34 protein-coding genes and 2 pseudogenes are annotated in these 43,711 nt (G+C 72.1%); 19 read left to right on the top strand and 17 right to left on the bottom strand.

The window, feature by feature from the left end; all coding sequences use genetic code 11:
* Together ACWEVN_RS15005 and ACWEVN_RS15010 are read right to left on the bottom strand one after the other, a co-directional pair.
* A partial coding sequence (locus ACWEVN_RS15005; RefSeq protein ID WP_452051600.1) for a beta strand repeat-containing protein occupies positions 1-3,154 on the bottom strand: 3,154 nt, incomplete at its 3' end.
* A 263-nt stretch (positions 3,155-3,417) separates the two neighbouring features.
* Positions 3,418-4,395 carry a hypothetical protein gene (locus tag ACWEVN_RS15010; RefSeq protein ID WP_452051601.1) on the bottom strand — a complete coding sequence of 326 codons (978 nt, stop codon included), beginning with the start codon at positions 4,393-4,395 and terminating at the stop codon, positions 3,418-3,420.
* A gap of 226 nt (positions 4,396-4,621) precedes the next feature.
* On the opposite strand from ACWEVN_RS15010, the gene ACWEVN_RS15015 reads away from it, so the two are divergent.
* The 3 genes from ACWEVN_RS15015 to ACWEVN_RS15025 are packed head-to-tail and all read left to right on the top strand — an operon-like array spanning position 4,622 to position 7,610.
* Positions 4,622-5,821, top strand: coding sequence for an AI-2E family transporter (locus tag ACWEVN_RS15015; RefSeq protein ID WP_449684006.1), 1,200 nt, complete (start codon positions 4,622-4,624; stop codon positions 5,819-5,821).
* Complete coding sequence (gene macS, locus ACWEVN_RS15020; protein ID WP_449684007.1) at positions 5,818-6,954, top strand: MacS family sensor histidine kinase; 1,137 nt, start codon at positions 5,818-5,820, stop codon at positions 6,952-6,954. Before ACWEVN_RS15015 ends, macS begins: the two co-directional genes overlap by 4 nt.
* Positions 6,951-7,610 carry a response regulator gene (locus tag ACWEVN_RS15025; RefSeq protein ID WP_449684008.1) on the top strand — a complete coding sequence of 220 codons (660 nt, stop codon included), beginning with the start codon at positions 6,951-6,953 and terminating at the stop codon, positions 7,608-7,610. The genes macS and ACWEVN_RS15025 overlap by 4 nt, the downstream gene beginning before the upstream one ends.
* A 3-nt stretch (positions 7,611-7,613) precedes the next feature.
* Here ACWEVN_RS15025 and ACWEVN_RS15030 read toward each other — a convergent pair whose 3' ends face one another.
* Positions 7,614-8,642: a hypothetical protein gene (locus ACWEVN_RS15030; RefSeq protein ID WP_452051602.1), complete on the bottom strand. Its 1,029-nt coding sequence runs from the start codon at positions 8,640-8,642 to the stop codon at positions 7,614-7,616.
* 72 nt (positions 8,643-8,714) lie between these two features.
* On the opposite strand from ACWEVN_RS15030, the gene ACWEVN_RS15035 reads away from it, so the two are divergent.
* Positions 8,715-9,377, top strand: a complete 663-nt coding sequence (locus tag ACWEVN_RS15035; RefSeq protein ID WP_310968391.1) for a DUF1707 SHOCT-like domain-containing protein — start codon at positions 8,715-8,717, stop codon at positions 9,375-9,377.
* Between the two features lie 74 nt (positions 9,378-9,451).
* Here the strand turns inward: ACWEVN_RS15035 and ACWEVN_RS15040 are convergent, their stop codons facing one another.
* The 8 genes from ACWEVN_RS15040 to ACWEVN_RS15075 all read right to left on the bottom strand — a co-directional run bounded on the left by ACWEVN_RS15040 (position 9,452) and on the right by ACWEVN_RS15075 (position 18,179).
* Positions 9,452-10,915 carry an MFS transporter gene (locus ACWEVN_RS15040; protein ID WP_452051603.1) on the bottom strand — a complete coding sequence of 488 codons (1,464 nt, stop codon included), beginning with the start codon at positions 10,913-10,915 and terminating at the stop codon, positions 9,452-9,454.
* A gap of 797 nt (positions 10,916-11,712) precedes the next feature.
* Positions 11,713-13,383 carry a phosphoenolpyruvate--protein phosphotransferase gene (gene ptsP, locus ACWEVN_RS15045; protein WP_452051604.1) on the bottom strand — a complete coding sequence of 557 codons (1,671 nt, stop codon included), beginning with the start codon at positions 13,381-13,383 and terminating at the stop codon, positions 11,713-11,715.
* Positions 13,376-14,113: a hypothetical protein gene (locus ACWEVN_RS15050; RefSeq protein ID WP_452051605.1), complete on the bottom strand. Its 738-nt coding sequence runs from the start codon at positions 14,111-14,113 to the stop codon at positions 13,376-13,378. Before ACWEVN_RS15050 ends, ptsP begins: the two co-directional genes overlap by 8 nt.
* 28 nt (positions 14,114-14,141) lie before the next feature.
* Positions 14,142-15,011, bottom strand: coding sequence for a ribokinase (locus tag ACWEVN_RS15055; RefSeq protein ID WP_449682986.1), 870 nt, complete (start codon positions 15,009-15,011; stop codon positions 14,142-14,144).
* A gap of 258 nt (positions 15,012-15,269) precedes the next feature.
* A complete protein-coding gene (locus ACWEVN_RS15060; RefSeq protein ID WP_452051606.1) occupies positions 15,270-16,361 on the bottom strand; it encodes a hypothetical protein in 1,092 nt (363 codons plus the stop codon).
* A 4-nt stretch (positions 16,362-16,365) separates the two neighbouring features.
* On the bottom strand, positions 16,366-17,322 hold the full coding sequence (locus ACWEVN_RS15065; RefSeq protein ID WP_452051607.1) for a WXG100 family type VII secretion target: 957 nt from the start codon (positions 17,320-17,322) through the stop codon (positions 16,366-16,368).
* Between the two features lie 10 nt (positions 17,323-17,332).
* Positions 17,333-17,644, bottom strand: coding sequence for a hypothetical protein (locus tag ACWEVN_RS15070; RefSeq protein WP_452051608.1), 312 nt, complete (start codon positions 17,642-17,644; stop codon positions 17,333-17,335).
* Positions 17,645-17,669: 25 nt separating this feature from the next.
* Entirely contained in the window at positions 17,670-18,179 is a 510-nt protein-coding gene (locus tag ACWEVN_RS15075) for a YbaB/EbfC family nucleoid-associated protein (RefSeq protein WP_452051609.1), read from the bottom strand.
* A 214-nt stretch (positions 18,180-18,393) separates the two neighbouring features.
* Here ACWEVN_RS15075 and ACWEVN_RS15080 point away from each other — a divergent pair, with 214 nt between their 5' ends.
* The 5 genes from ACWEVN_RS15080 (at position 18,394) to ACWEVN_RS15100 (ending at position 22,311) form a co-directional block, all read left to right on the top strand.
* Entirely contained in the window at positions 18,394-19,737 is a 1,344-nt protein-coding gene (locus ACWEVN_RS15080; protein WP_452051610.1) for a hypothetical protein, read from the top strand.
* The gene (locus ACWEVN_RS15085; protein WP_452051611.1) at positions 19,734-20,477 is read left to right on the top strand and encodes an ESX secretion-associated protein EspG; all 744 of its coding nucleotides are present in this window, start codon (positions 19,734-19,736) and stop codon (positions 20,475-20,477) included. The genes ACWEVN_RS15080 and ACWEVN_RS15085 overlap by 4 nt, the downstream gene beginning before the upstream one ends.
* Positions 20,474-20,869 carry a hypothetical protein gene (locus tag ACWEVN_RS15090; protein WP_452051612.1) on the top strand — a complete coding sequence of 132 codons (396 nt, stop codon included), beginning with the start codon at positions 20,474-20,476 and terminating at the stop codon, positions 20,867-20,869. Before ACWEVN_RS15085 ends, ACWEVN_RS15090 begins: the two co-directional genes overlap by 4 nt.
* Positions 20,866-21,501, top strand: a complete 636-nt coding sequence (locus ACWEVN_RS15095; protein ID WP_452051613.1) for a DUF3558 domain-containing protein — start codon at positions 20,866-20,868, stop codon at positions 21,499-21,501. Before ACWEVN_RS15090 ends, ACWEVN_RS15095 begins: the two co-directional genes overlap by 4 nt.
* A 72-nt stretch (positions 21,502-21,573) precedes the next feature.
* A complete protein-coding gene (locus tag ACWEVN_RS15100; RefSeq protein WP_449682995.1) occupies positions 21,574-22,311 on the top strand; it encodes a TetR/AcrR family transcriptional regulator in 738 nt (245 codons plus the stop codon).
* On the opposite strand, the gene ACWEVN_RS15105 is transcribed toward ACWEVN_RS15100, so the two are convergent.
* From ACWEVN_RS15105 to ACWEVN_RS15115, 3 genes and pseudogenes are all read right to left on the bottom strand, one after another.
* On the bottom strand, positions 22,308-23,045 hold the full coding sequence (locus tag ACWEVN_RS15105; RefSeq protein ID WP_452051614.1) for a 3-oxoacyl-ACP reductase family protein: 738 nt from the start codon (positions 23,043-23,045) through the stop codon (positions 22,308-22,310). The two genes, ACWEVN_RS15100 and ACWEVN_RS15105, sit on opposite strands and share 4 nt — an antisense overlap.
* A gap of 90 nt (positions 23,046-23,135) precedes the next feature.
* Positions 23,136-25,976: a leucine--tRNA ligase gene (gene leuS / locus ACWEVN_RS15110; RefSeq protein WP_452051615.1), complete on the bottom strand. Its 2,841-nt coding sequence runs from the start codon at positions 25,974-25,976 to the stop codon at positions 23,136-23,138.
* Positions 25,977-26,133: 157 nt separating this feature from the next.
* Positions 26,134-26,624: pseudogene (locus tag ACWEVN_RS15115) on the bottom strand (esterase-like activity of phytase family protein).
* A 66-nt stretch (positions 26,625-26,690) separates the two neighbouring features.
* Between ACWEVN_RS15115 and ACWEVN_RS15120 the strand changes: the two are divergent.
* On the top strand, positions 26,691-27,110 hold the full coding sequence (locus ACWEVN_RS15120) for an SdpI family protein (RefSeq protein WP_310968375.1): 420 nt from the start codon (positions 26,691-26,693) through the stop codon (positions 27,108-27,110).
* Here the strand turns inward: ACWEVN_RS15120 and ACWEVN_RS15125 are convergent.
* Positions 27,107-27,688 carry a YqgE/AlgH family protein gene (locus ACWEVN_RS15125; protein WP_176173866.1) on the bottom strand — a complete coding sequence of 194 codons (582 nt, stop codon included), beginning with the start codon at positions 27,686-27,688 and terminating at the stop codon, positions 27,107-27,109. The two genes, ACWEVN_RS15120 and ACWEVN_RS15125, sit on opposite strands and share 4 nt — an antisense overlap.
* 203 nt (positions 27,689-27,891) lie before the next feature.
* On the opposite strand from ACWEVN_RS15125, the gene ACWEVN_RS15130 reads away from it, so the two are divergent.
* The 4 genes and pseudogenes from ACWEVN_RS15130 to ACWEVN_RS15145 all read left to right on the top strand — a co-directional run.
* A complete protein-coding gene (locus tag ACWEVN_RS15130; RefSeq protein WP_449682998.1) occupies positions 27,892-29,184 on the top strand; it encodes an MFS transporter in 1,293 nt (430 codons plus the stop codon).
* A 91-nt stretch (positions 29,185-29,275) separates the two neighbouring features.
* The gene (locus tag ACWEVN_RS15135; RefSeq protein ID WP_452051616.1) at positions 29,276-29,866 is read left to right on the top strand and encodes a YbaB/EbfC family nucleoid-associated protein; all 591 of its coding nucleotides are present in this window, start codon (positions 29,276-29,278) and stop codon (positions 29,864-29,866) included.
* Positions 29,866-30,189 carry a WXG100 family type VII secretion target gene (locus ACWEVN_RS15140; RefSeq protein ID WP_449682999.1) on the top strand — a complete coding sequence of 108 codons (324 nt, stop codon included), beginning with the start codon at positions 29,866-29,868 and terminating at the stop codon, positions 30,187-30,189. The genes ACWEVN_RS15135 and ACWEVN_RS15140 overlap by 1 nt, the downstream gene beginning before the upstream one ends.
* Positions 30,190-30,204: 15 nt before the next feature.
* Positions 30,205-30,582: pseudogene (locus ACWEVN_RS15145) on the top strand (WXG100 family type VII secretion target); the annotation flags it as partial.
* Positions 30,583-31,947: 1,365 nt separating this feature from the next.
* Here the strand turns inward: ACWEVN_RS15145 and ACWEVN_RS15150 are convergent.
* Entirely contained in the window at positions 31,948-32,550 is a 603-nt protein-coding gene (locus ACWEVN_RS15150) for a hypothetical protein (protein ID WP_452051621.1), read from the bottom strand.
* A 918-nt stretch (positions 32,551-33,468) separates the two neighbouring features.
* Positions 33,469-33,780, bottom strand: a complete 312-nt coding sequence (locus tag ACWEVN_RS15155) for a hypothetical protein (protein WP_452051622.1) — start codon at positions 33,778-33,780, stop codon at positions 33,469-33,471.
* 42 nt (positions 33,781-33,822) lie between these two features.
* Here ACWEVN_RS15155 and ACWEVN_RS15160 point away from each other — a divergent pair, with 42 nt between their 5' ends.
* The 5 genes from ACWEVN_RS15160 to ACWEVN_RS15180 all read left to right on the top strand — a co-directional run.
* Positions 33,823-37,821, top strand: coding sequence for a toxin glutamine deamidase domain-containing protein (locus ACWEVN_RS15160; protein ID WP_452051620.1), 3,999 nt, complete (start codon positions 33,823-33,825; stop codon positions 37,819-37,821).
* Complete coding sequence (locus ACWEVN_RS15165; protein ID WP_452051617.1) at positions 37,818-38,255, top strand: hypothetical protein; 438 nt, start codon at positions 37,818-37,820, stop codon at positions 38,253-38,255. The genes ACWEVN_RS15160 and ACWEVN_RS15165 overlap by 4 nt, the downstream gene beginning before the upstream one ends.
* Positions 38,252-39,667 carry a TNT domain-containing protein gene (locus ACWEVN_RS15170; protein ID WP_452051618.1) on the top strand — a complete coding sequence of 472 codons (1,416 nt, stop codon included), beginning with the start codon at positions 38,252-38,254 and terminating at the stop codon, positions 39,665-39,667. The genes ACWEVN_RS15165 and ACWEVN_RS15170 overlap by 4 nt, the downstream gene beginning before the upstream one ends.
* The gene (locus ACWEVN_RS15175) at positions 39,668-41,911 is read left to right on the top strand and encodes an ADP-ribosylglycohydrolase family protein (RefSeq protein ID WP_449683002.1); all 2,244 of its coding nucleotides are present in this window, start codon (positions 39,668-39,670) and stop codon (positions 41,909-41,911) included.
* A gap of 16 nt (positions 41,912-41,927) precedes the next feature.
* Positions 41,928-43,711, top strand: a 1,784-nt coding sequence (locus ACWEVN_RS15180) for a YrhB domain-containing protein (RefSeq protein WP_452051619.1), incomplete at its 3' end; no start/stop codon positions are given.

The raw sequence follows: 43,711 nt of genomic DNA on the forward strand, positions 1-43,711 counted from the left end.
GGCCGGTGGCCGGCACGTCCGCACGCTCGGTGCCGTGGCCCGCGAGCGAGCCCAGCGACGACAGGCCGTTCACCGCGGGCAGCGCGGTGGGCAGCGCCGGCAGGGCCGGCTTCGGCAGCGCCGGAACGCCACCCAGGGCCGGCAGCGCCGGAGCGGCGATGGGCAGGCCCGCGGCCGGCACGTCGGCCCGCTCGGTGCCGTGGCCGCCGAGGGTGCCCAGCGACGCCAGGCCGTTCACCGGCAGCGCCGGGACGGTCGGCAGGGCCGGCTTCGGCAGCGCCGGGGCCGGGAGGGTCGAGACACCCGACAGCGGGCTGGTCACCGACGGCACGTCAGCGCGCTGGGTGGCCAGCGGAGCCGCGACCGGCAGCGCGGGCAGGCCCTGGGTGGGCAGCCCGGCGGTCGGCAGGTTGCTGGCGAGGCCGGCCGCCATCGGCAGCCCGCTCATGGGCAGGCCCTGGGTGGCCAGGCCCTCGGTGGACAGGTTGCTGGTCTGCAGCGCGCCGGTCAGCCCGTCGAGCGAGGGCAGACCGCCGACCAGGCCGGCGACCGGCAGCTTGCCGGACAGGCCGTCCACCGACGGCAGGCCGCCCTGGGTGGGCAGGCCGCTGCGGAGCGCGGCCAGCGACGGCAGCTCGTCCGCCGCCAGCTCCGAACCCTCGGCCGGGAACGCGATGGGGTCCGCGGCCTCGTCGTCGATGCTGGTCATGTCCGTCGCGTGCGCGGTGGCGACCCCGAGCAGCTCGAGCGGCACGCCGAAGATCTGCACCGGGAGCGCGAACGCGTGGTAGGCGTTGATGCCCGACAGCGCGGACTGGTCGCCGGCGGTGACGGCCTTGCCACCGTTGTGCGTGGTCAGCGTGTTGTCGCCGATGGCGTGCGCCACGCCGCCCACGGTCACCGCGTCGCCGAACAGCTGCGCGATCGCGGTCACCGGCAGGTCGAGGATGTTGCCCGAGATCGCGCCTTCGACACCGGAGGTGGTGTCGTCGCCCGCGTTCTCGACCTCGGTCATGTTGATGCCGGCGCCCTTGGCGACGCCCGCCACGCTGGCGGCGTCCCCGAAGACCTGCGCCACCGCGAGCGGGTCGACACCGACGATGTTGCCGGCCACGCTGCCGCGGTCGCCACTGGTGGTGGCGTCGCCGCCCGCCTCCGACTCGACGTCGTTGGTGCCCTTGCCGGTGCCCAGCGCGGCCGCAGCGATCCCGTCGCCGAAGACCGAGCCGGCGCCCGCGATCGGGGCCTTGACGATGTTGCCGGTCAGCGCACCGTCGCGGCCGTCGGTCACGGCGTCGCCGCCCGCCGTCGCGTCGGTGATGTTGTCGTTCTCGCCGGTGCCGATGCCGCCGAGGGCGCCACCGACGCCCATCGCCTGCACGGGCAGCGCGACCGGGGCCTCGACGATGTTGCCCGCGCCGGCACCCGCCGGGCCGTGGGCCTTGACGTCGCCGCCCGCGTTGGACGTGGTGTCGGTCGAGCCCTTGCCGTGGCCCTGGCCGATGAGGGCGCCACCGATGTTGGCCGCCTGCACCGGGGTCGACAGCGGGACGGTGCCCAGGTTCGAGCTCAGGAAGCCGCCGTCGTCCACGGTGCTGCCACCGCCGCCGCCGGAGACGACCTTGGTCTCGTCGGCCGCGCCGGAGCCCTGGCCGATGAACGAGCCACCGATGCCGAAGACCTCGGCGGGCAGGCCCACCGGGACCTGGACGACGTTGCCCGAGCCGGACGAGTTGGCGCCCTGGGTGCCGTCGTACGCCCCGGCGGTGACCGTCTTGTCCTCGGTCGCCGTGCCGGTCGCGTTGCCGATGTGGCTGCCGCCGATGCCGAAGACCTCGGGCGCGCCCGCGGCCTGGGTGTTGACGATGTTGCCGCCGAGGAAGGCGCCGTTGCCCTTGGTGTAGCTGCCGTTGCCGGCGTTGGCGTCGGTCGTGTTGTCGTGGACCGCGTTCGCCTGGCCGATGTACGTGCCACCGATGCCGAAGGCCTCGACCGGCAGCGCGACCGACGGGTTGAGGACGTTGCCCGACCCGCTGGAGTCGTCACCGGTGGTCTTGACGAAGCCACCCGAGTCGACAGTGCTGGAGGAACTGCCGGCGCTGGGGATGCCCGCCGAGGCGTTGCCGATCCACGAGCCCGCGACACCCGCGACGTTCGCGATCGGGGAGAGCGAGGCCGCCCCGCCGTTGCCGGACAGGAACGAGTCGTCGCCGCTGGTCTCGAGGTAGGTCGGGATGCCCAGGCTGCCCTTGCGGGTGGCCCCGGCCGTGGCGTCGGCGGAGGTGTTGCAGCCGTCGGAGTTCGACAGCGAGCCCCACACCGCACCGGAGTTGCAGTTGAACTTGACCGGCAGGGCGATCGGCGCGCCGACCACGTTGCCCGACCCGGAGGCCTGGTCGCCGGAGCTCAGCAGCGAACCACCGGAGGTGGCGACGGTGTCGGCCGAGTAGCCGTGGCTCTGCCCGTTGCCGAGCAGGTAGGAAGCGGCGTTCCCGGTCACCTGCACCGGGGTGGCGAACTGGCCCGCCACCACGTTGCCGGAGAGCGCGGAGCCGTCGCCGTTGGTGTCGACGTCCCCGGTCTCGGTGGTGCTCTGGCTGGCCGACCCACCGGTCACGCGGCCGGTGCCGCCGGCGACCCCGCCGCCGTTGCCGGCGATCTGGACGGGGAGCGCCCAGTCGAGGACGACGGCGTTGCCCGCGAGGCTGGAGTCCTTGCCGGTCGTCTTGACGTCCTGGTCGTGCGTCCACGTCTGCGAGTGGTCGCCGCCCTGGACGTTCGCGTCGCCGATGACGCCGATGGCGTTGTCGACGATCTGGATCGGGACGACGAGGTCACCGGTGACCTTGTTGCCCTTGAGGTTGTTGTGGCTCGGGGTGAACTTGCCCGCGCCGTCGGCCTTGGAGACACCGCCGAGGGTGCTCTCGCTGATCGGGCTCGCGTCGTCGAGCTGCTTCGCAGCCTCGTTCGCGGCCTTGGTGACCGGCTTGGTGCTCAGCTCCGTCTGCCCGGCGGGCAGGTCCAGCTGGCCGAAGGGGGTGCCGACCGCGTTGTTGGACTCCTGGATCGGAGCCGTGACGTTCAGGTCGAGCGGCGAGGCAGGGGTGTCAGGGTTGACGTTCTCGTCAGCCGAGGCGATGCCGGTGCCCAGCATCAGCAACCCACCCGTGACAAATGCGGTCTGGAGTCCGCGCTTTGCCCACGTCTGCATGGGGTTTTTCTCCTTTATTTCGGGTTCCCTTGCGGGTTCATGGGGGTGCGCTCGTCGAAATCGGAAAGGTCCGAGCCGCACCAGGGGGAGGTGGAACTTCGTGCGGGCGCGAAAAAGCGCACCGCCGTGTCACGGGGATTGCGCGGACGCCAAGCCGTCAGCGAAGGACGGACGTGGACGCCTCAGCGACCCGTGAAGGGAGGTGTTCAGTCAGGAGTGACGCCGGGCTGTTCGCCCGGGGTGCGCAGCGAGTGGCGCAGGCCGGCGCGGCTCATCGCCGCGACAGCGGAGTCGACGGCTTCGGTCGTCCAGAAGGGGACGCCGAAGTTGAAGCCGTCGAGGTGTCCACCGGGGGCCGTGGTGCCACCCGGGGCGGTGGGGACGGCCGGCGCGATCGGAAGCTGCGCCGGAGTCAGCGGCGACGGCAGGTCACGGTGCCCGTCGCGGGAGTCCCCCGCGGCACCGGTGCCGTCGTGCTGTCCACCCGCCGGCATCGCGAGCGCGGCTCGCAGCGCGGCGGGAAGTTCGACGGTCGAGACGGCGGGCGTGCCCGCGACCTCGCCGGTACCGGAGGTCACCGGCTCCTCCTCGACCGGGGCGGCGCCCGGGAGGACGGGGAGCGGGACCAGGTCGCCGTGGCCGGCCGGGTCGAGCAGCTGCCACACCTGGCGGCCGAAGTCGGTGGCCGGCGCGGGGGCGATGGTCTCCTCGATGACCTGGCGGGTGTCCTCCGGCTTGCGCGCGATGTGCTCGAACGCGCCGAGGGTGCGCTGGGTCGGGGTCAGCACCGCGTCGTCGGCGAGGTCGGTGACCGAGGCACTGACGTGCTCGGAGACCTCGTGCTGCAGCGTGCCGGCGTCGGTGCGGCCGCACCGCGGGGCCTGCGGCTCGCTCCACGTCGTCGCGTCCTGGTGGCAGGCGGCGTCGGCGACCGAGCCGGCGACCTCGCCCGCGAAGTGCCCGGCGCCGCGGTTCACGTCGCCGATCCCGGCGGCGGTGGCGTCGGTGACCGGGGTGACGGAGGCGGTGCCCACCTGGACGGTGTCGGCGGAAGCGGCGGCGTCGGAGACGAACCACGCGGCGGCGGTGCCCGCCATCGCGCCACCCAGGACCAGCAGCGCACGCGACACGAGACGGCCGACGCGCTTCGCGCCCTGCCCCTCGTTCGTCGCCGTGTTCGCCACTGGGTGGTCTCCTCGTGTCGGGTTCGTGATCCGGCCGTTGCGGAAGCGACCTAATCAAACCGGCGCCGCGCCGCGCACCCTCGACACGACTTGATGCCCCCATCGTGTGAAAGACACACGGTGTAGCCCGATCTGACGGTCGGTGATCATCCCTGGCCGTCACGCGTGTCGGACGCGGCCGCGGGAAAGCGGCCGAATCGGGCGGAGCAACCGCTACGGTGAGCCGGTGACCCACGCGCGACGTGAAGACCCGTTTCTGCCGGAGCACGAGGACGTCACCGGGCTGATCCCCCGGGGCCTACGGATAAGTGCCGCACTCGCGTGGCGGTTGATCGTGGTGGCCGCGGCCCTGTACGTCGTGGGCTGGGTGATCGGGCGCCTGTCCGTCGTCGTGATCCCGCTCGGCATCGCCCTGCTCCTGTCGGCGCTGCTCGCGCCGGCCGTGCAGAAGCTCGTGGCGGTCCGGTTCCCGCGGGGACTCGCGACGGCGATCGTGCTGATCGCCGGGCTGGCCGTGCTGGGCGGGCTGCTGACGTTCGTCGTCACGCAGTTCTCGAGCGGCCTGCCCCAGCTGCAGCGGCAGCTCAACGAGAGCCTCACCCAGATCAAGGACTGGCTGATCTACGGACCGATCCACCTGCGCCAGGAGCAGATCCAGCAGTTCATCAACCAGGTCTTCGGCTTCCTGCAGAACAACCAGAGCTGGCTCACCGACACGGCGCTGACCACGGCGAGCACGGTCGGCGAGATCGTCACCGGCTTCCTGCTCACGCTGTTCATCACCATCTTCTTCCTCAGCGGCGGCGACGGCATCTGGACGTTCCTCGTCCGCGTCGCGCCCCGCCGGGTCCGCAACCGGGTCGACGTCGCCGGGCGCCGCGGGTTCGCGTCGCTGGTCAGCTACGTGCGGGCGACGGCGGCCGTGGCGGTCGTCGACGCCGTCGGCATCGGCATCGGCCTGTGGATCGTCGGCGTACCGCTGGTGATCCCGCTGGCCACGCTGGTGTTCCTCGGCGCGTTCATCCCGATCATCGGCGCGGTCATCACCGGCGGGGTCGCGGTGCTGATCGCGCTGGTCACCAACGGCTTCATCGGCGCGGTGATCGTGCTGGCCATCGTGATCGGCGTGATGCAGCTGGAAAGCCACGTGCTGCAGCCGCTGCTGCTCGGGCGCGCGGTGAAGCTGCACCCGCTCTCCGTCGTCCTCGCCATCACCGTCGGCCTCGTCGTGGGCGGCATCGCGGGCGCGCTGATGGCGGTCCCGATCCTGGCCGTGCTCAACGCGGGCATCCGGTCCCTGCTGCACGAGGAGAACCCGGACCCGGCCGAGGTGAACGTCCTCGCGGATCAGGCCGCGCAGCCGAACGACGCGACACCCGGATCCCCGAAGGCGGAAGTGCCGACGCGCGGCGAAGACGAGAAGTGACCGTCCGGCGGACTCCCGACCCCGTCACGCCCATGTGGCGGGGCGTGCTGGCCTTCCGCTTCCTCACCTGGGCGTTCGCCTGCGGCACGGTGATCGTCCAGAGCGGTGAGTACCGGCGCGAGTGGCTGGCGTGGACGATCCTCGGCGTGATGGCCGTGTGGTCGGTCGTCAGCAGCTTCCTCTACCTGCGCGAGCGGACGCGGCCGCCGTCGCTGGTCGTCTTCGACCTCGTGTTCACCACCGGGCTGCTGCTGAGCTCCCCGTGGGTGCTCAGCGACACGCAGTTCGCGCTCAACGTCCCGCTCATCACCACAGTGTGGGCGGCCGTGCCGCCGGTCGCCGCGGGCGCCCGGTTCGGCGCGTCCGGCGGGGTGCTCGCCGGGCTGGTGGTCGGCGTGGCGACCGGGCTGGCGCGGGAGAAGTTCGACCTCGACGTCGCCCGCGACGGCGTCCTGCTCGCCGCCGCCGGCCTGCTGGTCGGCATGGCTTCGACGATGGCCCGCCGGTCGTCGGCGCGGCTGGAGCAGGCACTGCGGAAGGAAGCGGCGACGGCCGAGCGGGAGCGGCTGGCGCGGTCGATCCACGACAGCGTGCTGCAGGTGCTCGCGCGGGTCCGCAAGCGCGGCAACGAGGTCGGCGGCGAAGCGGCAGAGCTGGCCCGGCTGGCCGGCGAGCAGGAGATCGCGCTGAGGTCGCTGGTGACGACCGAGCCGGTGCAGCTGACCGACAGCGGCACGATGAGCCTGCGCGCTGCGTTGCAGGTGCTCGCGACGTCGTCGGTGCAGGTCTCGGCGCCGGCGGACGACGTCGAGCTGCCCGCGCACGTCACGGGCGAACTGGTCGCCGTGACCCGCGAAGCCCTGTCGAACGTCGAGAAGCACGCGGGCCCGGACGCGCACGCCTGGGTGCTGCTGGAGGACCTCGGCGACGAGGTCGTGGTGAGCATCCGCGACGACGGACCGGGCATACCGGACGGCGTTCTCGAGCAAGCCGCCGCGGACGGGCACCTCGGCGTGGTGGAATCCATCCGGGGGCGGGTCCGCGATCTCGGGGGGAGCGCGACCCTCGACACCGGGCCCGGCCGGGGCACGGAGTGGGAGGTCAGGGTGCCGAGCACGAGGGGTGCGAGATGAGCGACGAACCGCGGATCTCCGTCATGGTGGTCGACGACCACCCGATCTGGCGCGACGGGGTGGCCCGAGACCTGACCGAACACGGCTTCGACGTCCGGGCGACCGCGCCGGACGCGGAGGCGGCGGTGCGGATCGCCCGCACCGTGCAGCCGGACGTCGTCCTGATGGACCTGAACCTGGGCAGCACTTCCGGGGTGGACGCGACCCGCGAGATCACCGCGGCGCTGCCGTCGACGAAGGTGCTGGTGCTCTCGGCGAGCGGCGAGCACAAGGACGTCCTGGAGGCGGTGAAGGCGGGGGCGTCCGGGTACCTGGTCAAGTCGGCGTCCGCGGTCGAGCTGGTCGACGCCGTGCACCGGACCGCGGCCGGCGACCCGGTGTTCACCGCGGGCCTGGCCGGGCTGGTGCTCGGGGAGTACCGGCGGATGGCCGACGCGCCCGCCGAAGGTGCGGAGCCGCCGCGGCTGACCGAGCGCGAAACCGACGTCCTGCGCCTGGTCGCGAAGGGGCTGACCGCGCGGCAGATCGCCGAGCGGCTCGTGCTGTCGCACCGGACGGTGGAGAACCACGTGCAGTCGACGCTGCGGAAGCTGCAGCTGCACAACCGCGTCGAGCTGGCCCGGTACGCGATCGAGCACGGCCTCGACGAGGAGTGACCCTCAGGGCACGACCGCCAGGCCCGACCAGGTGCCGGCGGGCAGGGCGGCCCGGCTCAGCCGCCACTGCGGTTCGCCGGGGTGCCACGCGGCGAGGACGCGGTCGGCGAGCACCAGGTCCCCGGCCGCCGACCAGCCGAAGCCGCCGCCGCGCTTGAGGTGCTCGGTGACGAACGGCATCCCCGGGGCGTGGTCCCAGGTCGGCCCGTCCGGGCGCAGCAGCCAGAGGTCCCGCGTCTGCGTGCTGGTGCCGCGGTAGGCGGGGTTCGCGAAGTCGACGGCCCAGATCGCTCCTTCGCGCGACGGCACCACGGCGGGCGCCGAGCCGATCGACGGCCGGCTGAGCTTCTTGCTGCTGTTGTCCCGCAGGTCGACCAGGGTCAGGTCGGTCAGGCCGTCGAGCAGCAGCCAGTCGCCGGCGGCGCCGAGGATGCGCGGCGCCTGCCGGATCGTGCGGCCGGTCGCCGGTTCGATCAGGGCGTCGGTCGACTCGGCGGCGTCGGCGTTGATGGTGATGAGCAGGCCGTGCCGGGTCTCGGTCCGCACCTGGGTGCGGCAGCTGGCGGGCTGGCCGCGGCCGAGCTCGCCGCCGGCGAACGAGAGGTGCTGGAGGCGGCAGTCGTCCGGCGCGTCCTGCCGGATCAGCCACAGGCCTTCGCCACCGGCGTCCGGACCCGCCGACCAGGCCTTGCCGAGCGACCGCGGCGGGCTCGACGGCCCGGTGTACTCGAGGATGTCGAAGGGCTCGGGGTCTTTCGGGTACATCGGGCGGACCGTCAGGACGACGTGCGTCCCGGCCCGCACGACATCGAGCTGGACGTCACCGCCCGGGTAGCCGGGCGGGGTGGCGACGGGGCCGCGGTCGGCGTCGAACAGGGTGGGGGCGACGGTCGGCAGCAGCGCGGTGACACCGATGCCGCCGGTCGCCTGGATGCCGGAGAGTTCCGCCAGCGGCCCCGGCGGGGGTGGCGGCGGCGGGGGTGCGGTGTTGGTGCACCCGGTCAGCAGGAGGGCGGCCGCGACGGCGGCCATGGCGCGGACTACGGGTCCGTTCAGGGTTTTCCCCCGATCTCCCTGGTGAAATCCAGTTCTACCATCGTGGGCATGGGCGAGGAAGAGACCGCGGCGGCGGAACCGGTGACCGAAACCAAGCCGTTGAGCGAGCGCGATCTCCGGGTGTCGGACGACGAGCGCGAACACGTCGTCGGCGTGCTGCAGAAGGCGATCGGCCGCGGGATGATCGACCTCGACGAGTTCACCGAGCGCACCGACCGCGCGCTGGCGTCGCGGACGCGCGGCGAGCTGAACGCGGTGCTGGCCGACCTCGCGGGCCTGTACCACCCGGCCGCGGCCCTCGCCGCCGCGCCCGCGTACGCGGCACCGGCCGGCTACAGCGGCTTTCCGAGCGGGCAGCGGGTCGAGCTGAACGCGAAGTACTCGTCGCTGCACCGCGGCGGGCCGTGGGTGGTGCCGTCCCAGCTGGTGGTGCGCAACAAGTACGGCTCGACGAAGCTGGACTTCACCGAGGCCCAGGTCCAGTCGCCGGTGGTGTACCTCGAGCTGGACGCCAAGTGGGGTTCGGTCGAGATCATCATCCCGGAGCACGCGGCGGTGGACCTCAACGCGATCGGCGACGTCAAGTTCGGTTCGATGGAGGACAAGACGCGCAGCAACGGCCGCATGGGCAACCCGCGCTACGTGCTGAGCGGCCGCGTCCACGGCGGTTCCCTGGTCGTCCGCCACCCGCGGCGCGGCATCTTCGGCTAGCCGGGGCCCCTCTGCCCCCGGCGTCAAGGAGGCCTCCCCACCCAGGCATCGGGTGGGGAGGCCTTCGTTTCTGTTCAGGCGGTCCGCAGGTTCCGCGCGACGAACCAGACGAGGGAAGCGAAGGCCACGGCGGCCAGCCCGGCGACGACGTGCAGCCCGGCGGCGAAGCCGTGCGCGCGGACGACGGCGTTGCCGAGGGTGCCGACGGTCGCGATGCCGATGGCGTAGCCGAACTCGTTGACGGTCTGCGCCAGCGACGCGGCGGCCCCGGCCTTCCGCTCCGGAACCGAGCCGACGACGAGGTCGGTGCCGAGGGCGACCATCGGCCCGACCCCCAGCGACGTCACGGCGAACCCGAGCGCGGGCCACCCCGGCCCGGCCGCGGGATCGGCGAGAGCGAGGATCGCCATGCCGCCCGCGGCGAGGGCAACGCCACCGGCGATGAGGACGTGCGTCTTGATCCGCCGAGCGAGGTGCGGCGCGGAGAGGAAGCTGACGGTGGAGGCGGCCATCCCGGGCAGCAGCCCGAGCGCGGCCCCGACCGGCGAGAGGTGCTGCGCGACCTGCAGGAATTGTGCGGTGAAGAGCATGGTGGTGCCGCCGAGCATGCTGAACAGGAGCATCCCGCCGAGCGTGGTCCGGAAGGCCTTCGCGGCGAAGAGGCTGAAGTCGACGAGCGGGTCCTTCAGGGCGCGTTGCCGCTTGTAGAAGACGTACCCGACGGCCAGCCCGGCGAGCAGGGCGGCGGCCGGAACGGGGTGGAAGCCATCGCGGGCGAGCTCCTTGACGCCGTAGACGGCGGGCAGGATGGCGGCGAGCGAGAGGAAGACGCTGGGGAGATCGAGGCGGCCGGCCTGCGCGTCGCGGTATTCGGGCAGCAGCTTCGGGCCGATGACGAGGAGCAGGACCATGGCGGGGACGCCGAGCAGGAAGACCGAGCCCCACCAGAAGTGCTCGAGCAGGAGCCCGCCGACCATCGGCCCGATGATGGCGCCGACGGTGAAGCAGCCGGCCCAGATCCCGATGGCCTGAGCGCGCTGCTGCGGGTTCTTGAAGAGGGTCCCGATCAGGGAGAGGGTCGAGGGGGCAAGGGTGGCCCCGGAGATCCCGAGCACGGCCCGAGCGGCGATGAGCATCCCGGCACTGGGCGCAAAGGCGGCCCCGACGGAGGCCAGCCCGAAGGCGGCGGCCCCGACGAGCAGCAGCTTCCGCCGCCCGATCCGGTCGCCGAGCGTCCCCATGGTGACCATGAACCCGGCGACCATGAAGCCGTAGGTGTCCATGATCCACAGTTGCTGCGTTCCATCGGCGTGCAGCGCGGTGGCGATCTTCGGAAGGGCGAGGACGAGGACGAAGACGTCGAGCGAGACGAGCAGGGTGGGCAGAGCCAGCACGGCCAGCCCGATCCACTCCCGCCGCCCAGCCCTCGCGGGTTGGGCTTCGTTCGCTTGAGCTTCGTTTGCTTGGGCCCCGCTCGGTCGGGCCTCGCCGGTTTCGGCCTCGCCGGCTTCGGCCGGGGCGGCGATGGTGGCGGTCATGGTGAGGTCCTCTCGACTCGGGGTGCTTCGCTTCTCACCTCTTCGTCGAGCAGGCGCGGGCGGGATCGACAACTCGCCGGGGATTTTTCGGGTGGGGAGTTACGGGCTTCGTGGGCCTTGAGGCGTGGTTGCCCACACCCCTCGATCAATGTGGACAACCACGCTGATCAAGGTTCGCACAGGCCAGCACTGTCGGTGATGACCGATAGACTGAAAGTGGGGGGGCGCCCCCGCGGGCGGGGATGATTCGCGCTCGGGCGAAACGAGCGGGCCGAGCCGTGGACCGGGTCAGCGACGGCGCCGGGCAGCAGCCGGGTGGGACGGCAGCTCGGACCGCGGCGGGCGAGTCGGCCGGTCGGCAAACCGGGCGAGTCGGCAGGCCAGGCAGGCCAGGCGTTGAGCCAGCTCTTCGCCGCGATGCGCGAACTGCAGCTGCAGGCCGGTGAGCCGAGCACCCGGGAAATCGCCGAACCGGACCGGCGGCGGGGCGGCAGGCCGGGCTGGTCGGCAGGCCGGGTGGGTTGGCCGTGCGAGCCGGGCGGCGGGATCCGGGGCCGCAAGGCGAGCCGAGCCAGCGGCGGACCGGGCTGGTCGGGGCGCGTTCGGGCGAGGCGGTGGAGCTGGCTGTTCTGGTCGGGGCGCGTTCGGGCGAGGCGGTGGAGCTGGCTGTTCTGGTGGTCGAGATCAGGGCCCCAGGGCGGAGAGCGGCCGGGTGAGCCCCAAGAGAGGCGACCTGGGGCGACCAACCGCCCGGCCGACCCTGGCCGCGGCGCGGGCGGCCAGGTCGGCGTCGGGTATCAGGGCCGCGCCGCCGCGCGGGCGGATGTCGGGTCTGACGTTGCCAGCGTTGCCTCCGCCAAGGCTTCGCACTCTGCGAGCGTTGCCGCCGCCAAGCTTGCTCCGACCGCTCGGATTGCCGGGGCGTTCATCGACAAGCTCGTCAGGCCCAAGCCCGCCAGGACCAGGGCGAGCCTCGGGTCGGCCGCCGCTTCGCCGCAGACGCCGGCCGGTTTTCCTGTCTGCTTTGCCGCGTCGCCGATCAGCTTCAGGAGGCGCAACAGCCCCGGCTGCCACGGGTCGTTCAGCTTGGCCACCGCGCCCAGCTGGCGGTCCGCCGCGAACGTGTACTGGGCCAGGTCGTTCGTTCCCACCGAGACGAAGTCCACCGCTTCGAGGATTTCGCGGGCGCTCAGCGCCGCGGCCGGGATCTCGATCATCACGCCCGCGCGGGCGATGCCTGCTGCGCGTACGCGCTCCGCGAACCAGGCCGCTTCCTCGACCGTGGCCACCATCGGAGCCATCACCGACACCTCGGCGCCCGAGTCCTCCGCCGCGCCGGCGATCGCTTCGAGCTGGCGGTCCAGCACCTCCGGGCGGTCGAACGCCACGCGCAAGCCCCGCACGCCCAGCGCCGGGTTCGGCTCGGCCTCCGGGGACAGGAACGCCAGGGGCTTGTCGGCGCCCGCGTCCAGGGTCCGCACGATCACCGGCTTGCCGCGGAACGGCGACAGCACCGCCGTGTACGCCGCGCGCTGGTCGGCCACCGATGGCTCGTCCGCCGCGTCCAGGTAGCAGAACTCGGTGCGGAACAGGCCCACCCCTTCGGCGCCCGCGTCCGCCGCGGCGTGGGCGTCGGCCGGGGAGCCGACGTTGCCGTAGACCTTCACGCGGTGGCCGTCGGCCGTCGCTCCCGTGCCGTTCCACTCGGCGAGCTGGGCCACCGTGGCCGTGACGACCGGGGCCGACGGGTCGGCGACCTCGACCGTGCCCGTGTCGCCGTCGACCGCAAGCGCTTGCGCGTCCAGGGCCAGCAGCCCGCGCACCGCCACGACGGCCGGGATGCCGAGCGCCCGCGCCAGGATCGCGGTGTGGCTGGTGGGGCCACCTTCTTCGGTGACCAGGGCGAGCACCTTCGCCGGGTCGAGGCCGGCGGTGTCGGCCGGGGCCAGGTCGCGGGCGACCAGCACGCTCGGCGACGCCAGCTTGGGCACCCCGGGCGGGGCGATGCCGAGCAGCTCGGCGATCAGCCTGTCCCGGACATCGCGGACGTCGCGAACGCGCTCGGCCATGTACCCGCCGGCCGCGGCCAGCGCTTCGGCGAAGCCTTCGGCGGCCTGGTAGACGGCGCGTGCGGCGGGCAGTCCCTGCGTCTTGACCAGCGTTTCGGCCTGGGCCGCCAGCGCCGGGTCGGCCGCCATCGCCGCAGTGGTGATGAGGATCGTCGCCGCCTCGCCCGTGGCGGTCTCGGCCTGCTTCTCCAGCCGGCCGGCGACGGTCGCGGCCGCGGGGGCGATCCGGGCGGCCTCGGCGGCCGGATCGGCCGGGGCGGGGGTGGCGGCGGGCTCGCCGAGCGGCTCCGCGACCCGGACGACGGGACCGCTGGCGCGGCCAGGGCTGACGGCGACCCCGGACAGGGGTCCCGCGGAGGCGGCAGCAGGCTCGGGCACGGCGGCGGCAACTTCAGGCATGGTCTAGACCATAGCTCAGGTAAGCCTGGATATCTCGTGGTGGCGGGCACAAACCCCGCTGCCGTACCTGCTCGAGCACCGGCCGGACCTCCTCGTGCCACCAGGAGTCGGCCAATTCGCCGCGGCTGCGGACGGGCCGTCCGGCCAGCATACGACGGAAACCCCAGGCCTCGGCCGAGTCGGCGAGCCGGAACCAGTCGGCCGGGTCGTCGAGCCACAGTCCGAGCCGGACGTCGTCGGGCAGCGGGACGCGCTCGAGGAACATCCGCTCGGCGGTCTTCGACGGCAGGTCGGCGAGCGTCAGGCAGCGCAACGCGCAGGCGACCGTGCTGATCCAGCGGACCCGCGCGCGGATGGTCCGGGCGCCGCGGGCGCGGGCGATGCCGACGCGGTGGTGCCCGTCCTCGACGAAGAACATGTCGGAGAGCCGCACGAGCCGCACCGGCGGGAGGTCCGCCGACGTCCGTGTCAGGTGTTCCCAGCGGTCGCGCAGCGCGCGGTTGCGCGGCCGGAACTCGCGGTCGAAGTCCCCGGCGCGGGCGACCGTGCCGACGACGCCCTCCAGCGGCACGTCGTAGACGCCTTCGTCGAGTTCGGTCTGCTTGCCGAGCGCCTTGAGGGTTTCGTCGAGCGGCATGATCGCGAGCCGGTCGGGACGGCGTGCGTCCGCGATCGCCCGCAGCTGAGCCGCGTAGCCGCGCCACCAGGCCGAGCCGAACGAGTCGCCCATGTGACGTGCAACCCGGGCCTCCGGGTGATCATTCCCCCAGGTCGGCGGCGGTCGGGTAGGACGGCTGAGCCCCGGGCCGCGTCACGCTGAACGCCGCGACGCGGACCGCACGCTTCGCCGCCGAGACCAGGTCGGCGCCATCGGCGAGCGACGCGGCGAGCGCCCCCGCGAAGGCGTCCCCGGCGCCGGTGGTGTCCACGGCTTCGACCTTCGGCGACTCGACCTGGCTCACCGAACCGGCTTCGACGACCACGGCGCCGGCCGCGCCCAGCGTGACGACGGCCGCCCGCGGGCCGAGGTCGAGCAGCTGCCGGAAGTCCGCGCCGGGCCCGGTGAGCCACGCGGCCTCGTGCTCGTTGACCAGCAGGACGTCGAGCTTGGCCAGCGTCTCCGGAGAAAGCTTCGCCGCCGGTGACAGGTTCAGCAGCACCCGCACGCCGCGTTCGGCAGCCCGCGCGACGGCGTGCTCGACGGTCGGGAGCGGCACCTCCAGCGACGCGACCATGACTTCGACCCCGTCGAAGACGGCGTCGACGTCGGCGGGCTCCAGGCTGGAGTTGGCGCCGGGGGACACCAGGATCGCGTTTTCGCCGTCCGGGGTGACGGTGATGTAGGCGATGCCGGTCGGCCGCTCGCTGGTGCGCACGAGACCGGTGTCGACGCCGGCGGCGCGGAGCGAATCGAGCAGCAGCCGGCCGTAGGGATCGTCGCCGACGGCGCCGAGCAGGGCGACGTCCGCGCCGAGCCGGCCCGCCGCGACCGCCGTGTTGGCCCCCTTGCCACCCGGGGACAGGACGGTGTCCCCGCCCAGCACGGTCTCGCCACCCGCCGGCCGCCGATCCACGGCGACGACGAGGTCGGCGTTGGCGGATCCCACAACGAGTACGTCGGAGTTCATACCGCACTGTCCCACGAAAGCCGTCCGACCAGGTCGGGAAGGGTGTACCAGGGGAAAGTGAAGGTTTTTGTAACTTATCCGGCGTTGAGTGCGACAATCATGCGAGCAGCGGATGCCCGTCACCTAATCGGGGGATGCTCGTCCCCCGGACGTCACTTGGCGGACCGGTCCCGCTCTCCAGGTGCGTCATCACGCGAGACGTGATGACGGTGCTCCAGCCGGCGCGAGCCGGACAGGGCATCAGGTCGCCGGCGCCGATCACGTAGCCCCCCGAGTGATCGGCGTCGGCGGCGCCCCGCCCCCTTTCGCGATGACGCTCTTGGCCGCGCCCGGGGAAACTTTCGCTGCCAGCTGCCGCTCCTCGCCGCGACGGAGGATCGCGTGCACCGAGACGTAGTGGCGCGTGGCCCTCTTCGCCGAGGGCTCCGCGATCAACCGGGCGAGTTCGGCGCGTCGCACCCTGATCGGTTCGCCTTCCTCGGGCTGCCAGGTGATCGCGTCGGCGGCCAGGACGAATTCGCCGGGTTGACCCCGGTAGCGCGTCAGGTAGAGCAGCACCCAGATCGCCACGGCGACCGGCAGCGGGATGCCGGGCGGGATGTCGAAGAAGGCCGGCGCCACGAAGTCGGCGATGACGGCCAGCCAAGCTACCCACAGGACGAGCAACCGGCCGCCGGAAGCCTGCTCGGCGCGGACGAGCGTCCGCACTTGGTCCGCGCTCCACCGCCTGACCAGCAGCTTCACCGGGTTCGGCACGCCGAAGCCGCCGCGCCGGACGTTCTTGGACGTCCACCGGACGAGGCCGGGGCGGTACCGCTCGATCGCCGCCGAGGCCTTTTCGGCCTCCTCCGGGGCCATCGCCGAGGACAGGATGAAGCCGTCTTCGGACTTGTGGCGGCAGTCGGGGTTCAGGTTCTTGATCGCCTCTTCGTCCACCAGCGAAACAGCGAGCGCGACCCGGCCGCCGGGCTGCCCGCCGCGGAAGTCGAAGCGGCGGACGTCGTCCCAGGGGAGGACCAGCGTCGTCTTGTCTTCGAGCGGCTGCCGGAAGCCGTCCGGGCCGAATTCGACCCGCGCCGTCACCAATGCACCGTGGCGACGGAGGTACCGCCGCAGGATCGGCCTGGCGCAGAAGCACAGCAACGCCAGCGCACCGAGCACGGGCGAGACCAGGTGCATGACCGGATCTCCGCTCCGCACCCAGGCCAGGGCTCCGGCCGCGGCAGCGAGCACGACGCCGAAGAACGCCATGCACCCGACAGCCGCCCTCAGTTCGGACGGCGTGTTGTGGATCGGCAACCGGACCTGAACCGCGGCCGTCTCCGGCTCGCCGGGAGTCGTCGAGACCACGGCGCTAGATCGACCCGGAGATCCGCTGGCCACCCTGCTGCCGGAAGACCGGTTCGGGTTTCTTTTCGTTGTAGTGGTTCTCGCGGTACTCCTTGTCGGCTTCGTCGTAGGCGCCCGCGGTCTTCTTGCCCGCTTCCTTCCCGGCTTCTTCGCCGAGCGCCTTGGGCAGTTCCTCGAGCCCGTCCTTGAAGACGCCCGGCGCCGCGCGGGCCGCGTCCTGCAGTGCGGCGAGCAGCTTCCGGCCGACCGTCCGGAACAACCCGCTGAGGTGGTTGAACTGGCTGATGCCCTTCTGGAAGGCCCGCATGAGCTTCTTCAGCCACTCCGACATCCGCGAGCCGCATTGGGCGATTTCGGCCGTGCCTTCGCCGGCCAGGCCCGCCGGCGCCGCGGGGCCCGGGTACCGCATGAGGATGCTGATCAGCTTGCCGATGCACTCGGTGAGCAAGTCGCGGAGCACGCTGCGCACGACGTTGAGGATGCTCTTGCAGACGTCGATCAGGACGGAGACGGCCTTCGCGCCGCCCGCCACCCCGGAGTACATGTCGCCGAGGTCGGCGACGAACGCGCGGTACGCGTCTGCGCCTTGCCCTTGCCACTCCGCGCTGTCCGCCTTCACGGTCTCCAGGAGGTCTTTGGCGATGGCGTCGATCTCGTCGCTGATGCCGCTCCACGTCTCCTGCATGACGTCGAGCTGTTCCTGGTTCCCGGTGACCCAGTCGAGTGGGGCGCGCAGGAATTCGACGTGCTCGATCAGCCAGCCGAGCCCCATGCTCGCCAGGCCGGCGATCGGGTCACGGAGGAAATCCATCACCCCCATGGCACCGAAGCCGAGGTTGAGCAGGCCTTCGGTCCAGTCGTCGTCGGCCGCCTTCGTCGCCGCGTCCCAGAAGTCCTGCGCCATCCCGGCGCCTTCGAGCGCCGACGACCCTTCTTCGACCTTCTTCTCGGCTTCGGTCACCAACGCGTTCTCAGTCAAGGTGGATGCCTTCCAAACTCGCCTTGACGTCCTGCTCGCGCCAGTCGACGTGCTGAGACCAGGTGCGCACGCGATCGATCTGCTCCTGGGCCACGTTCTTCGCGTGGCCGATGGAGTCGCTCCCCAGGGTCTGGGCGACGCCGCACAGCGCGCCGAGGCCGCAGGCCTGGCCGATGAGGCCGAACGCCATCGGGTCGACGACCTGGGCCGCCGCGTCCAGCGTCTTCGCGAACCGGTCGACGAACGGTTCGAGTTTCTTGGCGTGGGACAGCAGCTGCTCCGGCTTGATCCGGATGTCGGTCACGGTCTTCCCTCCCTCGTCGTCCTGGTCAGCGCAGGTAGTCGCCGTCGCTGAAGTAGTCGTCGTCGGCGCCGGCCTCGGGCGCGGGACGCGGCGGCGCCGGTTTCGGCTTCGGCGCCGGCGGTTCCTCGGCGATGAAGCGCGCCCCTTCGTTCGCGGGCGCCGCGTAGCCACCGTCCACGAAGCCCTGCGGCTCCGGCTCCGGGAATTCGTGGTGGAGCTGCCGGACCAGCTCGTCCATGGTCTCGGTGCCCGCGATCGACGGCATCCCGGCCTGCACGGCACCCGCCAGCTTGCTCTGCGCGCGCCGGACGGTGCGCAGGATTTCGTCGGCGAGGCTCGCCTTCTCCCGCACCGCGTGCCCGATCTCCAGGCCGACCAGGTTGCCGAGGTGGTTGACCTCGACCGCGATCTGGCCGTCCTGGCTGCGCTCGGACACCGAGACGGCCGCCATTTCGGCCTGCATGCGGTCGCCCCGCTGCTTGGCCTCGGCGATCTTGGCGTCGAAGCTCGCCAGCAGCTGCTCAGGATTCGACACGCGAACCTCCCCTGTTCACGTCAGTAGCCGTACGAGCACCGAGTGTGGCACACCGGTCCGACAGTTTCGGAGGGTTCCGGTTTTCCCCACCCGTCTTTGCGCGCGGCGGCAGGTGCGAGCACCTGACCTGGTCGATTCTCCACACCGTCGGTAACCGCTGGGGTATCGTGCGTGACGCAAGAGGGGAGATCGAACGCGAGGGGAGCGCGGTTCGGTGGGGTTGTTCGGCGACATGCTCGACGCTGCCAAGCACGTCGGGTCGGAGATCGCGCACGCCGTCCAGTCGGGCGGTGAGCGGCTCGGCAACGTCTTGACGGGTGCGGGTGTCGGCCTGCTGGCGGGTGGGCTGCCCGGCGCGGTCGCGGGCGCCTACGTCGGCTCGCAGACCGGCACCGGGGCGGCGAACCCGCAGGCCTCCGGGCTCTCGCCCGCTCAGCTGGTCCAGGCGGTGATGAACGGTCCCGGCACCGAGTCGCTGCAGAAGGTGCACCAGGCGGGCGTCGACCAGTCGGCTTACCAGCGCCGGCTGGAGCAGGGCACGCGCGAGCTGACTTCCGATCTCGAATCCGCGTGGACGGGCGGGGCGTCGGACGCGGCCCGGGAGCGGCTCCGGCCGTTGACGGCGTCGGCGACCTCGGCGTCCACGACGCTGGACCGCAACTCGACGCTGGCCCAGGCGCAGATCGACCAGTTCCACCGGATGAAGAACTCGCTGCACCCGGACGTCACCGACCAGCCGCCGACGCGCAGCGCCTGGGACGTCGCGACGCCGTGGGACACCGACACCGAAGACAAGATCAACCAGTACAACCGGAAGGCGCAGGAGAACGTCGAGCGGTACACCGCGTATTCGCAGCAGTCCAGCTCGAACACCGCGGCCCGGACGATCGACTACGGCCAGCTCCGCGAGTACACCGGCGGCGACTTCACGGTGCAGGACCCGGTCGAGCCACCGCCTCGCAAGCGGACGCGGACCGGTGGTGGCGACGACGACCGGTCGATCGGCCGGCAGGTTCAGCCGCCGCCCGCGGTCCACCCGCCGGTCGCGCCACCGCCGCCGGGGCAGGTCGTTCCACCGAGCCAGGTCCTGCCGCCGGGGTCGCACACGCCCGGCGTGGACGACAGTGTTCGCGCGCAGGGTTACGTGCCGCCGTTGGCGACGCAGTACCCGCCGGGTTACCAGCCACCGACGCCGGGATTCGGCCCAGGGTCCGGTCCCGGTGGTGGGTTCGGTCCCGGTTTCGGCCCTGGCGGTTTCGGGCCGGGCTCGTCGTCGGGCGCGAGCGGCGGCACCGGCGCGGGTGTCCGTGGTCCTGGCGCTTCGACCGGATCCGGCGTCCCGGGTGAAGGACGTCCCGGCGCGGCGGGCGGCGTCCGCGGCGGCGCGGCGGGCAAGCCGGGTGCGCCGGGGATGGGCGGCATGGGCCCCGGCGCCAAGGGTGGCAAAGGTGAGGAGGACGCGGAGCACCAGCGCGCGTCGTACCTGGTGGAGGCGGATCCGGAGAGCATCTTCGGCGGCTCCGACGAGCGGACGGTGCCCCCGGTGATCGGGCTGTGATCTTCCTGCCCGAGAGGGCTCTGCTGACGGCGTGGGAGTGGGAACGGCACGGCCGGCCGCCGGCGGTCCTCGGCGCCGACAACCTCTGGCTCGGCGACGAGACCCGCAAGCGGCTCGACGAGCAGGTCCTCGACGTCCTGACCTCGCTCCGGCTCGCGGCCGGCGGCACGCTGACGCGGGAGTTCCGGGACGTCCTGCGCGTCCTGGCGAAGGGCGTCCACCAGTTCACGGCGTGGCTGGGCGACGTCGAAGCGGACGAATCGGGCACGGTGCTCGTGTCTGCATCGGGGCCGGACGCGCTGCGGCTGATCCGGAAGGACGAGACGGTCCGGATCGACGTCGTCGAGCCGTCGCGGCTCGCGGAGGCGCTGGTGGACGTGCTGCCCCCGGTGCCGCCGGCGCGGATTTCGGCGGTGTCGATCCCGGAGGCGCGGTTCTCGGGCCGCGCGGTCGAGGAGTCGTACGACCTCGACGACCCGACCGCCGACCGCGGGCACGACCCGTTGCCGTGGGCACGCCGGCTGATGGCGGCACGGCGCACGGGGGTGCACCAGTGCTACGCCGTGAACCGCGGCGCTCGCAGCGCACCGATCACCGCGGTGGACGTGGCCGGCACGGGCCGGGTGCTGACGTACGTGTACCCGGGGCGCGAGCGGATGGTCAGTTTTCAGCCGGGCACCCGGGATGCGCTGGCCGAGGTGCTGTGCGCGACCCTGAACGGGTTGGGGGGAGGACGATGACGGGCTCGATCTTCAGCGGGATCGGTTTCTGGGCGACGGATCTGCCGAGTGCCGGGCCGGCCGGGGGGCAGGGGTTCGCGATGAGCTCGGCCGAGATGCGCGCGATGCTCGAAAAGGCCAAGACTCAACGTGACGCGCTCTCCGAACAGTTGCGATCGGCGCGCTATTTGATGATGGCGACACCACCGGCGGAAGAACCGGTCAGCCAAGCGGCGGTGAACGGGCCCAACGGGATCAACGAAGCGGGCGCCTACTACGAGGGCCACTTGCACTACCAGTTCAACTACCTCACGGAGCTGATCCGGAGGTTGCAGCAAGCCCTCGGCATCACCGAAGCCGCGGATCAGCAAGCAGCAGACTCGACCAAGACGATCAAGGGGTCGCTCGAATGAGCCGTCACGTTCTCCTGACCGCCACCGCCGTCGTCGTGGGTGCGGCTTTGCTGACGTCGTGCACGGGAAAGAGCCCGACGAACGGCACGGCGAGCCCCGCACCGACCAGCAACGGCTCCACCGGCAGCGCGGAGCTGCCGAACAGCGGGGCACCGAAGGTCGACAACCCGCTCCCGGCGGCCGTGCTGGACGGCAACCCCTGCGACTCGGCGCTGACGGCCGAACAACTCAAGGGCTACCTCGGGCAACCGAAAGCCCCGAAAGCGAGCGACACCGAACTGGGCCCCACCTGCGACTGGTCCAGCGCCTCGGGTTCGTCCGCCGGGATCCTGGTCGGCTACGACACCAAGTCCGGGCAAGGACTCAGCCTTCCCTACAAGAACGTGAAGCCGAAGGCCGAACGCTGGGTGGACGACCTGGAGCCGATCCAGGGGCATCCGGCGATCGGTTACGTGGACGCCGGAACGACCGACAACCGGGCCTGTGTGATCGTCGTCGGTGTCGCGGACGACCTCACCTACTCGGTCTCGCTGAGCATCGGCGACTCGGCGGTCCAGGCCGGAAAAGACGCCTGCCAGCTCGGGCGGGGCGTGGCCGACACCGTGCTGACCAACCTCAAGGCGCGCGCCTGAGCTGCACCTTTTCGTTACGTCGGAGATCGCGTTAATGCAAAATCTGTCGTACTAAGCACCTAGACTGTTCGGATGAGCCACCCCACTCGGAGGGGTCGCGCGCGTGCGGCTACCGAACAGGACATCCGGCGGACCGCCCGGAAACTGCTCGTCGAGCAGGGGCCGGAGGCGGTCACGCTGCGCGCCATCGCGCGGGAGCTGGGGATCACCGCGCCCGCGCTCTACCGGTACTACGAGTCGCGGGACGATCTGGTCGAGAACCTGCGGCTGGACGTCTGCGCCGACCTGGCCGACGATCTCGCCGAGGAGATCGCCGAGCTGCCGGACGACGGGGTGCTGCAGCTGTTCGCCATCTGCAAGGGCTTCCGGCGGTGGGCGCTCACCCACACGAAGGAATTCACGCTCGTCTTCGCGTCGCCGACCGGGGGGATCGGGTCGACGTCGGGGAGTGCGCTGAGCCGGGTCGACGAGCCGTTCGGGCGGATCTTCCTGGCCGCCGCCGGGCGGGTGCTGGCGCGGCACGACATCGTGCTGCCGTCGGCCAGCGGGGTGCCCGATGAGCTGCGGGACGACCTGAAGACCTTCCAGGAGTCGCTGGTCACCGTGCTCGTCGAGTCCGATCAGGGGGTGCCCGTCGAAAAGATCGACCTCGGCGTGACGTACCTGATGATCCAGTTCTGGGCCCGGCTCTACGGGCACGTCACGCTCGAGGTCTTCGGCAACTACCCGATCCCGATGTCCAAACCGGACGTCCTGTTCGAATCGATGCTCGCCGACCTGGCGCGGGAGATCGGGCTCTACTCCGGTTAGGCCGCGTGGCCGCCGTCCACCGAAAGCACCGCCGCCGTCACGTATTCGGCGCCGGGTGAAGCCAGGTAGGACACCGCCGAAGCCACCTCCGACGGCTTCCCGTAGCGATCGAACGCCGTCAGCGCGCGCTGGTCCGCCGCGTACGGGCCGTCGGCCGGGTTCATGTCCGTGTCCGTCGGGCCCGGGTGGACCAGGTTGACCGTGATGCCGCGCGGGCCCAGCTCGCGGGCCAGCGCCTTGGTCAGGCCGACCATCGCCGCCTTGCTCGTCGCGTACAGCGCCATGCCCGGGCCCGGTACGCGGTCCGTGACGCAGCTGCCGATCGTGATCACGCGGCCGCCGTCGGCCAGGACGCCGGCCGCGGCCTGGGTGGCCGCGAACACGCCACGGACGTTCACCGCCAGCACCCGGTCGACGTCTTCGAGCGCGGTTTCCGTGAAGGCGCCGACGAAGCCGACGCCTGCGTTGTTCACTAGGACGTCGAGCCGGCCGAACTCGGCCACCGCAGCGGAAACGGCGGCCGAAACCGCGGCCGCGTCCGCCGAATCCGCCTGGATCGCCAGCGCGCGGCGCCCGAGGTGCTTGATCTGCTCGACCACCTCGGCCGCCCGCGCGCCGTTGTGCTGGTACGTCAGCGCGACGTCCGCGCCGTCCTCGGCGAGCCGCAGTGCCGTGGCCGCTCCGATGCCGCGGCTGCCGCCCGTCACCAGCGCCACCTTGCCGTCGAGGGTCATCCCCGGTTCTCCTTTGCTCGAGCCGTTTTCGTTGACAGCTCAATCAAATCGAGAACCGGAGACGATCACCGGCAGCTTTCGGACAGCGCGTTACAGGACGATGTTGACCAGCCGGCCCGGCACCACGATGACCTTGCGCGGCGAGCCGCCGCCGACCATCGCCGCGACCTTCTCGTCCGCCAGCGCCGCCGCCTGGACCTCGTCCTGCGACGCCGACGCCGGGACCGTGACCCGGGACCGGACCTTGCCGTTGACCTGGATCGGGTACTCGACCGAGTCCTCGACCAGGTACTTCTCGTCCACCACCGGGAACGGGCCCTGCACCAGCGAATCCGCGTGGCCCAGCCGGTGCCACAGCTCCTCGGCCAGGTGCGGGGCCAGCGGCGCCAGCATCAGCACCAGCGGCTCGGCCAGCTCGCGCGGCGTCGACGCGGCCGCGCCGTACACCTTCGTGACGTGGTTGTTCAGCTCGATCAGCTTCGCGCCGGCCGTGTTGAACCGCATCTCCGCGTAGTCCTCGCGGACGCCGGCGATGGTCTTGTGCAGCACCTTGCGGTCCGCTTCCGAAGCGTCCTCAGTGGACACTCGCAGCTCGCCGGTCGCCTCGTCGACGACCAGGCGCCACAGCCGCTGCAGGAACCGGTGCGCACCGACGACGTCCTTCGTCGCCCACGGGCGGGACATGGCCAGCGGGCCCATCGCCATCTCGTAGAACCGGAACGTGTCGGCGCCGTAGTTCTCGGCCATCTCGTCCGGCGTGACGACGTTCTTCAGGCTCTTGCCCATCTTGCCGTACTCCTGGGTGACCTCTTCGCCCTCGAAGAAGTACTTCCCGTCGCGCTCCTCGACCTGCTCGGCCGGGACGTAGACACCGCGCGCGTCCGTGTACGCGTACGCCTCGATGTAGCCCTGGTTGAACAGCTTCCGGTACGGCTCCTTGGACGTCACGTGCCCCAGGTCGAACAGCACCTTGTGCCAGAACCGCGAGTACAGCAGGTGCAGCACCGCGTGCTCGACGCCGCCGACGTACAGGTCGACGCCGCCGGTGTCGTCCGCGCCGTACTCGCCGGGCCGCGGGCCCATCCAGTACTGCTCGTTTTCCGGCGCGCAGAACGTCTCGGTGTTCGTCGGGTCCAGGTAGCGCAGCTGGTACCAGCAGGAACCCGCCCAGTTCGGCATCGTGTTGATGTCGCGGCGGTACTTCTTGACGCCGTCGCCCAGGTCCAGCTCGACCTCGACCCAGTCCGTCGCGCGCGCCAGCGGCGACGACGGCATCGAGTCGCGGTCCTCGGGGTCGAACGTCACCGGCGAGTAGTCGGCGACCTCGGGCAGCTCGATCGGCAGCATCGACTCGGGAACGGCGTGCACTTCCCCGTCGGAGTCGTAGACCACCGGGAACGGCTCGCCCCAGTAGCGCTGGCGCGAGAACAGCCAGTCGCGCAGCTTGTACTGCACGGTCCCGGTGCCGGCGCCCTTCTCCGACAGCCAGTCGATGATCGTCTTCTTGGCTTCGGCGACGTCCATGCCGTCCAGGAAGCCCGAGTTGATCGCCGGGCCGTCGCCGGTGAACGCCTTGCCGTCGAAGCCTTCCGAGGGCTGCACGGTCCGGATGATGTCCAGCCCGAACTTCTCGGCGAACTCCCAGTCGCGGACGTCCTGGCCGGGGACGGCCATGATCGCGCCGGTGCCGTAGCCCATCAGTACGTAGTCGGCGACGAAGATCGGGATCTGCTTGTCGTTGACCGGGTTCGTCGCGTACGCCCCGGTGAAGACGCCGGTCTTCTCCTTGTTCTCCTGCCGGTCCAGCTCGGACTTCCGCGACGCGGCGACGCGGTACTCCTTGATGGCCTCGGCGGGCGTCGCGGCGCCGCCGGTCCAGCGCGAGTCGACGCCCTCGGGCCACGCGGCGGCTGTCAGCTTGTCGACCAGCGGGTGCTCCGGCGCCAGCACCATGTAGGTGGCGCCGAACAGGGTGTCCGGCCGGGTCGTGAAGACCTCGATCGCGTCTTCGCCGGTCTTGAACGTGACGCGGGCGCCGTGCGAGCGGCCGATCCAGTTCCGCTGCATGGACTTGACCTTCTCCGGCCAGTCCAGCAGGTCCAGGTCGTCGACCAGGCGGTCGGCGTACGCGGTGATCCGCATCATCCACTGCCGCAGGTTGCGGCGGAAGACCGGGAAGTTGCCGCGCTCGCTGCGGCCGTCGGCGGTGACCTCTTCGTTCGACAGGACCGTGCCCAGGCCCGGGCACCAGTTGACCGGCGCTTCGGAGATGTACACCAGCCGGTGGTCGTCGATCACCTTCTTCCGCTCGGACGCGCTCAGCGCCGCCCAGTCACGGCCGTCCGGCGTCGGCCGGGAGCCGTCGGCGAAGGCGGCCTCCAGCTCGGCGATCGGGCGCGCCTTGCCCGCCTCCGTGTCGTACCAGGAGTTGAAGATCTGCAGGAAGATCCACTGCGTCCAGCGGTAGTACTCGGGGTCGATCGTGGAGATGCGACGGCGTTCGTCGTGGCCCAGGCCCAGGCGCCGGATCTGGCGCAGGTAGGTCCGGATGTTCTCCTCGGTCGTCTTGCGCGGGTGCTGCCCGGTCTGGACCGCGTACTGCTCGGCCGGCAGGCCGAACGCGTCGAAGCCCATCGTGTGCAGCACGTTGCGCCCGATCATCCGGTGGTACCGGGCGAAGACGTCGGTGCTGATGAAGCCCAGCGGGTGCCCGACGTGCAGGCCGGAGCCCGACGGGTACGGGAACATGTCCTGGACGAACAGCTTGTCGCTGGGCACCGGCTGCCCCTCGACGGCGAGCGGCCCGACGGGGTTGGGCGCGTGGAAGGTGCCCTGGTCGGCCCAGTGGTCCTGCCACCGCTGCTCGATCTGACCCGCCAGCGCGGCCGTATACCGGTGCGCCGGGACGTCGGTCCCTGTTGTCTCGGTCATCGCCGTCTTCCTTCGCGTATCGAGCTACTCCAGAAACAACTCGACCCCTCAGCCACCAGGGCATGAGGGGTCGCCGCGCCGGCCGGGCCGGGCCCGGTCAGCGCGGCAGGCTAAGGAGCAGCCGAGCCGTGTTCATACCTTCATCGTAACTTGCTGGTCAAAGCCGTTCGGAGGGGACCGCCAGTGCGACGAACTGGGTGACCTGGGTCGCGGAGAAGTTGTTGTCGCTGACCAAGATCAAGCTGCGCTCGCCGTCCGGCAGCTTCGGGCCCCAGGTCATGCCCTCCAGGTTGTCCACAGTGGACAGGCGGAGGTCGGCGGCGTCGAAGAGGAACCGCTTCTTGACCGGTTTGACGTGCTTGGCGCCGGCCAGCGACGGCACGTTCAGGACATTCGTGGCGCCCTTCGTGCCTCGCGGATCGACGGGTCGATCAGCGTCGTCGCCGTCCGGGCGCAGGAGCGGCTTCGTGCCGGTCAGGGTGACGTCGCCGACGCCGTGGGCGGTGACCGGGAACGTCGCCGTGTAGAAGCGGGCGGGGTTGATCGCCGACCGGTCGTCGCAGATCAGCGCGTAACCGCCGGGGTCGCGGCGAGGATTCCCCCGATCAGGGCAGCGGTCAGGACGGTGGACAGTACACGCGGTGACATGGCCTGTAGCACAGTCGATCAGGGTATCCGGCAGGTTGCCGGGACGTCACGCTTATCCTTGACCCCGTGTTCGCTATCGCGCTGGTTCCGGTCGTGCTGGGTCTGCTCGTCGGTTTTGGTGGGTTCCTCGGGTTCCGCGAGCGCTTGACGCGCGAGGGCGGCACCGGGGTGCGCACGGAAGCGGCGCTGCGCAGCGAAGAGGCGTTCAAGCTGGCCAACCGCGTCGCGGGCCTGCCGACCATGGCCGGGGGCGCGATCGCCGTGCTCACCGGGCTGGCCGGGCTGGCCATGCCGACGACCGGGGGCCTGGTTTCCGCCGCGCTCGCGGGCGTGCTCGCGATGCTCGTGCTGGTCATGGGCGGTGGCGTGCTCGGCAACCGGGCCGCGCTGACCGTGCCCGCCCCGGCTCCGGCGGCACCGGCCGGCTGCAGCGGCTGCGCGTGCGGCGCCGGCGGCTGCGGCGTCTTCAAGAAGGACGACGCCTAGTTCCGCTGGAGGTCGCCCGGGTGGGTGGCCAGCAGGGCGAGCGGGATGCCCTGCCGGCGCAGGACCTGGCTCCACAGGTCGCCGTCCGGCGAGGCCAGGATGTCGCTCGGCAGCGCGGGCACGATGACCCAGTCGTCGCGCTCGATCTCGCCGGCCAGCTGCCCCGAGTCCCAGCCCGCGTACCCGGCGAAGACGCGCACGCCGCGGACCTTCGGCACCAGCGCTTCAGGGTCGGTGTCCAGGTCGACCAGCGCGACCGGGCCGCGGACCGCGATCACGCCCGGCACGCTCGCCGCCGTCTCGCCGGTGCGCAACGCGGCCAGGCACAACGCCGTTTTCTTCTCGACCGGGCCGCCGACGAACACGGCCTGCGGCTCGGCGACGTGCCCGCCCCAGTTCGGCAGCACGTCGTGCACCGCGACGTCGCTCGGCCGGTTCAAGACCACGCCGAGCGTGCCCTCTTCGCGGTGGTCGATGACGAACACCACGGTCCGGCGGAAGTTGGGGTCGACCATCGTGGGGGCGGCGACCAGGAGCGTTCCCGGTTCAACCTCGGCGTCCGCTGGCACGCGACCCATGATCCCACCCTTGGCCCGGCGAATTACTTCGGCTCGGGAACAATCGCCCCACGAGCCCCGTTTGAAACATGTGGCCGGCGCACTCCGTGTCCCCCGGGCTCACTGAAGAACCGCCTTTGTGGAATACCGTCCGGCTGGAGCCACACTGCGCATAGCCGCCGAGAGGCGACCTCAGTGCGCCGGCCACCCTCTACTCTGGCTTCGTGACGATCAGCGCCCGGACGGCGACCGCGCGAAGAGGCCCTCGGGAGCTGCTCAAGGACCCGGACTTCCGGCGTCTGCTCTTCACGCGCTTCGCCGCGAGCTGGGGCGACGGCGTCTTCCGCGCCGGTCTCGCGGGCGCGGTCCTGTTCAATCCCGAGCGTGCCGCCGATCCGCTGGCCATCGCGGGCGGGTTCGCCGCGCTGCTGCTGCCGTACTCGGTCGTCGGGCCGTTCGCCGGCGCGCTGCTGGACCGCTGGGACCGGCGGAAAGTCCTGATCTTCGCGAACCTCCTGCGCGGGCTGGCGATCGTCTGCGCGTCCGCCGCCGTCGGGTTCGGCTTCGGCGGGCTCGGCCTGTTTTCGCTGGCCCTGGCCGCGGAAGGCATCTCCCGCTTCATCGGCTCGGGGCTTTCGGCGTCCCTGCCGCATGTGGTGGAGGAAGAGAGCGTCGTGACGGCGAACGCCTTCGCCACGACGCTCGGCTCGGTGGTCGCGGTCATCGGCGGCGGCTGCGCGATCGGCTTGCGCGCGCTGTTCGGCAGCAACGATGTCGGCTCGGCGGAGACCACGGCGTTCGCGGTGCTCGGCACGCTGGTCTCGGCGTTGATCGCGCGCGGCTTCGCCCGCGGCGTGCTCGGCCCGACGGTGGTGGACGAGCCGACGAACCCGGTGCTCGCCGTCGCGCGCGGGCTGGCGGACGGTGCCCGGCACGCCTGGCGCGCGCCCAGTGTCACCGCCGGCTTCATCGCGCTGTTCGCGCACCGGGCGTCGTTCGGGGTGTCGCTGCTGGTCACCGTGCTGCTGATGCGCAACTACTTCACCGACCACGGCGTCTTCCGCGCCGGCCTGCCCGGGCTCGGGCAGATGGCGGTCCTCGCCGGAGCCGGGTTGCTGCTGGCCGGGCTGCTGACCGCGCGGCTCATCCGCCGGTTCGGGCGGCTGCGCGCGGTGCTCGGGTCGTTGCTGTTGGCGGCGATCGCCCAGTCCGCGCTGGGCCTGCCGATGCTGCTGCCGCTCGCGCTGGTCGCGTCGTTCGTGATCACCGGGGCGGGGCAGGTGCTCAAGCTCTGCGTCGATTCGTCGATCCAGCTCGACGTCGCGGACGAAGCCCGCGGCCGGGTGTTCGCGCTGTACGACACGCTGTTCAACATCACCCAGGTCGCGGCGGTTTCCCTGGGCGCGCTGGTGGTGCCGGACGACGGCCGTTCGCCGGGCCTGCTGATCGCCGCGACGGTCTGCTACCTCGTCGGCGGAGCGGGGTACGCGCTCGCCCGGCGGCGTGCGATTCGCTGACGCAAACACCCGAACCGGTCACGAGGACTGCTCCATTGGCATTAGGGTGACGGCAAGTCATTAGTAGGTTCGAGGGACACCGGGGGCACCTGTGACCACCGCGGGCGACGACCGTGCGCAGCTCGAAGCACGCAATGCCGCGATGAAGGACCGGATGGACACCCTCCTGGAGAACTTCGAGCGGCAGACCGCGCAGCTGCGTGACGCCCAGGCCGCGGCCGCCGAAACCACCGCCCAGGTCAGTTCCCCCGACGGGCTGGTCCGCGCCACCATCGACGCCGGCGGCAGCCTCGCGAAACTCGAATTCGCCCCGACCACCTTCGAGCGCACGACACCCGCGCAGCTCGCGAACACCGTCCAGTCGCTGGTGCGGCAGGGATCGTTGCAGGTCAAGCAGAAGATCGCGGACCTGATGGCGCCGATCACCGAGGGGCTGCCCGACCTGTCCGACCTGGTCGAGGGGGCGCCTTCGCTGGCCGGGCTGGTGCCGCCGATCCCGGAGTTCCTCAACGAGGAACCGCCGCCTGCCCCGCGGCCCGAGTCGTTCGAAGAAGGCGGCTCGATCCTGCGCAACGAGCAGGCGCCGCCGATGCCGGCCCCGAAGCCCGCTCCGAAGCGCGTCCGCCCTCCGCGTGACGACGACGAGGAGCCACCGTCGTCCTGGATGACGAGGGGCGACTGATGCCGGACGGGGGTTCCGGGTTCACCGCGGAGCCGGACGCGGTCGTCCGCGCGTCGAACGGCCTGGTGACGGCGGCCGACGCGCTCGACAACGCGGCGAAGGCGCTTTCGTCGGCGCTCGCCGCGCAGGGTGAGTGCTGGGGTGGCGACGAGTCCGGCAAGGAGTTCGCCAAGGACTACGTGCCGGGCGCGCAGGGCGCCGTCGAAGGCTTCACCAACCTCGTCGCGGGGCTGCGGGGGATGCAGCAGAACGTCGCCAAGTCGATGAAGGCCCTTTCGGGGGCGGACGAAGACGTGACGTCCCAGCTCGGCAAGGGGCAATGACGCGTGGGTATGGAGATGCCCGACGCGGTCAAGTGGCTGCTGCCGATCGTCGTCGGGGAGAGCTGGCCCGAAGGCGACGAGACGAAGCTGCGCGCGCTGCGGGACGCGTGGCACACGGCGTCGTCGGCGATCGGTCCGGTGTCCGAGACGGGCAACCAGGCGGCGTCCGGCATCCGCGACAACTGGACGGGTGACGGCGCCGACGCGTTCGCGGAGCAGTGGAAGAAGTTCGTCGAGGGCGACGAGGCCTACTTCAAGCAGCTGGCGGACGCGGCGAAGGCCCTGGGCGATTCGTGTGACCAGACGGCGCTGGACGTCGAATACACGAAGTACATGATCATCATTTCCCTGATCGTCCTGGCGGCCCAGATCGCGGCGATGATCGCGGCGGCGGCGGTGACGTTCGGCGGCTCGACGGCGGGGATCGCGCCGGCCCAGATCGCGACCCGGATGACCGTGCAGATGCTGTTCCGGCAGCTGCTCGAGAAGCTGGCGCAGCAGGGGTTCAAGCAGGTCGCGAAGGAGCTGCTGGAGAAGCTGCTCAAGCAGGGTCTCAAGAAGATCGGGATGGAGATCCTCAAGAACGAGGCGATCAACCTCGGCATGGACGCGGGCATCCAGGGCCTCCAGATGGCGAAGGGTGACCGCAAGGACTGGGACTGGTCGAAGACCTCGGACGCGGCGATCTCGGGAGCGGTCGGCGGCGTCGTGGGGGCGGCGTCGGGATCGATCGGCCGCGGAGCGACGGAGGGGCTCTCGCACAGCGCGGGCGGCCAGGTCGCGGACGCGGCGATGCGGGCCGGAGCGCGGGGCGCGGTCGAGGGCGTGGCGCAGACCGTCGGCCAGGCGGCGGTGACGGGGGATCTGGGGTCGCTGACGCCGGAGCAGCTGCTGATGGGCGCTTCGAGCGGGGCGGTCGGGGGTGCCGTCGGGGGCGCGAAGGAGCAGCTGCACTCGGTTCACGAGGCGAACATTCCGCGGGCTGATGCGGATGGGGACTCGGGTGGGTCCGGTGGGTCGGAGTCTCGGTCGGAATCCGAGTCTCGATCGGGTTCGGAGCCTGAGTCTCGGTCCGCCTCGGAGTCTGAGGCTCGGGGCGAGTCTTCGTCGGAGCCTGAGTCGCATCGCGAGTCGTCTTCGGAGCCTGAGTCGCGTCGTGAGGGCGCCTCCGAGCCGGAGTCGCGAGGTGAGGAGCCGGCATCCGCGCCCGGGTCGCGGGGTGAAGAGCCTCATCAAGCTTCGTCCGCGCCGGAAACGCGCAGCGAGCAACCACGCCAGGAGGCGGCATCCGCGCCGGAGTCGCGAGGCGAAGAACCTCGCCACGAAACCTCCTCGGCATCCCCCGCGGAACGCGAGCAGCCACGCCACGAGACGGCCCCGGAACCACGCGTCGACGAACCTCGGCGCGAGGCACCGCCGGAGTCGCGGACCGCGGCCGAGCCGGAGGTCCGCCGGGAGCAGCAGCGTGCGGAGAGTCAGCCGGCTGCGTCGCAACCGGTCGCCGAGCACCGCACGCCGGAGGTGTCCCGGCCGAGCGTGGACCAGCAGCCGGAGCACCGCGAGACACCGGCGCAGAGCCACCCATCGCCGGCAGGCACGTCATCCCAGGGCGGCTACGGAATGGCCCAGCCGGGCTTCGCTCCAGAGCCGGGTCGCCAAAGCGGCGGACGCCCCCAGGAAAACGTCGGAGCGGCCGGCTTCACGGGCGGCCCGAGCCAGCCGTCCGCGGCGGATGGGGGGCCGTTCCAGAGCGGACCGTCACCGCAGCAGGCGCCCCCACCGGGCGGTTTCACGCCCCCACCGCCGGGTGGGTTGCCGAACGGCGGCGGAGCGGGCGCCCCTGGTCCGCGACCATCCGCGCCACCGACCGGCGAGCAGCCCCGACGGGTTCCGCCGCAGGACCCCCGCCGGATGCTGCAGGGCGGTCAGCCGCCGAGTGGGTATCGGCCAGGCGGCCAACCCCCGCAGGGCGGACGGCCGCAACACGGTGGCCAGCCGCCGCACGGTGGGCAGCCGACCCAACCGCCACACGGCACGCAACCGCTGCACGGTGGGCAGGCCGCTCAACCGCCACACGGCACGCAGCCGGGCGGTCAGCCGCTCCACGGTGCGCAGCGGGGTGGGCAACCGCCGTTCAACGGGCAGGCACCTCGACCTGGCGGCCAGCCGCACGGCGCGCCGACGGCTCACCCCGGTGGGCAGCCGCTTCAGCCCGGTGGGCAGCCGCTGCACGGTGGGCAGCCGCTTCAGCCCGGTGGGCAGCCGCTGCACGGTGGGCAGCCGCTTCAGCCCGGTGGGCAGCCGCTCCAGTCCGGTGGACAGCCACCGCACGGGGGACAGCCTGGTGGGCAGCAGCCGCACGGGACACAGACTGGCGGGCAATCGCCGCTCGGCGGGCCGGCGAGTCAGCCCGGTGCGCAGCCAATTCATGGGGCGCGGCCTGGCGGGCAGCCGCCGCTCGGGGGGCAGGCGGGTCAGCCCGGTGCGCAGCCAATTCATGGGGCGCGGCCTGGCGGGCAGCCGCCGCTTGGGGGGCAGGCGGGTCAGCCTGGTGGGCAGCCACCGCACGGGGCGCAGCCCGGTGGACAGCCGCCCCTCGGTGGGCAGGGGACTCAAGGCGGTGGGTCGCCGCTTCGTGGGGGGCAGGCGCCGCTTGGGGGGCAGGGCGGTTTGCCGCCGCATTCGGTTTCGCCTGGTTCTCCGGGTGGGCCGCCTCCGTTGCCTGCTGGGGGGCGTCCGCCTCATGGGGGTGGGCAGGGGCCGCAGGGTGGGTTGCCTCCCCGGGATCCGCGCAGGGTGCCGCCTCAGGGTGGGCAGCGGCCGGGTGGGTATCCGAATCAGCCTCGGGGTCCGCAGGGGCCCGGACCGCACCCGGGTGGGCGGCCGCCGATGCCGCCGCCGCCGGGACGGCCGCCGCATGATCCTCGGCTGGGGCCGGTTCGGCCTGCTGGGCCGCCTCAGGTTCCGCCGCCTCGGTTCGGGCCGCCGCCGGAGCACCTGACGCCGCGGGGGCCGTTCGAACCGCCACGGACGGGGGAGCAGCCGCGGCCGGCCGAGCACACGCCGCAGCCGACGGGCGAACAGTCGCCGTTGGGCGAGAGGCCGGTCGGTGCCGAACGGCCGGATTCGCGCACCCCTGCGCCCGCCGAGCAGACGCAGCCAGGCACGCCTGGCGACCAGCGAACGCCCGCGGACGGAAGCTCGCCCACGGCCGATCGCGAGCCTTCCCGCGAACGCCCGGCCGAGCAGCCCGCAGGCGAACGGCCCGCGGACGGAAGCTCACCCACGGCCGAGCAGCCGGCTCCGGCACGCCCGGCTGAGCACGGCACGACCGCCCAGGAACAGCCGAACGACACTGCCACCGGGCACGAACGCTCGCCACACCAGACCACCGACGAACCGCACGCGCCCGGGCAGGACCACGCAGGCGAGCCACAGGACGCAGCAGCTCACGAGCGGCCGGGCGAGCAAGCCACCGAACCTCCCCAGGACCACGCCGGCCAGGACCGGACCGGCCAGGACGCGGCCACAGCTCACGACTACGGGCAGCCCCGCCTGGACGAGCCCTACCTCACGGATCCTCGATTCCACACCGACGATCCCGCCGGGGTCAGGCGGATCGAGGACACCTTCATGGACTCCGGGCACCACAGCCGGGTCGATGGCGAGTGGCGGCACGAACAGGTCCGGCGGGAGGCGCTCGCCAAGCGGGACCTCGCCCATCCCGGCATGTCCGATGCCGGGGCCGTTGCCGTGCACGCCTACACCCGGTACGAGATGGTCGGCCCGCTCAACCACGCCCTCCGGATGGGTGGGCCCGAGCTTCCGCACCTCGCTCCTCAGGCCGCCGCGCTGGTCTCCGGGCTGAACGAGCTTCCGCCGCACGAAGGGGTCGTTTCGCGGCGGGTCGACTTCAAGGGTGATCTCTCGCGGCTGCAGGCCTTCCTCGCGCGGTTCCACGACGGTGCGCACATCACCGAACCGTCGTTCCTCAGTTCCTCGAAGGTCGACGCGCAGCACCCGCGCAGCAAGTTCCCCGGCGAAGTCGAGATGCGGATCCAGTCCAAGACCGGGCGGGACGTCGAGGACCTGGCCAGCCTCAAGGACGAGCACGAAGTCCTCTTCAAGGCCGGGACGCAGTTCAAGATCACCGGCATCGAAGAAGGTCCCGGGCACCCCAACGCCAACCCGCGTCAGCCCGGCGAGCCGCACTACATCGTGCACGCCGAAGAGGTCGCGCCCGGGGAGCCGGGGCACCTCGGTGAGGCCGATGCCCGCGAGGCGATCGAGCAGCGCCGGGCCGAGGAACGCGCCGACGAAGCGCGCCGGCAGCGTGAAGCCGACGCAGAGCTCGATCAGTTCTACGCCGAGCACCCCGAACACAAACCGAGCGGTGATCTGGCCGGCAAGCTCAACGCCTTCGATCCCCCGGGTGCCGAACCGCTGCCCGAACGGCGGCCGCCGGCCACCGGGGAGCCGGACGGGGGGTGGGCGCAGCTTGCCGAGCCGCTCACTCCGGGTGGTCAGCCCGTGCTGCACGCCGGGTCCGTCGAGACGCCGCAGCAGCACGCTCGCCTCGTGCGGGACGCCGTTCCCGAGCTCGGTGCGGTCAACACCCGCAACCACTACAGCCCGGACGGCCTCGAGAACGGCTACCGGACCAACGCCGCCGAATCGATGGCCGCCTTCGATCGGCGGATGAACGGCGAGGACGTCGTGGCCGGGCCGGCTCGGCAGCAGAGCGTGGGCGAACAGCTCGGCGGGCCGTGGGACAGCCGCGGGAGCTTCGACGACGTCGCCCGTGACCTCGGCGAACGTCCCGTCGGGGCACGGACCGCCGTGGCCTTCGAGCTGCCGGACGGGGAGTCGCGGCTCATCGCCGGCGTGCACACCGAACACGGGGTGCTCTTCGCCGATCCCGTCACCGGGCGGCTCGCCGAACTGCCGCACGACGCCACCGGGATCCACACCTTGCCGCTCGGCGGCGGGGACGCGCCGCCGCACCACGTCGTCGAAAGCGCGCCGATCAGCGACCGGCTCAACCCGCCGTCCGAACGCGTCGTGCACGACGAGGGCTACCTCTTCGACCGCGAGCACCGCGGCACCCCGGCCGACCACGAGAGCATCCGCCGGGCGGTCGGCGACGAGGACATCTACCAGCAGGTCCACGACCGCGCGCTGGCCCGCCGGGACGCCGCCGGGCTGCCGGTCACCGACGACGGCGCCGTCGCGCTGCACGGCTACACCCGCGGCGAGTACGCCTACGACGTCAACGAGGCCCTGCGCCGCGGGCCCGGCCACCCCGGCTTCGACCTCGCGCAGCAGAACACCCGCGCGATCGTGGACGGCCTCAACCAGATCACGCCCGAGTCCGGCGAGACCATCCGCGCCTACGACGTCGGTGGCGACCCGCACCTGGCCGACCTGGTCGCCAAGCCGTACGAGCCGGGCTCGGTGATCGTCGAGCCCGCGTTCTCCAGCGCCTCGATCAAGACCGGCGAGTTCTCGACGTCGAAGTTCGGCGACGACATCGAGCTGCACGTCCGGTCGGACAACCTGCGCGACATCTCGAAGCTCGCCGAGAACCCGGGCGAGCGCGAATCGCTGTCGCCGCCCGGGACGCAGCTCCTGGTGCACGAGAAGCGGCTGGAGATCGGGCCGGACGGCCGCCGCAAGTGGGTCATCGTGGCCGAGGAGATCGGGCCCGGCCACCCGCGCTACCTCGAGCCCGAGGCCGCGCGCGAGAAGATGGCCGAGCGCCGCGCCGAGAACGACCACAACGCGGCCGAGTTCGAGCGCCGCAAGCAGGCCGCGATCATGGAACGGCTCGGCGGCCTCGGCGAGCCGGAGCACGTCACGCCGCAGCCGGAGCACCAGTCGGTCCACGACGTCCAGGACGCTTCCGCGGCACCGCCGCCGCCCCCGGTGTCGGTGCACGACTACTCGCGGCTGGCCCGGGCCACCAACCCGCCCGCCGAACCCGCCATCCACGCCGGCGGGACGACGCCGTCCGAGCGCGCGGCCTACGTCCACGACCGCCACCCGCACCTGCGCGACGTCAACCCGGGCTTCCACCAGCCGGGTGCCTTCGAGAACGGCTACCTGACGAACTGCACGCGCGGTCCCGAGGCATACATGGACCGGCAGCGCGGCGGCGACATGACGGCCGAGCCGATCCTGCCGCACGAGATGGGCAGCCGCGGCACGCTCGAGCACCTCGAGGGCCGGTTCGGGGAGACCTTCTCCGAGCGCGGCAGCTACGACGACGTCATCCGCGAGATGCGGGGGAAGCCGCTGGACCACCACGCCGTGGTCGCGGTGAAGTACCCGGGCCCGAACGGCGTCGAGTACGGGCACGTGGCGATGGTCGTGCACACCCGCGAAGGGGTCGCGTTCATCGACCCGCAGTCCGGCGACCTGATGCACCTGCCGCAGCCGGCGACCAGCGTCAAGCTGATGCACATCGGCACGCCGGACGAGGTGCCCGCCCGAAGCGAGCACGTCCAGACCGAGCACGGCCCGCACGAGGCGCACGGCGGCTACGGGGCCGCCGAGCCGGTGGGCGCGGACCGCTTCCTCGGCCGCGAAGACCTCCAGGCCGCGCTGGCGCACCCGGACCTGGCGAACGCGCACGTCGAAGCCAAGGACGAGCTCGGCCGCGCCCACGACCTCGGCCCGCTCAAGGACTACCTCGAAGCGCAGCTGCCGAACCGGCCCGAGCTGGTCCGGCTGCTGAGCGACGAGGCCAACGCCTACGTCGCCGACTCGCTGGCCAAGCGCCCGCTCGCGCTGGGCAACCTGCTCGCGCACGACGAGGCCGTGCGGATCTTCGAGGACTCCCTGCGGGACGTCCACGAACAGCGGGAGCACGGCACGCTGCCGGAGGAGATCCCGGCGGAACCCCAGCACCTCGAGCTGGGCGAGACCGAGCGGCGGGTGTCCGGGGAGGCGACCGCGGACAACGCCCGGTACGAGGACGCCGACCGCCGTCAGCCGCCCTACCCGCGGGAACACCTCGGCAACGCGACGGAGTTCAAGAAGTACCTGGACGGTGTCTACGAACGCGCGGAGGTCGCGATGGCGAAGCTGCGCGAGGTCGTGCCGGAGATCGCGGCCGAGACCGAAGGCGAGCCGGACCTGCGCAAGACGCTCAAGGGCCGGGGCCGCGCCGAGGACAAGATCGAGTCCAACTACGGCGGCGACCCGTCGCGGCTGACCGACATCGCCGGCGGCATCGTCCGCTTCGACCGGATCGAGATGCTCTACGCCGCCCTGGAGAAGATCCGGGCGCGCGACGACATCGAGATCGTCGAGTTCGAGGACCGGTTCGTGAAACCGCAGCCCGCCGGGTACAGCGACCTGCAGATGAAGGTCCGGATCGACGGGCACGTCGCCGAGTTCCGGTTGCACCTCAAGGCGGTCGACGCCGTCTCCGCCTACGACCACGCGCTCTACGAGGTCCGCCGGGACATCAAGGCCCGGGCCGTCGACGAAGGCCCCGGGCCCGACCCCGAGACCGGGAAGAAGCGGCCGCGGCCGTACACCGCGGAAGAACAGGCCCTGATCAACGCCCTGCTGAAGCGGGAGCGGGAGAAGTTCTGGGAAGCGCTGAACAAGAGGCCCGAGCAATGACGATCGAGACGCCGGCGTACTTCCGGCACCACGACAGCCCGTACCGGCTCGACAAGACGGCCGGCGGCGGGCTGGCCGGCTTCATCCTGAGCCTGCGGACCGGGCGGTTCGTCGAGGACAACGACAAGATCGACGACGTCCTCTTCGCGCAGGCCGGGGACATCGGGGCGCTGAGCGAGCAGCAGTTCGTCATCCGCACCGAAGACCTGCGGCGGGAGTACCTCCGCGGCGGGGGACCGATCTTCGCCCTCTACGACACGATCAGCGCCATGCACTCGGTGGCCCGGGAGGAGGGGCGACCGCTCGGCCGGGAGGAGGCCGCGCTCAAGGTTTCGCTGTACGGCCGCACTTTCCGGATGTGGGAGGACGAGTTCGCGCGGCTCGACGCCGGCGAGCCGCCGACCTTCGGCTACACCTCGACGTTGGCGCAATGATTCACGTGGAACATCGACTTTCGCCCGACGAGCAGCGCACTCTCCTGGTGCGCCTGGGAAAGCTCGTGCGCGAGCACCGCGTCAACGCCGAGGTGCCCGCCGTCGCCGACTTCCGGCAGGTCGGGACGCACACGGAGACCGCGGGCCACAACACGGCGGTGCCAGACGAACTGACCGGCATCTTCACCGAGCTGCGCGCCGGGATGTACGCCGACGGCCGCGGCACCTGGCTGCAGGCGCGGTTCGCCCTGAACCCCGACGGCAGCTTCGACTTCGACTTCGCGCTCGACGACGATCCGGTGTGGACCGACGCGCCCGAGCCGGCCGCCTGGCCGGAGGAGCTCGCCGCGTTCCCCCGGGCCGACGAGCACATCCCGGACTGGTGGCGGCTGCGCGCGCAGCTGCCGCTGGGCGTGGTGTTCCGGCACGCCGACGCCGGCGGCCCGGACGTCGAGCGGCCGCCGCTGACCGACACCGAGGTCCCCCTCGTGCTCCAGTACCTCGAGCGCGAGGCCGTCGTGCACGAGACCGAGGACGAGCGCTTCCACACCGACGGCACCTGGATCTGGTCCGACGCCGTCCCGCTGCTGCTCGCGAAGCACGGCGTGCCGCCAGAGCCCGACCTCGTCGCGCACATCCGCCGGCACCACTTCCAGCCGCCGTACGTCGAGCCGCTGGTCCGGCGGACCGCCGAGGCGGACCTGCTGGGCAAGCCGCGGCCGAAGCCGGGCCGCGCCGACGTGAAGAAGACGGCCGGGGACGTCGTCGCCGAACTGGAGACGACGCCGGACCCGCAGCTCGACGACGAAGAGCTGCTGACCGTGCTGGTACAGCGGCTCGGCGAGCACGGGGTGTGGCCGGAGGCGTACCGGGTCGGCGAGCGTGCCGACGGCGCCTGGTGCCTCAACTACACACCCGACGGCTGGGAAGTCGCCGCGTACGCCGGCGGGAAGCCTCGCGAACCGAAGTACTTCGCCCGGCTCGAGTACGCCGCGCAGCAGCTGCTGGGCGCGTTGCTGCTGCACCCCGCCCGGATGACCGCCGGGCACGAAACGCCGCGGGAAACCGCGAAGGAGCTCGACGACTGGCCGGTGCACCCGGCGCCGGGTGAGCCTCCCCTCACCCTGCTCCGCAACAAGCGCATCACCAGGCTGGTGGCGGGTACGGTCGTTCTGCGGTTCGGCGAGGAACCGGGCAATCTCGTTCACCACGGCGAGGTACGGTTCGCCACGACGTCGCTGCCGCTCGAACGCGAGCGGGTGCGGCGGAGCTACCGGCTCAGACGCCCCCTGCACGTGATCACCGGCATCACGGTCCCGTGGGCGAACCTGCCGGGTGGCGCGGTGGCCTTCGTGCTGCCGAAGACGATCGCCGAGCACGAGTCCGACGGAAGCCTGGAGAGGATCGAGTAGGTGGAAGCGGCGGAAGCGATTGCCAAGGTCGGCCAGTGGCTGCGCGCGGTGCACGGCCCGGACGTCTCCGGCCCCGCCGGGCTGCGGGTGGACACCGAGAAGGTGCTGCGCATCCCCGAGGGCTGGTCGGTGCCCTACAACACCATCGCGTTCCTCGACGAGGGCCGGCCGGAGAAGGAGATCTTCCCGCCGCCGTCGGTCGTCGTCCGCGAGCCGGACGGCGAGCTGCGCCAGGCGCACCCGCACCCCGGCGGGCTGTCCGTGCCGGTGGCGTTCCCCGGCCAGGAGAACTGGCGCGAGGTCGTCGACCCCGAGTACGTCAAGGCCGGGCTCGGCGAGCTGGGCGTGCCGCTGCAGGCCGTCGCGGGCTGGGTGAAGGTCGACGCCGACGGCAACCAGACCGGCGAGGAGCGGGAGAACCCCGAGTACAAGGCCGGGCCGATCCGCCGCGGCTACCCGAAGCCGGAGAACACCCTCGAGACGCTGCTGTCGTTCGGCAGCGTCGGCTGGCTGACCCGGGAACTGCTGCTCATCGGGCTGATCCGGTGCGAGGTGTACGTCCCCCTCGACCTGGAAACCGGCAAGACCGACCGGTTCTACTTCGCCGAAGAGCGCAACGAGCTCAAGGTGTTCAGCTCGACCCGGCACCTGCCCTCGCGCGAACACGGCTGGTGGAAGGTCGACGTCGCCACGCTCGCCGAGTTCGAGCACCCGCCGAACCTGGTCATCAACGGCGGCCCGACGACCATCGAGGACGTCTCCAGCGGCGAGCTCGCGGAGATCGTCCAGCGGTTCCCGCGCCACGAGCCGCGCATCGACGTGCACGGCCGCTGCCCGGAGGCCGAGGAGGACCTCATCCGGGTCGCCACCGAAACCGCGTCCCGGATGGGCCTGCCGGATCCGGTGAAACCGCCGCTCCTGGCGGCCGAGAAGGCCCGTCGGCGCGGCTTCGAGCTGACCGCCGAGGAGTGCGCGAAGACCGTGCTCGGCGAATCCTGGCTGAAGCGGCTGAACATGCCGGAGCCGCCGCGCAGCAAGCCCAACGACCTGCGCGCAAACGGCCTGGCCCCGACGTACGACAACGCCGGCCGCACGGTCCCGCGGCTCGACACGTTCGGCAAGTACTTCGAGCGCGATCTCGACGGCTTCCGCTACGGCTGGCAACGCGTCACAGGCGCGTACGTCGGCTTCGCGCTCGGCGAGGCCCTCGGTGCGGCCGTCGACCGGATGATGCTGCACGACATCCACGCGAAGTTCGGCATCGAGGGCGTCACCGACCTGATCCCGGCGTACGACCAGCCCGGCCGGATCGGCTCGCTGACGCAGCGGCTGCTCTTCTACACCGAGGCCGTCATCCGCAGCCCGCACCGCGAGCAGCCGGAATCCCGCGAAGCCGAGCAGCTCTTCCCGGACGTCGTCCGCGGGGCGCTGCAGCGCTGGCTGCGTACCCAGGGTGCGCCGATGGACGCCATCGACGGCTGGCTCGTGCAGGTCCCGGACCTGCACGCCCGGCGGGACATCGACGACGCCGAGCTCAACGCCTACCACCAGCTCGCGACCGGGACGGCCGGCGCGCCGCCGATGAGCGGCCCGGCCGCGCTGATCCCCGCGTTGCCCGCCGCGCTGACCATGGCCGGCCCCGGCAGCGGGTTCAGCGGCGGAGCGCGGCAGGCGGTGCGCGAGCTGGCCGGCGTCACCCACCCCGACGAGCAGGACCTGACCGCCGCGACCTACCTGACCTGGCTGTTCGAGCACGCGCTGACCAAGGAGGCGTTCAGCTTCCCGATCTGGAACACCAGCCGCGAGGTGCTCAACCCGGACAGCCAGTTCCAGCAGGGCCCGGAGTGGACGGCGATCAAGGACCTGGTCGCCGAGTCGGTGCCGTTCTTCGGCGAGCACGGGCTGCCCGACCTGCGGATGCCCGAGCTGATCGGCGACGGCAAGACGACGCTGTCGGTGCTGGGACGCGCCTTCGCCGCGTTGTCGGGCTTCGAGAACTACCCGGAGCAGGCGCTGCTTCGCGCGGTCAACCACTCCGGCCGCAGCGCGCTCACCGGCGCGATCGCCGGGGCGCTGCTCGGCGCGCGCACCGGGATCCCCGGGCTGCCGCAGAAGTGGGTCGACCAGCTGGAGCTGCGGTACCTGGTCGAGAACGTCGCTTCGGACGCCTACTGGCACTTCGACCGGCACTCGGCGCTCAGCGCGCTCGGCGACGTCTGGATCGAGCGGTACCCGCGGCATTAGCGCGAGGATGGGGAGAATGGACGAAGAGGAAGCCGTCGCCCGCGCGCGGGAGTGGCTGCGCACGCAGCCCGGCGGCGACCGGCTGCGGATCCGGCCGGAGTTCACCGCGCGCCGCCCGGACGGCTGGCGCTTCGCGGTCAACACGGCCGGCTACCTGGACGGCACGGACATCGGCGCGGGCCTGTTCCCCGGCCCGGTGGTCGTGGTGCCGGACGAGGGCGAGATCGGGTACGACCGGGCGGCGATGGCGAGCACGCCCGCCGAGGCCGAGTGGCGGCCGGACGTCGACCCCGAGTTCGACGAGAAGGCGTTCCCCGAGCTGGACCTCCCGGTGCGGGCCGTCCGCGGCTGGAACAGGGCGAACGGTGAGTACCGGAGCAACGAGCAGTACACCGCCGGCCCGGTTTGGCGCGGGTACCCGGAACCCACGACCGACGCCGAGAAGCTGCTGAACTACCTGGCCGCCAACTGGATCACCCGCGCCGAGTTCGTCCGCGCTCTGCTGGAGTGCGAGGTGCTCGTGCCGTTGCTCGACAACGGCGAGCCGCTGGTGCGGCCGGTCCCGGGCAGGAACGAGCGCGAAGTCATCGCCTACAGCTCGTCGGCGAAGGTGCCCGGGCGGTATCCGCGCCGCTGGCGGGTCCTGGTCCGGGAGCTGCCGGCGGCGTCGGGGCTGACGCTCGACCCCGGCACCGGCCTGGTCCGCAGCCTCACCGCCGCCGAACTCGGCACGACCGGCGAGCGCCGGCCCATCGTGGCCGAGCCCGCGCCGGAGGCCAGGCCCGAGGTCGCCGCGGCGCTGCCCGCGCTGGTCGCGGAGTTCGGCGTCGAGCCGCCCGACCTGCCGGCCCGGCACCTGCGGTACGCCCTGGACCACGCCCGCGACCAGCACTTCGAGCTGACGCCGGAGGAGTGCGTCCGGTATCTGCGCGGGTTCGCCTGGCAGTACCGCAACGGCGTCCGCCGCCGGGCCGGCCAGGAGCCGGAATGGCCCGCCGACCTGGCCGCGAACGGCTTGATCGCGCACGTGGACGAAGACGCCCGGCCGCGGCCGGTGCCGTGGACGTTCGGCAAGTTCTCCGCCTTCGGGACGCCGCCCGACCGCTTCGCGTGGCACCGGATCGTCGGCGCGTACGTCGGCTTCGCGATCGGTGACGCCCTCGGCGGCGGCGCCGACCCGGCGCGCCCCCTGCCGCTGGGTGGCCTGACGCGGCACCTGCTGTTCCACACCGACATCGTGCTGCGCGGCCTGCCGCCGGTGCCGACCGGCGAAGTCCCGGCGACCCTGCCCGAACCGGACCCGGTGGGCTGGCTCGCCGTCGCGACCCGGCACGCCGGTCCCGCGCCCGCCGAGTTCTCCGCGCTGCTGGCCACGGCGTTGGCCGCAACCCCGGCCGGGGCGGTGGCGTTGGCCGACGTCGACGGCGAGCGGTACGCGAAGGACGTCGCCCGCGAACTGACCGGCAGCGCGGCCGGCGCCGAGGTGACCGAGGGCGTCGAGCTGCTGATTTCCCTGTTCCAGAGCCTGCTGACGCGGGAGCCGTTCGCACTGCCGGTGCACGTCCGCCTGCACGAGGTAGGGGGCGACCTGGCGGCCTCGACGCTGGCGCTGCGCGCGGACCGCGACGCCGACGACGTGACGCAGCTGGAGTCCATCGGCGACGGCCGGAGCGTCCGGTCGGTGCTCGGCCGCGCGCTGTTCGCCGCGGCCAAGCGCGGGTACGACCCGGAGGCCGCGATCCGGCTCGCCGCGCGGTCCGGGCCGGTGGCGGGCGCGATCGCCGGTGCGCTGGTCGGCGC

Source organism: Amycolatopsis sp. NPDC003861 (assembly GCF_053605405.1).

Bases quoted from the DNA above. Each gene is read 5' to 3' on its own strand.
- ACWEVN_RS15025 (WP_449684008.1), top strand. From the start codon at position 6,951: ATGAGCGACGAACCGCGGATCTCCGTCATGGTGGTCGACGACCACCCG.
- ACWEVN_RS15030 (WP_452051602.1), bottom strand. From the start codon at position 8,642: ATGGCCGCCGTCGCGGCCGCCCTCCTGCTGACCGGGTGCACCAACACC.
- ACWEVN_RS15035 (WP_310968391.1), top strand. From the start codon at position 8,715: ATGGGCGAGGAAGAGACCGCGGCGGCGGAACCGGTGACCGAAACCAAG.
- ACWEVN_RS15040 (WP_452051603.1), bottom strand. From the start codon at position 10,915: ATGACCGCCACCATCGCCGCCCCGGCCGAAGCCGGCGAGGCCGAAACC.
- ptsP (WP_452051604.1), bottom strand. From the start codon at position 13,383: ATGCCTGAAGTTGCCGCCGCCGTGCCCGAGCCTGCTGCCGCCTCCGCG.
- ACWEVN_RS15050 (WP_452051605.1), bottom strand. From the start codon at position 14,113: ATGGGCGACTCGTTCGGCTCGGCCTGGTGGCGCGGCTACGCGGCTCAG.
- ACWEVN_RS15055 (WP_449682986.1), bottom strand. From the start codon at position 15,011: ATGAACTCCGACGTACTCGTTGTGGGATCCGCCAACGCCGACCTCGTC.
- ACWEVN_RS15090 (WP_452051612.1), top strand. From the start codon at position 20,474: ATGACGGGCTCGATCTTCAGCGGGATCGGTTTCTGGGCGACGGATCTG.
- ACWEVN_RS15095 (WP_452051613.1), top strand. From the start codon at position 20,866: ATGAGCCGTCACGTTCTCCTGACCGCCACCGCCGTCGTCGTGGGTGCG.
- ACWEVN_RS15100 (WP_449682995.1), top strand. From the start codon at position 21,574: ATGAGCCACCCCACTCGGAGGGGTCGCGCGCGTGCGGCTACCGAACAG.
- ACWEVN_RS15105 (WP_452051614.1), bottom strand. From the start codon at position 23,045: ATGACCCTCGACGGCAAGGTGGCGCTGGTGACGGGCGGCAGCCGCGGC.
- leuS (WP_452051615.1), bottom strand. From the start codon at position 25,976: ATGACCGAGACAACAGGGACCGACGTCCCGGCGCACCGGTATACGGCC.
- ACWEVN_RS15125 (WP_176173866.1), bottom strand. From the start codon at position 27,688: ATGGGTCGCGTGCCAGCGGACGCCGAGGTTGAACCGGGAACGCTCCTG.
- ACWEVN_RS15140 (WP_449682999.1), top strand. From the start codon at position 29,866: ATGCCGGACGGGGGTTCCGGGTTCACCGCGGAGCCGGACGCGGTCGTC.
- ACWEVN_RS15160 (WP_452051620.1), top strand. From the start codon at position 33,823: ATGGACTCCGGGCACCACAGCCGGGTCGATGGCGAGTGGCGGCACGAA.
- ACWEVN_RS15165 (WP_452051617.1), top strand. From the start codon at position 37,818: ATGACGATCGAGACGCCGGCGTACTTCCGGCACCACGACAGCCCGTAC.
- ACWEVN_RS15170 (WP_452051618.1), top strand. From the start codon at position 38,252: ATGATTCACGTGGAACATCGACTTTCGCCCGACGAGCAGCGCACTCTC.